This window comes from Planococcus koreensis, assembly GCF_004761975.1.
Classification (GTDB): domain Bacteria; phylum Bacillota; class Bacilli; order Bacillales_A; family Planococcaceae; genus Planococcus; species Planococcus koreensis.
Genome location: NZ_RQII01000040.1, coordinates 1 through 57,370, shown reverse-complemented (window position 1 = coordinate 57,370; position 57,370 = coordinate 1). Strand labels below are relative to the sequence as shown.

Here is a 57,370-nt window from a genome sequence, read left to right as displayed (position 1 = left end):
TGCGGTCGACCACGTCGGTGCGAAAAGCTCGAATATCGACCGCATCCGGCAGCTTCGCCCGAATATCTTAAAAATCAATACCGGCATCACCCGCAATAATAATCCGGACATCTTCGAAGACATCATTTATTCGTTATCGCTGCTAGCCCGGCGCATCGGGGCAAAGCTGGCATACGAAAACATTGAGGATAAGAATCAGCTTTATTTTGCCTGGAAGCACGGCGGCCATTATTACCAAGGCTTTTATCTGGCGAAACCGTCTTTCAGTCCTCTCCCGACAGGTGCATTGCAGCTCGATGTCGGAAACAATGTATGGGAATTCGTCCAGCGTGAAAAATCACTGATCGAAGGCCGTTTCCGTTTCGCAGCCGAATGCGAGGAAAAAGTGAAAAAGCTGCTGCCAAAATGGCAAGGGCCTGAGCAATCCGATTTGTTTATCGAATCGCTGCTCGAACCGTTCACCGCAGAAAGTTTCCGTATGTATATCTGCGGCAGCGATGGCCGGCAAGTGTCTTCAAACTTCAGGAACCGCGGCGGCACTTGGGAAATCGAACCTCAAGTGCAAGGTGCAAACTGGGCTTTCCGCCCGTATTTCCTGGAGAACGTCATGCATATGAAAACGTGGCATAAGGGCATCTTATCTGATACCTATTCCGATATCGAGACCGGCCAAACGGTCCGGACGTTCAGCTACCCGCTGCCGGATGACTATTTCCTCTACATCGACATCAGCTATTCGTTCATTTATGAAAACGACTTTCTTTTTATGCAATAAAAGCGCAAAGGGCATGCCGCCCTTTGCGCTTTTTCAATTCTCACTTTTGAAGTTCACTCAGACGGTCGCGCTGCCAATTCCGTTCAGCAGCAATGGCTTGAGCGTCAAATCCACTGGCAAATGCCACAGATTTCGCTGCGTATGTAGAGGCGTGAATAGCATGGCCAAACAAGTGGGCTGTTGAAATCGCTTGCCCCGCTGCACGCGCTGCCGCGATTGCCGCTTCATTTTCACTCATGCGCGCTGCCGCATGGGTATCAAACGCTGCACTCCGGGCTTCACGCACATTGATGCTTCCTGCTACCCAATCGCGGCATGCTTGAACGGCTTTTCTGGGGCGTTTATCTTGTGGATGGAGCTCTTCGAAAATTTCCAGGACGTGCTCTGCGCAGTCTGCGGCCCAGCCGACAGCTGTTTGATGATCTATCTGCCCAAGCAATTTCTCAATTTCTTCTTTGGTTTCTGTTGTATCTGTAAATTGATGCTGTGACATGTCCATCCCACCTTAGGCTTGATTTTGTTATTTAATCAGATTGATTTTCTTTAATGTACCTTTGAGCATTTTAGCCAGGAAATCCCGGATATCGTGAACTGGCCGCACCGAGCTCCTGCTCTGCCATTGAATCCATTCCAGTGCCAGTATACTCAAAATCAGCCAAATGGCGCCAGCGATAAAACCAGCCAGCACGTCACTCGGGAAATGAGCCCCCAGGTAGACGCGGCTGATGCCGATCAAGACAACGAGCACACCCATTAAGCTGATGGCGAGCCCTTTGAACAACTCGCTCCTCTGCCCCCGTAAAACCAGGTACATAACGAAGCCGTAAAAGATGACCGACCCCATCGAATGGCCGCTTGGGAAACTGAAGCCGATTGCATCTATTTCCGGATTGATCGACGGCCGTTCGCGTTCATATAGGTTCTTCAGCAACAAGGTTAACAATCCCCCGCCGCCTACCGCAATGAGAAAAAACAGGATCCCCCATTTATCGCGTTCCTTGAACCACAACAATCCAACCACTGCAATAGAGAAAGCCGTCACGAACCATACCGATCCCATCTCCGTTGTGGCAATCATTAATACGTCGAGCACGGAACTTTCGATTGATTGGAAAAACCCGATAATTGCTGAGTCGAATAGCCAGGTTTCCTGCTCCATGGCTTCTTCCGCTATTTCGGAAAACAATACGATGAATAAAGCTGAAAATCCTAATCCCGCAGCAAGCAGCAGTACCGTAATGCCTATTTTTGTATTTTCATTGATCATGGGACCGCTCCTAATCTTTATGTGAACTGATTAGTCTATACCCCACCAGATAAGAGATATTCGTTATTTTTCCGAAAATGCTGGAGCTGTTTGGGCTGTTGGCATTTTCATCGCTAACAAACCGCTCAATGCAAATGCAAACGAAGCGATATAAAATATGCTCGCAATCGTCAGAAAGTCCACCAAATAGCCAGTTCCGATTACTGCGATAGCCGCCGCAATCGATGTCCATGTATGGTAATTGCCGATTTGCCTTCCAGCTGTCGGCTTATCGACATAGCGTGCCAACACGGTTTTTTCCGAATTTTTCTGGACAGCTCCTAAAAGCCCCATCACCACTTGCAGTCCGTAGACATGCCATATTTCCGTGGCGAGCGGAAAAAACAGCAGCGTTAGCGCCATTCCCCACGAATAGACACTAAGCAATATTTTGTCGCCGACCCGGTCGCCGGCTTTGCCGATTAGCGGATAACTGACAGCAGCTGTGAGGGCAAAGAGTCCGTATGCCCAACCGAATTGGGCGTAGCTGGTGCCAGCATTTTTCAGCAGCAAGATATAGAACGGAAAAATCATGGTCGATGCCATGCCAACCATGCCTTGGTATTGAATAAATTTTTTATAGTTCATTGCCGGTACTCCTCGTAAAACATATTCAGGAAGCGCTGCTCCGGATCATAGCGGTCTTTCAAATCGAAAAACTCTTTTGTCCGGGGATAGGAACGGACCATCTGTTCTTGGGTCGGGTAGCCGTAATACGGCAAATAATAAGTTCCGCCATGGTCCAGCGTCACGTCGATCATGCTGCGGACGACACGCCCCGTCTCGGCTATGCCCTCCGCGTCCGCTTCCTGGTTGACCAGCAGCACCAGCGAGAACATGTCTTCCCTGGCATAAGACAGCACCGCCTTGTCATTCTGGCTGGTGTAGCGGATGGTGACATTCAGCAAATTGAAGTTGTCCTCCTGCTCGAGCAGTTTTTTCAAGTCTTCGATATAATCCGCGAACTCATCGACCGGCACGAAATATTCCTGCAGGATTTCGGTTTTGGCGGCGTTGCTGTATTCCATGAATTCGGAATCAGAGCGCATGGCGTTATTGCGGGAAATGAGTTTGCCGTCAATGGAGTGGATATAGGTTTTCTGGGAATTCCAGAACAAATCCTTGCCTTCATCATTCAAGCGTGAAATTCCGAGCAGCAGTTTTGGCGCTGCAATCAGCTTTTCCTCTTTCAATGCGCTGTGCTCCGGGAGCTGCTCCTGCCCGTCAACCAAGCTGCAATTGATGGCATACATCTCTTCCATAAAACCTTCCGGCGAAATCGAAATCCGCGCCAAGTGCATTTTTGTTTTCGGATTCCCCAGTACTTGCTGCTGGAAATAACTCGTGTAGTCTTTGTAATCGAAAAGTTCCGTACTGACTTCGTATAATTCGTCGTCCACAAGCTCAAACGTCACATCCAGGATGACGCCGAACAGCCCATAGCCGCCGATGACGGCTTGGAACAATTCCGGTTTTTCCGATGCGCTCAATTCAATGATATCGCCGTTCGCATTCAGCAGCCGCAGCGATTTGACCGAGTCGATCATGCCGCCATTGCGGATATCAAGCCCGTGCGCCTGAACGCTGAGCGAGCCACCGACAGTGAAAATATTCTGCGATTGGCTGACCTTTAAGGACAGGCCGTACGGGTTGATATGCTGCTGGATATCATTCCAGGTGGCGCCGCTCTGGACGGTGATGGTCTTCGCTTTTTCGTCAAAATCGAGGATCCGGTTATACGGTTTCATGTCCAGCAGGATCCCATTCGGATACAGCGTCTGTCCACCTTGGCTATGCTGCATCCCCGCAATCGAAATCTTGTCGCCTTCCCTATTGGCGTCCAACACAATCTTGCGGATGCCTTCTTCACTGGCGCCCGCTTTTACGGCTTTGATTTCAACAGGCAAAAGGCGATTATGGCCGCTCTCCTCCGGCTCTTGCAGCCCACTGAAATAGAGGGAAGCCGACAAGCCAAGAACACATAGGTAGATGCCGGCGATTAAATAGGTTTTCATACTTGCTTCGACCGACTCCTTCCTGCCAAATCCTTACTTCCTATTTTACACAATTTTTTCTGTCATAGCTTAAGGACAAATAAAAAAACGGCGTCTCGCAAGATGCCGTTTCAGTCCACAATCCATTTGTCCAGTTCTTGCAGCAGGCTTTCCGCCAGTTCCGCTGCAACAGCTTTATTAATCGCTTCAAAATCCGCTTCCAGCTTTGCTGTTATTTCCTTCGGCAATCTTGTGCCAAGTTTTTTCGGCAGCGTATACGCCTCGTAACTGAGAAAAGCCAGTATAACTGGCAGCAGCACATATGCCGCTGGAATACTCACCGTCACTGCCCCAACACCGATGATTACTGATAATGCCTTCGCCACAGTTGCCTTCGCAATGGCTGCGATTCCTACTTTTGCCAGCACTGCCAGTACAATCGGTTTGATAAAAGATACGATGCCGGATGAAAACACAGCTTTGCCGATATTTGCAATCACTGCTTTATAAGAGGCTTTTTTCAAAAGCGACAGCACTTGTTTCATCGCTAGGGCAAATGATTCCGCCGTGAACTGGTCCATAGCAGATTTCACAGCGCCGCCTGCCTGTCCTGAACCGCCGCGCTTCTCCATGACTTTTTGCATATCCAAATTATTGTATAGGCCTTCTTGTAAGTTAAGGTCATCCTGGATTTCGCTAAGCCGCTTCTCCATGCTGAAGAGCACCTCTCCCACCCTGCCGGCGTCAGCGTAAAAAGCGATGAATTCGTCTTCCACTGCCTTCGTAATCAGCGGAGTCAAAAGGCTGTCAAACGACAAAGCGTCCATTTCTTTATTCGTTATGAATGCCAGCAGCGCTTTGGCGTACTTCGCGTTCGCTTTCGGCTGAAGTGCCTCCTGCACTTCGCCATTCCTCACACGATTGAGCGTAAGCAAATCTTTGTGGCTTAGCCCCACGAGCTGTGCCTCCAGCGATTGCCTGATCCCTTCGAACAGCAAATGCCGATCTTTCGAATAAAGGCGGCCGATTTCATCCGAATCCACCAATGTGGCAAGAATCACATTTCGCATATCCTCACTCCTCTCCTCTGCCAGTCCAAGAAGCTGCATGAAAAATTTGGCAGGCAATAGGTTTCCATTTATCACATTATCTATTAAAATCATATCAATCATAGATGAAGAAAGGGGACGTTGACATGAATTTCGATTTTGAAGAAGCCATTGAAATACTTGAGCGCACGCCGCGCACATTGGAAGTTTTTTTGTCCGGGTTGTCCGAAGGCTGGCTTGAATGCAATGAAGGCGATGATACGTGGAATGCTTATGAAGTCATCGGCCATTTAGTCGAAGCAGAGATTTCAGACTGGATGCCGAGGCTGGAGATGATTTTGTCAAAGGGTGAAAGCGAGCCGTTTCCGCCGTTCGACCGCTTCGCGCATCTGCAAAAAACGCAAGTGCAGTCGATTGACGCCTTGCTCATGGAATTCCAAAAGCTTCGAAAAGACAATATCCAAAAACTTTGGGACCTTGTCGATCCGTCGCAGCATCTTGAACTAACAGGCATGCATCCTGAATTTGGGCCAGTGCGTTTGAAAGAACTGCTCGCAACATGGACCGTCCATGACCTCACTCATATTTCCCAGATTGTCCGTGTTATGGCAGAACGCTACAAGGAGGACGTTGGCCCCTGGTCCGCTTATCTGGGAATCTATCGAAAAAGAACAGATTGACGCCAGCGAAAAAACGCAGCTTCCCTTGAATGGGAGAGCTGCGTTTTCTATCTATTGGCTGTCTAGCAGCATTTTTTCATTTTTTGCTGAACGGCCATTTTTGACTTGCAGCATTCTATCAACGCAATAGCCAGTTTCCGCCCATTCTCAAATTCAACAGGGCGTGCCCATAATTCGTGGAATACAAAGTGGACCAGCTCTTCACATGAAGCTTGGTCGGCCTGGTTCCGTCGAGCGAAATTCCAGACCAGCAGATGGTAGCGATCATAGATTTCCGATAAGGCTTGTTTGTCGCGGTCCGCAAGCCTGCGGATTAATTGTTCATCTATGCTCATATCTGCCACCCCCTGTATTTCTAATTGCCTATGCACAAGCCGCATAAACCTTAATATCTCGAAATAAGGGTATTATTTGAAAAAAATATATTAATAAGTGAAAATGCTTGTATATATAGAAGAAAGTGATTCTTTTATCCTATTTTAAATATCCAAAATACCCCATATACCGCATTTCCATTAATTATGATTTGGAGTCTGCTGCTTTAGCTGCTACCCCGTTTTCCATACAATTCTTCAAAATAAGTTTTCAGTAAACGATCCATCTGTGGGTCTAAAGCTGTGTATTTCTTGTCCGCTTTTTCGATGAGCACATAAAACGCCTCTTCTTCTAAGCCGCCTTCTTCCAACGCTTTATAGCCCTGCCATAACGGCAAGCCATATTTCTTCTCGATTTCTGCATACGCGGCGCCGCCGATACGGATTAAACTTTGAATCAGACCGTGAAAAAAAGTAGACGGGCCGACCTTTTCAATGTCTTCTTCGAACAGATTCAGGAAACTTTCATGCCCTCCGCCCTCCATCGCCGAATGGAATTGGAACAGCAAAAAAGCTTCATCCTTGACAGCATCACCTGTCGGATAATCCATGCCGCTTATCAGATCAACCATTGCATTCCATATATCGTCTGCAGTCATCTTGTTCTCTCCTTTAGGTTAAATGCGCTACTTGTTTGACTTAGCTCCTAAACCGGGTAAATAAAAATCATTACTCAAAAGGTGGGATTTCTATGCGCATGTCTTGCATGGGCAGCATCATCATATCCATCATTTTGTCGATTTTGCTGACCATTATCTTGAACCTGATGTTCTGGTGACCTATGAGAGTCTCTTCTACTTATTTGGAAGAGGCTCTTTTTTGATGTCTCACAAATATTGCAGCCCCTCCGCTTTACTGGCGCAATACAACATTCTTCTACGTGCGAATTCGCATTTTGCAGGGATTGCCACTGCTGACGATCGGTGCTTTGATCTCCAATTCTTATGTGTACCTTTAACATGTTCCACATTAGACGCCTATAGACCTTTTCAAATTTGTGAAATCCCATGAAAATATGCAATTATAGAATTATATTGAGTTAGACAGGAGTGTCCGCACGTGGAATCAATCATACGAAAATTATCACCCGAAGATTTCCCGGCTTTCGACGCCATGGAGTCAGGAATAGAAGACGATTATGTCAAACGCATTTTCAAAGACATCGCTTCAACAGAACGCCACCAGTTGTACGGTTTATTCGTTGAAGGGCAATTAACGAGCCTTTGCGGACTTTCTGTTTTTGCCGGCAGCTACGCCATGATTGGACGCATCCGCAGCGACGTCCGGTTCCGCGGGCAATCGTTTGCCACCCGCTTGACTGCTTATGTCATCGAAGAAGCAAAAAAAAGGCCAAATGTCCGGTGGATCGGTGCAAACACCCAAGAGGAAAACTTACCGGCGCGGCGAGTGTTGGAGAAGCTTGGCCTGAAGCCGCACAAGCCGATGATCGGCGCCATCGGTACAGATGTTTCCTTGATGGAAAAAGGCGTTGCCCCTTGGACTGAAGTGCATAGCCTTGAGCGCAAGAAGCAGTGGATCGAGCAATTGTACATAAAAACTGGCGACTTGTTTCCCTATGAATGCTATTACCTTTTTCCGTCTTCGGAAGCCTTATTTTCCGATGACAAACTCTCCGAATGGTCTTTTTTCGAAAACCGGGAGGGCGACCGTGTGCTGATTTTGCAGCATGACTTTAAAGCCCATTACCACCTTCACACCATCTACCCATGGGACGACCTTATGGTGCAGGATGGCTTATGGGAAACGGTTTCCGCTGAATACCAGAAACTGAAAATGAAACACGGCAAGGAAACCGACATCTGGATGGAACTGACAAAAGAACAGGCCGCTCTTCTTCCTGAAGGGCATGGATTCGACTTCCCTTCAGCATGGGTGCTGTACGGTATAGAAAACACAACAATATAAGTACATGTACAAACAAAAAACAGCCAGTCCCTGAAAAGGGAACTGGCTGTTTTTCATGCACTTATTTTTTTGGCTTCGCAGACATCCTTCAGGTTTTTAAAAGTTTGTTCCATCGCGTTGTCCAAAAGCTTGCGGATGATCAATTTATCTGCCACTTTCCGCAAAAGGCTGTTCGGCATTTCATAGGCTTCAGTGTATGAAACTTTTGTGCCTCGCCCTTCCTTCATGTAAGCCCAGTGCTGATGGGATGTAATCGATCCGCTGACTTCGCCTTTCCATGAATAGCCCATACCGCTTTGCTTGTTCTCGATCACTTCGACAGTGATCGGCATATGCATGCCCATCATGGTGTAGGTAAAATCCGCTTTTGTGCCTGCCTCACCTTCACCGCTCATATTTTTCGGTTCGGAAAGGCCAGCATACCATTGATACCAAAGCGCCGGGTTGCTTCCGTATTCATAAACCTCTTCAACTGGACGGTCGATAATAATGCTCTTTTCAAGCGTCCACATGATATTCTCCTCCTCGTTTTAGATGCAGAACCCCAGGCACGGAATTTTCCTTCCCTCCTTTTTTTCTGACTCCACCGGCTGCGACGGGAATAAGGCTGCTTAGTAAGCTGCTATGTATATTAGTTGTATATTCTTCTTCATATTAATACGAATTCCATTAGAAGTAAAAGGAACGGAACTGTATATTTTGAATAAAAAACATAAAATCCGACTATTTATTCATCTCCCATGCCATAAGATGGAGTCGGGTAAATCTTGAGACTGCCACTCCTTGCTGAAGACATTTCCGCCAATTAGGCATATAATAATAGCTGTCTGTTTTTAACAAGTGGGAGGAGATTTTTTGAACGCAAAAGCTTTTTCATTGGCCTTATTTTCGATTTTAATCTGGGGCTCTTCGTTCGCGGCAATCCGTGTCGGCCTACAAGGCGGCTACGATGCCGGACAGAATGTTCTCATGCGTTTCCTTATTGCATCGCTGTTGTTCCTGATTTATGCACTTTGGCCAGGAACAGCTTTCCGTTTGCCTTATAAGAGCGACATCATTCGCATTCTGGTGCTGGGCTGGATCGGCATCAGCGTTTATCATATTTTCGTGACTTTCGGTATGGAAAACATTTCGGCGGGCACTGCCGGCATGCTCGTCGGTTCCGGCCCCATATTTACCGCATTAATCGCTTACTTCGTCTTAAAGGAACGTCTCACCGGACTAGGCTGGCTTGGTTTAGCAGTAGGCTTTACGGGAATTTCCATTATTGCGCTCGGCTCGGCCGGCGCATCATTGGCGATGACAGGCGGTGCGCTTCTTGTCATTATCGCTGCTCTGGCTTCAGCTGTGTTTTTTGTTTTCCAAAAACCATTGCTGGCCCGCTATTCTGCGATTGAACTCACAGCCTATTTCACTTGGGCTGGCACCTTGCCATTCTTGTTGTTCTCACCCGGTTTGTTGGACGCGGTGCAAAACGCTTCGATGGAAGCTCATTTCGCAACGCTCTATGTCGGAATTTTTCCAGCAGCAATTGCCTATGTCACATGGTCAGCCGCATTGTCGATGGAGAATGCCAGCTCCGTTTCCAGCCTCATCTATTTAGAGCCGGCTGTCGCAATAGCTGTTGCTTGGATGTGGCTTCATGAATTGCCGACTGGCATGTCACTTGCAGGAGGCGCAATTGCCATCAGCGGTGTTTTGATTGTCAGCCTTCTTGGCAGATCCCGCCGCAGTGCTTCCCGGAAAACAACGGAATCAATCGCTTAGGAATATTACACATCATAGCAAAAAGGAGGTGCCCCAAAATCACTTTTAGGGCACCTCCTTTGCTATGTCAGTACTTGAATAGCTTATTCAATATCCGGTTGGCTGCTCTGCCAGCCATTCGCCGGGCAAGCCGGCGGCCAATTGAACCATTCCGGACCGCCCTGGCGTCTCCTAACAGACGATCGGTTTTGTAAAGGATGCGCTGAACTTTTCTGATGACCATATCCGTCCTCCACTCTTGGGTGTTTTTCAACTCTATACCCGTTTCAACTATTTACGGAACAGCGCATAAAAAGTTTCAGCAGGCGCTGTCGATGCGAAAAAAATAAAAAGAAAGCTGGAGGGCTGCATGCAGCCCTCCAACTTCCGCATTCAGTTTTGAAAATTAGTTCCATCATCGAAGCTAAACTGCCAGTCAATGCCGAATTTATCTTCGACTGCACCATACGCTGGACTCCAGAACGTTTTTTGCATTTCCATCTGCACTTTGCCATCCTGGCCAAGCCGATTGAATTCTTCGGTCATCTGCTCAAGATTGTCGGATACCACCGTAACATTGATGTTTTTACCGAAAACTACCGGCGCATTCGGCATGGTATCGGAAAACATGACTTCGCTGCCATGGATATTCAAACTCGTGTGCATGACCTTATCCTTCACCTCTTCCGGCATCTCCCAGCTTGGATCTGGCGGCATATCGCCAAAAAGCATAATCTCAGGCTTTCCGGTTTTGAAAACTTCTGCATAATACTCTGCGGCTTCCCTGCAATTGCCATTGAAAATCATATACACATTAACTGACACGTTGCTCACCCTTTCCTCTTATCGTATTCCGTATGTAAAGTCCCCCTTCGAATGTCCATAGCCGTTTTGAAAGATCTAAAAAGAGAACGCTTGTTCTAATTAATTATACCTTTTCCCATAGAAAAAAGGAAGTTATTTATCTAAATTTTCCGTCTTTTAAATTCGAAATCAATAACAATTTCTAAAAAAAGCGCAATCCGCTCGCTATGCGATTTGCGCTTAAGGTAGTCGACAAATAAATATTTAAGTTACTTAAAGAATAAAAGTCATTGCATTTTAGGTATACCGGAATCTGCGCTACATGCGGACGCTTTCCGCGGACGAAGCGCTGAGCCTCCTCGTCGCAAGCTCCTGCGGGGTCTCATCACTCCGTTCTTCCGCAGGAGTCGCCGCATTGCGCTCCGAATCCTTGAGAGATTGTTTATGAAAAGTGGATGAGTTGGTTACTCTCTTCAATTAGAGCTACATGCGAACAACCGGTCTGGCCACGAAGACTCCTGTGGGACAGCGAAGGCTGAAGACCCCGCAGGAAACGAGGTTTGATGAACCTCGTTTGCGACGAAGCTAGCGCAGCGATGCAGGAGCAACTCTTTTTCCAGTGACGAGGAGGCTGAAGCTGAGCCCACGGAAAGCGAAGTGGCCAGACCGGTTGTGGTATACACAGTTATTCTTTTTGATTAGATTTTGTATACCTTCTGAAGCACAATCCACAATGCGGTTTGCGCTTACTCCTTTAATGCAAAAAGCTGAATGTCAGGACATATCCTACATAAGCGCCGATTTCACGCGCAAAAAAAGGCAATTGGCTGCTTAGTGATTGATAAACTGAACTCGTCGTCGGTGATGAATATGCATCTATCCCTGCAACATGCGCCATCAACAAGGCGCGCTTCATGTGTAAGGGGTCGCTGACAACTAAAAAACTGTCCAGTTCCTGTTCAGCGGCAATCTCACTGGCGTATAAAAAATTCTCCTCCGTGATCATCGATTGCGTTTCGATCAAAATATCTTCTGCAGGCACATTCTTGCTCAATGCATAATCACGGGACACTTCCGATTCGGCGAAATCCGCCCCATCCGTCTTGCCTCCAGTGAAAATGATTTTCCCCACATAGCCGTTCTCGTATAGCCAAATTGAATGATTGATGCGTTCCTTCAGCACAGGCGTGGGCTGATCACCAATGACTTTCGTGCCTAAAACGATGGCGGCATCGGTCTTTATAAGTTCCGATTCTCCTGCAAATGTCCAAATTCCGTATGCAGTAAAAATTGTAAAAATGAGCAGCGCCGCTAAAATCAGACGCGTAATTTTCCGAGTGATCGTTGTCGTCAATAGCCGTCTTCCTTTTTATGTACTTTTTTCTTTACAGTCCTTATTATGTCTTTCCATCTCATTATCAACCCACTTCTTCTGAATGAAAAGAGGAATTTTGAAAAAAACATCAAATAATCACATTTCCAGCGTTCCATTGAACCGCTGCCATCTGGCTAATAAGCTAGTGATGGGCTGCAGCGGTTCGCGCAATCACATCTTTTTTATCTATCTACTTTTCTTCTACTTAAATTTCATAAATATTATACATTGTTAAATTATCGCCACATTCTATTCAGTGTCCGACGTTTTTCTGCCTTGTTTTAAAGGTAAAGGAATAGAAAAATGCTTGCTCGTTTCGCATTTGGTTTGGAGGTTTTCATGAAAGATATAGATTACTGGGTTTACCTGGTTTTGTCTCTGTCTAAAATCTATTTGTTCAGCGTGTTTACCGCGAGCGCATTTAACTTCAATTTCTTTGTGATTAATCTTGCGGGCATCCTGGTGCTGACGAGCTGGTCATTGGTTCTGAAACCGCAGGTCCGCCGCTGGATTTTGCTGGCGTCACTATTTCTTCATAGCACGCTGCTCATTTCGGACACGTGGTATTACCGCTATTTCGAAGACTTATTGTCCATTTCGCTGCTGTCGGATATCGGCCAGATGGGCGATGTCGGCGGCGGCTTCATGACCTTGATCGAAGCAAAGGATTTCTTGTTCTTCGGTGACCTGCTCCTCTTCGCCTTCTTGATATTCTTTACACGCACTAAAGCGGACAACACACCTCTCCGCAATCGGCGCATGTGGGCCGGCTCTGTTACAGCACTGGGCCTTGTGCTTTTCATCGCCCCGTTAGCCTCTAGCTACGCCAATGAAGAAGATTGGCTGGTGGAAGGTTCGATTTCCAATATGCGTGAGTATTACCAGCTTGGTTTCTGGGGTTACCACGGTGCCGATGTAGCGAAAGGTATCGCCGCTGCCACTGGGTTCGGCGAAGAAATCACTCAAGCGGAAAAGCTGGAAATCGAAACGCTGAAACCGGAAGAACCGGTGGCGGCAACGGCCAAGCAGCCGAATGTCATCATGGTGCAGCTCGAATCTTTTCAAACTTCCGTCATTGACCAGCAGATTAACAAGCAGGAAGTGACGCCGAACTTGAACGCGTTGAAACAGGAGATGCTGTACTTCCCGTCTTTTTATCATCAGACCCATGAAGGGCGGACGTCGGACGCCGAATTTATCACCAATAGCTCGCTGCATCCTGTAAAATCCGGATCGGTTTATACCCAATACGCGGACAATGAATTTGAAGCGCTGCCCGGGCTGTTGAAAAAAGCCGGCTACGAAACGGCAGCCATGCATGCGTTTGAAAAAGATTTCTGGAACCGTGATGATTTTTACAAGAACATCGGTTTCAATCAGTTCTTCAGCAAGAAAGACTTCCCCGATGATGGCGTCATCGGCATGGCGTTAAATGATAAAGAGTTTTTCAGCACTTCCGTGTCTTTAATGGAAGACTTGCCCGAACCGTATTATACATTTATGGTTGCGCTGACGAGCCATACGCCTTATGACATTCCTGATGAAGAGAAACGGTTGGAGCTCACTGGCTATGAAGATCAGCTTTTGCAGAATTATTACCACACCGTACATTATGTCGATGCAGCTATCGGATTAATGGTTGAAGACTTAAAGAAAAAAGACATGTGGGATGATGCATTAGTGGTATTTTACGGGGACCATGACAGTGGATTGAACGCACCAGAAGGTGAACTCGCACAAAAAGCGGATGCTGAAATAGCCCCCGATGCCTTCCGCCTCGACCGGCAAGTTCCATTGTTCATCAAACCGCCGAACTTGAAACAAGGAGAAGTAGTCGAAGCGGGCGGTGGACAGATCGATATTGCACCAACTATTCTCGACTTGCTTAATATGAAACCCGCCTATATGCTTGGCCAGTCGCTGCTGGACGAAGAACCTAACATCACAGTTTTCCGAAACGGTGCATTCCAGTATGAAGACGTTTACTACGAACCCGATTTGACGCAAACCGCTGGTGAAGGCATTTGCTATTCTCTGGAAACCAGGAGCCCGACAAATTTCGCGGACTGTGAAAAAGGCATAGAACAAGCCACCAAACAGCTTCGCCTATCGGATACGATCATTGAACGCAACGCGTTGGAAACAGTTGAGTAAAAACAAAATAAGCTTCACTTCAATAATAAAGGCAGCTCCGAAAATCAATCACATGATTTTCGGAGCTGCCTTTTTTGGCATCAATCACTTTCACTGATATCTTTCAGGTTCTGCAATGTCTGCTCTACTGAATTGTTCATCAGCTTTTTAACATAAAACTTATTGGCCGCTTTCCCAAGGATGCTGCCGTGCAATTCATAATCCATTTCAAACTGGACGACAGTGCCTTCTTCTGCCGGCAAATAACTCCAAGTCTGGGTCGCATCGATTGCACCGGAGATCAGGCATCGCCAAATATATCCATCGTTCACCGGCGCATTTTCCTCAACCAGCACATGCAATGCCAGATACCGTCCAAGAAAAGAATACTTCAAATCCAAGCTCGTGCCTTTGCCACCCGTTCCAAGCAAGTTTTCGGCTTCCGACAAGCCCGCGTACCATTGATACCAAAGCTTCGGATTCGTTGCGAATTGATGGACTTCTTCCACCCTGCGGTCGATATAAATAACTTTTTTCAAGTTCCACATTACGGCATCCTCCTCTTGCCTGAAAATCTCTGCATCACTTCGAACGGTTCCGAAAAACGAAAAAGACAATAAGGCCGATCACTAGAACTGCTGCAGCCATCATAACGGGTGAAAATGCGAAGACACCTTCCATAAAATCACTTCCTTTAATCAATAGTACAGCAATCAGCACCTTAAATAAACTGATTTTTCTGATATCCATAAACTTTTATGGTAAAATCAGTAGCATAGAAAAGGTGTCGGAGGACGCGGCTCATTTGCTACTCTAATTCACTTTTCCCCTTGCCTCTATCACGCAATTTCAAGATAACGAACGCGCTGATTGAGCCGCCGATCAGTCCCATGATCATATCGATCATCGTATCGTCCGGATCTCGGCCCTGTGCAGTAAAACTGAATAATTTATCGCCTGCAAACTCCATCAATTCCCAAACAGCCGCAGACGCAAGCGAAAAACAAATCATGTAAAGCGCGATAAAGGAGTTCGGAAGATTGGCAGCACCGCCGTTGCGGATTAGCCGGCGGAATATGAGCCAGCTGGCATAGCCGATCCAAATGCCAGAGAATATGTGGAGGAAATCGTCGAAATGATTGATTTTATACCCTCCGCCGAACGTTCCGACAACGACCGAAAAAAAGACGAAGCCATAGACAATACTTGCGAAAATGGATGGCAGCGGATACTGGAAGCGCCTTTGCACAAGTGCGATGGCTACCATGACACCAATGGTCAGAAAGCCCATAAATACCTTCGTTCCATTGTTTTGGCTGTACATATAATAGATGCCTATCAGCAAAGAGGCTTGCACTGACCACCAGACAATCCGTTCTACGGCAATCGCCCGTCTGTTCTGCACAGATTCCATGATTATCCTTCCTTCCGCATTGCCTTTTTTCTCTTGTTCTTATTGTAAGTATTCAACAAACTTTGGAAATCCCCTGTCGCCTTGTACAATAGCGCACATGTTTTGTTGAAGAAAGGAGAATCCAGCCATGAAAACATTGATCAAGGTTTTGCTTATTGCAACTGCTCTCTTTTTAATCGTTTCCATTGCAATCCTATATGCCATCTACAATTCAGATTCGGCAGAACAGGAAGTGCTGGAGGAGAAGACCTTCGATGCAGAAATCGAGGATATGGAAATCATAGTGGAAAATTCCCGGGTGGACTTTCTGCCGAGCACTGACGGTACTTCCCGCATCGTGCTGACAGGAAATAGCGAGGATTTCATATTGAAAACAGATATTTCTGGCGGCCGCTTGCTTATAGAAGTCGAAGATCGTTCCCGCTTTTTCGTTTTCGGCTTCCACCGCTCCTATTCGCTGCAAGTCTATGTGCCTGAGGAAGGTTTGGAATCGCTCATCGTAGACAGCAATAACGGAACGATTCAAGCGCAAGATATTCGGGTTGCTGACCTATCCCTTGAAGCGGATAATGGGCGCATCGATTTGCAAGCGGTCGAAAGTGATGCCGTCAATATCGAAACAGCTAACGGCGCAATCGATTTGGCAAAAATGGACGCTGACATGACTGTCCGCTCATCGAATGGACGCATCATTTTCACGGATGTGTCAGGCGAGCTGCAGGCCAAAGCAAATAACGGGCGCATCGAATTGACCACTGACACGCTCGATTTCCCTGTCGACTTTGAAACGAATAATGGCCGTATTGAAATCCATACCAAAAACGAACCTGCCAACGCCCGCATCCAGGCGCGTGTTGAAAATGGACGCCTGGAAGTATTCGGACGCAATTCTGGACAAGTCAGCTTCGGCAGCGGAGATGTGCTTATCAAACTTTCAACAAAAAATGGCCGCATCGTGGTGGATTGAAGGGAGTGGAATCTATTGGTATTAGAACTCAAAGAAATAACCTTGCCGAATAACAGAAAAATTTCTTATATAGAAGCCGGCGATCCGCTTGGCATTCCGATGATTTTGCTGCATGGGCTCGGCGATTCCTGCCGCTCGTTTGAAGGGCTGTTCGAGCATTTCCCAAGCCGGATTCGGGCTATCGCTTTTACACAACGCGGACATGACGGCATTGATCTGCCTGGCATGACGTACAAGACGCAGGATTTTGAAGCGGACTTGCGGCAGTTCATGAATGCAATGGGCATCCGGAAAGCTTTTATTCTAGGGGCATCCAGCGGTGGGTTTGCTGCAAGGAAATTCGCTGCCCGCCATCCTAAGCGGGTTCTTGGACTTATCCTGGTGGGCGTCCCTTCCGCTCTTGGCGACAAGCCGGATATTGTCAGAACACAGGAATCCACGTTGTCCCGTTTAAGCGACCCCGTCAGTTTGGCGTTTATCAGAAGTTTCACAGAGGGACTTTTCATCAAACCCGTACCTGTTGATTTTCTGGAGATGATGTTCAGCGAATCGCAAAAAGTGCCTGCACGCGTATGGAGAGAAGCTAGCGAAGCTTTGCTGAAAGAGAAATTTCCAGATCAGCTTCATCTAGTAAAAGCATCTGCGCTTATCGTCTGCGGCGGCAAAGACACCATCGCTTCACGAAAAGACCAGGAAAAACTGGCGAGCGCCATCACAGATGCCCGTCTTACCGTTTTCCCACAGCTCGGCCATATGCTGTATTGGGAAGATCCTAAAAATGTCGCCAAAGAAATCACCACTTTCATCGATGACGTCTGGCTGGGTCCGGATTCAGCGAAATTCGAATACGAATAATCTCCGCCAGCCACTCGATTCCAGTGATTATTGAAATCGATCGGCTGGCTTTTTAATGATCTAAATGAATGTCTGCTGCGTTTAATAGGTACGTATTATGTTTCTTTGAGGATAATTTCACGATTCCGCCTTAAAATAGCCTCTTCTTTTGTTTATTGGAGGGTCTTCAATGTATTTTCTGACAATTCGGCTATATGATGAAAGTAAACTACGAAGCTGCAGCTATCGGGCTTCTTTTGCAGAGGATGATTGCGATGAATATACAGATAAGAATATTGCTGCTTGCGGCTTTCGTTCTGGCATTAGCGGGCTGTTCATCGGCACCCAGTGCAAATAATGGAGATGCGGCCCCTGATTTCGAACTTGTCGATATAAATGGGCAAAGCCATAAACTCTCCGAATACGAAGGCCAAAAAGTCTATATCAAGTTCTGGGCTTCCTGGTGCTCGATCTGCCTTGCCGGCATGAGCGAATTGAATGAACTGGCTGGTGAAGAAAACGACTTTGCTGTATTGTCCATCGTTTCGCCAAGTTCGAATGCTGAAAAGAACAGCGAATCATTCAAGAAATGGTTCGAAGGCGTTGAAAACACTGAGAACGTGCAAGTCCTTTTGGATGAAGGAGGCCCTGTCTTTGAAGATTATGGCGTACTGGCCTATCCAACATCTGTCTATATTGGCTCGGACGGTGTACTTGTCAAAAGCTCGCCTGGCCATTTCAGCAACGAACAAATAAGAGAAACATTCGATACCATTCAATAACGAAAGGCGGACATCCCAATGAATATCAAACGTTTTTCATCCCTTCTTTTCTTCCTGTTTCTGCTCCTCGTATTGTCCGGATGTTCGAATCCACTGACTGAGACCGCAGGCAGCACGGGCAACAGCGGCGATAATGCAGCATCCGCCTCCCCTTTCCCGGACAACCCAAATAAGGATCTGGACTTCGATACCGCGAACTTGGAAGAAATCTGGCTTGCGGGAGGCTGCTTCTGGGGAGTCGAAGCTTATATGGCAAGGGTTTACGGCGTTTATGATGTCACCTCCGGCTATGCCAACGGCGATACGGAAAACCCCTCCTATGAAGATGTGACGCGCCGGAATTCCGGACACGCGGAAACAGTCCATGTACGCTATGACCCGGAACGTGTCGATTTGGAGAAGCTGCTGTCGCATTATTTCATGATCATCGACCCAACGCTCTTGAACCAGCAAGGCAATGACCGCGGCGAACAATACCGCACCGGTGTTTACTATAAAGATGAAGCAGACCGCGCTGTCATTGAAAAAGTCATGGCTGGTGAAGTGGATAAATACGACGATCCGATTGTTACAGAAGTCGAGCCGCTTGTTCATTATTACCTTGCGGAAGAATACCACCAGGATTACCTCGAGAAAAATCCGGACGGCTATTGCCACGTTGAGTTCGACTCGCTTGAAGACCAGGAAGTTCCGGCTTTAATCGATCCGGCGATCTACCCAAAACCAAGCGACGATGAACTGAAGGCACAGCTAACTGAAATTCAATACAATGTTACACAGAAAGATGACACTGAAAAGGCTTATTCCAATGAATACTGGGATAATTACGAACCTGGGATTTATGTGGACATCACAACCGGTGAACCACTGTTCTCTTCAAAAGACAAATACGATTCAAAAACCGGCTGGCCAAGCTTCACAAAACCGATTGAGCCTGCTGTCGTGACTGAACACGAAGAGAATGGTTTTTTGGGAACACGGATTGAAGTGCGCAGCCGCTCAGGCGACAGCCATCTTGGGCATGTTTTTGATGACGGCCCGGCAGACAAAGGCGGTTTGCGCTATTGCCTCAACAGCGCCTCTCTTCTTTTCATCCCGCAAGATGAGATGAAACAGAAAGGATACGGCTATTTGGAAGGCATGCTGCAATAACAAAATAAAAATAACTGCCCCTTATTTACAGGGCAGTTATTTTTATTTTGGCGCATTTTCTCCTGGCAGTTCTTTTTAAATAGGGTGTTCGTTAATTTTTTGCGGCGTTAAATATGAAGATTTTACAATCAATTTAACTCTCAGGCCATTTAAATCCGTCATAATAATACTTTTTCTTAAGTTGACTAAGGTCATATTCCCATTCCGTGATAGCGTACTGGTATTTCTGCTCACCATTTTTCTGTCTTTTTCTTAACCTCACATTTGCGCTGATGATATTGACCACTTTCTTTAATCCTAATGCCGGAATCGCCCTTCTAAGAACTTCCCATCTTTCTTCTCTTGTGATGCCGCTAATCCGATACCCCATTTTGTTCAATTCGCTTTGCTCACTGAACAGCGAATCTTCGATTGGATCCTTTAAAAAAGATGGCTTCGCATCAATTGACCCCCACTGAATTCCTGCTGTATCGGCACTTTGTTTTTCTCGGACAGGGTGCTTTATAGCCGTAAGTTGCCTATGCTTCAGAACCAATGGCGAATACCTTGCTTGCAGCTTATCAAATTCATCCTTCACCATATATATTTCTTTTAGCAATAAATCGATAAAGATGGTTTCCACTTCTGTATACAAGTAAATCTCACGTGAGTTTTTCGTTTCATATAGAGGCAATATGGCGTCTCGCTCAACTAAGTTATATTTTCGTATGAATGTTTCAAGGGATGTTCCATCAATGACATTCACTTTATAGCGGTAAATCGCGGGCTTTACAGAACCACTTATTGCAGAAAGATCAGTTGCTGCAAATGAACCAGTGGAACTTGAATTTTCATAATACGTCTTTTCCCGCTGTTTCTTTTCATTTGCCGCTTCCAAATCCCTCCTTACCTGCAGGAGCGTATCTTCCCATTCATCTTCGGTATCACGCTTGTCCACCGTTTCCTGTGAAATTTTAGTTGGCGGGTTTTCTTTTGCTGTGAGCGTTACAAGCTCGGAAGAGGTTTTTTTCTTTTCTTTAGCGGCTTCTAAATCCAAGCGTACTTGCAGCAGTAAGTTTTCCCCTTCACTAACTCTCAACTGTTTTCTTAGCTCTTGAACTTCTTTTTGCAGCCGCTCTATTTCTTCTGCCTGGCTTGCATATTGCCGAAGTTCTTCTATCTCTTCTTTTTGGCGTTTAATGGTCAATTCATGGCCATCCACTACACGCTTGATTTCTTTTTCAGCTGACGTCACTGCTTCGATGATTCTTGATTTAAAATCCATAACTAAATTCCTTCCTGCAATAAAATGGATATATTATACAACTAGCTTCATAATAGCATAAGTTCAAGGCACCCTGATCTCCATAAAATGAAATCCACATCGATATTAACCTTATTTCTCTATATAAATTTCAAGGATAAATCTGCATCTTATGGGCCGTTTTGTTTTTCTATAATATTGAAAAAACTTTTTTATTTAAATATTCAAAAACTATAGTAATTTTTGATATTTATTATAGAATGACCTCATGAAGATCATATTATTACCTTAATTCATCACACCGATGAGTTATTATTTAAACAATGTTTAAAGGAGGTCTTATTCCCTCAAAGTGCATAATGATGAAAGTTTAAGACTCTGTGCCACTTAAGCCTAGAGGATAAAACCAAATCTAATTATGGAATGGAGAGAGAGAATATGAAGAAATATTTTACAATCTTAATGGCTCTTTTCTTGATCTTTGGTGCTTCTTCAACAGTTTTAGCAGGCGGAGACCATGACGACGGCCATAAAGACGGTTACCATGACAAAGATAAATACAGAGACCGCGATGATAATAGAAAACACCATGATGACGATGATGACGATGACGATAAAGACAGAAAACGCCATCACGATGATGACGGTAAAGACAAAAAACGCTATCACGACAAAGACAAATACAAACACCATCACAAAGGCTACTTCAAACATGGCAAATACTATCACAAAGACGGCAAATTCTATTACAAACACCGTGACCATTTCCATAAACTAGGGAAATACACTTACAAACACGGCAAATTCCATTATTTCTTCGACAAAAAGCGGCACTATGACCGCCATTAATGCAAGTTAACAAGAAAAGAAAAAACTGAGCTCTCTCTAAAGAGTTCAGTTTTTTCTTGGCCATTAAATCGCTGCACACTCTAAAAGATTTCTTATTAGTTTTATTTAAAATACTTATTTGACATCAACATCACTTCTTCTGGATTTCCGCATTCAGCTAAAATAAGCCCGCTTCCCGGACCTGTGTCCTTGAAAGCGGGCTTATTTATTTTTTCATCGCTTTGTAAATACCGGCTGCTGCAACGGCTCCGAATGCAATGGCGTATACCCCTTTCCATTGGAGAGGGTATTCTTTCAAGCCGTAAGGCAACGGAGCTTTGTCCGTATAACTGTATCGGGACAGTATATCCAGCGCAGGCGTCTCCAAGCCGGCCGGTTCGATCAATTCGTAAAATTCGTCAGTCAGCTGCTTTACTTCGTCCGGCACGGATTTCAAGTGTCCCAAACTGTTTTCGAAGGTTTCGCTCCGTGCCAGTTTTGCGAGCATCAGCACAAGCAGCGGTTCTGGAATCATCTCAAATGCACGCAAGCCCGGCGGCGTAATCTCCACTCCTGCTTTACGCAATGCCCCGAACGATTCCCTCAGCGCTCGGATGCACAATACGCGGGCATCACGCGTCGCTGCAAAGCGCTCCAAATCGGTGTCGCATGCGTAGACGGCTTGCGCCAGCGTCGGCACAAGAAGCGCGACATGCGTTTTCAGCCAGTCGTCAATATCATCCCGGATCTCCACTTTAAAGCCGCGCATCGATTCCAGAACTGCCTTGACTTCAAGTGTTCTTGGAATGGTACGCCCATCGACTTCGCCGATTGGCAAGGTCCACTTGTGATGTTCGTCGACCGGCAGCATACGGATGGTATGCCCTTGCCGATAGCCTCCTGGAAATGGAAAACCGGAAACTACGCGCTCTTGCCCCAATGCACGAACCAGCCGATCTTGCCCTTCTGCATTATTCATCATGAACAGGAAAGTAGGCACTTTTTTATTCGCCGCGAGGGTTGGCAGAATTTCAATCACTTTGTTTTTCCGCATCGGTACGATGACAAGGTCGTAATACGCTTCCGGATCGAAGCTGTCGACAACCGGCACTTGTGTAACCGTAGTTTCCCCTGTTGCCGTATTTTCGATTACGATGCCGAAGCGTTTCAAGTCTTCTTGCCGTTCGCCGTGGTCAAGCACGGCGATATCGTGCCCGGCTTCCTTCAACCTTTCCGCAAACAAGCTGCCGAAAGGGCCAACGCCAAAAATCAGTATTTTCTTTGCCACGGAAATCACTCCTGTTAACAACGGATTCCATTTTACCGGCTGCAGTTCAACCTGACTAAAAATAGCCGCTCCTATTTACCCTTCATCCTTCAAATGCTTTCTGCAATTCCGCCAAGTCCAGCTTCTTCATCTCCAGCATCACCTTTGTGACCCGCTTTACCCGCTCAGGGTCCGAGTCTGCAAGCATGTCATCCAATTGGACTGGCGATACCTGCCAGGAAACGCCGAATTTGTCTTTCAGCCAGCCGCAATTCTGCGCTTCTTCGTCTCCCCCTACAGTCAACCTGTTCCAGTAATAGTCGATTTCCTCCTGTGATTCACAATTGATGATGAACGACACCGCTTCAGTGAATTTGAATGCAGAATCGCCATTGAGCGCAAGGAATTTCTGGCCTTCCAAGGTGAATTCAACGGTCAAGACGGTGCCTTCTGCCATGTGATGGATTTCAAATCCTTCTTGTGAATAATAAAGGATACGTCCGATGCTCGCGTTTTTGAAAATAGATACATAATAGCGGGCCGCTTCCTCCGCCACTTTCTCAAACCATAGATTGGCTACGATTTTCTGGATTCTTTGCTCCATTCCAATACCTTCTTTCGATTGGATTTAAGAGCGGCTATGTATTTTCACTTCCATTATACTATGCCTGTGAGTCAAATTGTTTATATTTATTTAAATATTCAAAAAACTGTAGTATTTTTTTGATTTAGGATGTATACTCACAACAGTTGATATCATATTTATATCATTTTACATTTTTTAAAATTTAATCTAATTTTTGGTTATGCTGTCTCGGACTATTGTTTTCTTTCAGCGCTTTTAGCGAGAATCACGAGAGAAATTCCAATATAAACGTTGCAGCTGCTTTATACAATGACACTGAAAGGGGTCCTTTCTCAAAAGTACATGCAGATGAAAAATCCAGTCTCTATGGAGCAGACAACCTAGACAATGGACAATAATCCAAATGGAATGGAGAGATCAACTTATGAAGAAATATCTTATGATTTTGATGGCCGTGCTCTTGGCATTCGGCTTCTCATCAACCGCTTTAGCCAGCGGTGGAGACCATGACCACGACAGAGACGGATACCATCATGACTACGATAAAGATAAAGACGACAAAAAGTACAATAGAGATGACGACGATAAAAAGAAATACAAAAAGCATAAAAAATTCAAAAACCATAAAAAACACGGATATTACCACAAACATTACACGAAACACGGAAAATCTTATTATCATTTCCACAAATACGGAAAACGCTATCACGACTGGGACGACCGTGATGACCGCGATCATCACGATCACCATTAACCAACAAAAAAGGAATGGACCTTTTCAGAGGCCTGTTCCTTTTTCCATCTCACGCAACCAATTATTTTTATTGAAATTAAAATGATTTAACATTCTAAATTATAGTATTTTTTTGATATTTGTACTATACTATTTACATGGAGTTACATACACAAGGAGGCGCATATGAAGAAAAATGAGTGGATTTTTGAGTAGCGGTCGACGTCTAGATACTCTGGCCCGTTTTAAAGTTCTTTGCTCAGCTAATAAAAATCTGCTTTTAAAGGAGAAATAGAAAATGAAGAAGTTTGCTATGATATTGATTACCCTTTTACTAGCATTCGGATTCACTTCTGTATCATTTGCACATGACGATCATCGGGGAGATGATTCTGAAAAAGTCACCTATCGCGATGGCGTCACGACAATTGTAAAAACGCATAAAGAAGTGACGCATGACAAAGTGGTCAAACGCGAAAAATCTTCTGAATATGTAACCGAGAAAAAATCCGAAAAATCCACTTATAACGAAGTCGATGTCAAAGTGACTAAAGAACACCATCCTCAACAAGACTGGTATCGCGAAGTGAAAACCAGCACAACGTACAAAGTGATTAAACGCGTCACTTGGGATGAAGTCACACGTTATGACACCATCAAAATTTTCACAACACCAGTGACAATTACGAAAACGACTGTCACTACGATCAAACATTACGGCAAACCAGGCAGCGGCGGCAAAGTTTTCTATAAAGACACTGAAGTTTACCGCGACAAAGAGTTTGGAAAAACTCAACGCAGAGTCGTGAAAGAAACACACGTTGAGAATAAAAATTATAAAACAACTTACAACAGAAAAGTGATTGACGTCGAAGTAAGCAAAGGCAAATGGATTAAAGGTGACCGCCACTGAATAACGGGGCTTTCCCAAAGTCATGGACAATGGCTTTTCGGGATAGCCCTTTTTCTATGTTTCCACATTCGCCTAACGCAGTTCCTAATAGCTTTGAAAAGCCCACTTCTTTTCTTCATTGTTCCGGCTTGGCTGACGTGATACGTTAGAACGAGCAGTACGCTGAATTTAGAGAACCGGGAGCTGATTTTTTTGAGACAGAAAAGTTTGAATGGAAAAACCGCCATCATCACCGGCGCAAATAGCGGAATCGGCTTTGAAGCTGCCAAAGAGTTGGCCGGAAGCGGCGCACACGTCATATTAGCGGTGCGCAACATGGAAAAAGGCTTGAAGGCCAGAAGGGCGATCATTGCCGAAACGACCCATGCGGAAATCGAAGTGATGCCTCTGGATGTCGCAGACTTGGAAAACATCCGCTTTTTCAGCGAACAAATCAAGAGCCGGCTCCTTTCGCTCGACTTGCTGATCAATAACGCGGGCGTCATGATGCCGCCTTATTCCAAAACAAAAGACGGCTTCGAGCTGCAGTTCGGCGGAAACCACCTTGGCCATTTCGCTCTGGCCGGCCATTTGCTGCCGCTCCTTGAGAAAACACCTGGCTCGCGCATCGTCACCATCGGCAGCCTCGCCCACAACCGTGGCTCAATCGACTTCGACAACCTTGATGGCTCAAAAGGCTATAAAGCGAAAAAGTTCTATAACCAAAGCAAGCTTGCCAATATGCTTTTTGCGATGGAACTGGATAGGCGCCTCAAGCGCAACGGCTTCCAAACCATCAGCGTCGCTTGCCATCCGGGTATTTCGGCAACGAACATCTTCAAGGTTGGCAAATGGGATGCGCCGAAAGCGCTGCGCAATTACGCCAACCGCTTCTTGCAGCCGCCGCACATGGGAGCGCTCGCGACTGTCCATGCAGCCACGGACGAAGGATTGACCGGCGGCGAATACATCGGACCTGATGGCAAAGGCGCAAAAAAAGGTTTCCCTGCCTTGGAACTTCCCCACCCTTCCGCGTTGGATGAAGCAGTTGCCCGCAAGCTATGGGACGTGTCTGAACAATTGACTGGCGTAAAGTTTGATTTTACGAAATAAAATGGATCCATCTCGAAAAAGAGCTGCCTTAAATTTTACGGCAGCTTTTTTGCGCCCTAGCAGAATCGCGAAGTTTAAACAAAAGCCGTTCTGTTTGTTCCTGCCTGAAACTAATGATACGTTTAAGGAAATCAATCTACCCTTTCAGGAGTTGAAATCATGGAACAACATTCATTGTACGGAAAGACGTCCATCATCACCGGTGCCAATAGCGGTATCGGCCTCGAAACGGCAACCACCTTTGCCGAACAGGGTGCCCGAGTCGTCATGGCGGTACGCAATATAGAAAAAGGTTATGCGGCACGCGATTTGATCAAAAAGGACCATCCCCATGCGGAGGTTGAAGTCATGGAACTCGACCTGGCAGACCTCGACAGCATCCGCTTTTTCGCGGAACGCTTTCAGGACAAATTCCCTTCGCTCGACCTGTTGATCAATAACGCAGGCGTCATGACGCCGCCTTATGCCAAAACGAAAGACGGCTTCGAGCTCCAATTCGGCAGCAACCACTTGGGGCATTTCGCATTGACCGGACATTTGCTGCCGCTCCTTTCGGCTACTCCCGATTCACGTGTGGTCACCGTCAGCAGCCTCGCGCATAAAGGAGCAGATATCTTCTTCGACAACCTCGACGGCACAAGCGGCTATAAGGCAATGAAATTTTACGGACAAAGCAAGCTTGCCAATCTGATGTTTGCGCAAGAACTCGATGAACGCTTGAAGCAGCATGGCCAATCGACAATGAGCATCGCTTGCCATCCAGGAATTTCCGCTACCAATCTGTTCAAGTTCGGCGGCAAAGATGCGCCGAACTTCATGAAAGGGATTTTGTATAAATTCCTTCAGCCTGCCGACATGGGCGCATTGCCGACAATTTTTGCTGCCACGTCCCCTTCCCTGAAAGGCGGCGAATACATCGGCCCCGACGGCAAAGGCCAGCGCAAAGGATATCCGGCAATCGACACGCCTCATCCGGCCACGTCCAACAAAGCCGTTTCACTTAAACTCTGGAACGTCTCTGAACAATTGACAGGCGTGACGTTCAATTTTTAACTAACCGCTTATCCGCCCTTTCAATGAAAAAGTAATAGCTTTCAGAATTATTTTGAATAATCCATTATTAATTGTTAAACTATTCAATGAAAGGCTTTCTGTTAGTTTAAATTTTCACGATAAAATTTATCTAAGGAGCTGGGATGATGAATCAAGAACAATTCGAACGTGTGAAAAATGGCAAAGGCTTTGTGGCTGCACTCGACCAAAGCGGCGGGAGTACACCAAAAGCGCTGAAGCTTTACGGAGTTTCAGAAGACCAATATTCAAATGAAGATGAAATGTACGACTTGATCCATGAAATGCGGACGCGTGTCATGACCGCCCCTTCCTTCAATTCCGACTCGATTCTGGGTGCGATCCTGTTCGAACAGACCATGGACCGAGAAGTCGAAGGCAAATATACGGCGGATTATTTATGGGAAGAAAAAGGCGTTGTGCCGTTCCTGAAAGTCGACAAAGGCCTCGCAGACGAAATGGACGGCGTTCAATTGATGAAAGAGATGCCGAATCTTGATGACTTGCTGAAGCGGGCAAACGAACGCCATATTTTCGGCACGAAGATGCGCTCGGTCATCAAAGAGCCGAATCCAGCGGGCATCCGCAAAGTCGTCGAGCAGCAATTCGAAGTGGCCAAGCAAATTATGGCTGCCGGACTGGTGCCGATCATCGAGCCGGAAGTCGATATCCACAGCCAAGACAAAGAAAAATCCGAAGAGTTGTTGAAGCAGGAACTGCTGAATCTGCTCGATTCCCTGGGCGAGGATGAAAACGTCATGTTGAAACTGACGATCCCAACCGTCAATAACTTCTATAAGGAATTGATTGACCATCCGCGCGTCATCCGTGTGGTTGCGCTGTCCGGCGGCTATCCGCGCAAAGAAGCCAACGAAAAATTGGCCGCTAATAATGGCCTGATTGCCAGTTTCTCCCGCGGCTTATCCGAAGGCGTCAGCGCCAGCCAATCCGAAGAAGAATTCAACGCATCCATCGCGGATTCCATCCAGACAATTTACGAAGCGTCGATTACTTAAGCTGCGCATTCATTAAAAAAAGGCGATTCCGCTTTGTGCGGAATCGTCTTTTCTGTCTTACTATTACTTGGTGAACAAATAAATGATGTACAGCGGCACGAGGACAATCGCCATGTACTTCAGCAAATACAGCGAACTGGTGGATAAGCATTTCATCTTCGATATCAATGCATCTTTAAAATCTCTTGCAATTGTGGGCATAGTGTCTGCCTCCTTCAATAGGTAAGATTAGTATAATGCAGCAGCCGCTTCAATGGTAATTTGCTGTTTCTTCATGGCATTGTAACTTTTATCCACATTCAACGGTCTAACTTGTAAATCGCTTTATAAGGAGAGAAAACCATGCGGACATGGACAATTTTATTGCTCGCCGTGCTGGCACTTTTGCTTGGCGCTTGCGGCACACCAGAAGAAGGCACAAATGGAGAAAAATCAGAAGGAGGCAATGAAGGCGAAATGGCCGCAACACTCGTAAAATCAGATCTTGGCTACCGCTATACCCTCAAAAACGGCACAAATGAAGCAGTGACGTTCAACTTTACAAGCAGCCAGCGCTTCGATTTCGCGCTTTATAACGAAGCGGATGAACAGGTATTCCTGCATTCTTCAGTCAGCGCATATGCCCAGGTGCTCGGTGAGGAAACAGCCCCAGCCGGCGGTGAACTGGTCTATGAGCTGGAGGTCCCGCCGCTTGAGCTTGAGCCCGGCACCTATAAAATCGAAGCCTGGTTCACACCGCAGCAAGGACCCGCTTATCCAGCAGAGAATGAGTACGTAGTAGAATAAGCAATCACACCATTTGATCAAATAAAGCGATTGCCCTAGTTTCATCTATGCGCCGACAGGGAAATTCCCTTAGAGAGAGTTATTTACTTAATTGGAGGAATTTCAGTGAACTTGACGACGCATGCTTTATTGACAAAAGAGGATTTCCAAACCCGTACCGATTTGCCGGAATGGCTGTTGAACGAATACCAGACTTTCCACAACACGGTCACCGACAAGACCTTCCCCTGCTATTTCGGGATGAGCGGCGAATTGAAAGGCGAACTGCGCTACGCGTATGTGACGCAGGATGATTGGAGCAATTTGCCGGCAGCGGTGTCCAGTTTCCTGGAATTGTTCGATGATCCGAAACACAAACGCCACGGCCTGTTCGTCTTTGTTGAGCCGTTTGAAACCGAAGGCTCGATCGAAGATTACCGCAAGCAGTTCTGGGAGCTGCTGCAGTATATGCACGATGTCGACAAAACCGAATGGCCGCTCGAGGCGCCGCGCGACCCGGACCATTATTTATGGGACTTCACGTTCGACGGCGAACCGATTTTCGTCTTCGGCAACACTCCTGCCTATAAGCAGCGCAAGACCCGCCACCTTGGCAATGCCATGGTGCTGGGCTTCCAGCCGCGCCGCATCTTCGAAGGCCTGAAAGGGACGGAAAAAGGCGGCGTCATGTCACGCGAGAAAGTCCGTGCACGCGTTGAAGCGTGGGACCATCTGCCGACGCATCCGGACATCAGCCATTTCGGCGACCCGACGCATAACGAATGGAAGCAATTCTTCATCGGCGACGACAGCGAGCCGATCCAAGGCAAATGCCCGTTCACCCATAAGGAAATGAAAAAATGAAAAAAGAGAGCGATCCCTCGAGGATGGCTCTCTTTTGTGCATTCAGGTTTTATTCGCCTTGTGGCTCGTCCTGCGGCAAGTTTGCGCCGACCACTTCCGCCAATTTGCGCACCCCTTCGACAATCGCTTCCGCGTCGGCGTAGCTGAATGACAGCCGCAAGTATTCGCAGTGCTCCTGGTCCAAATGGAAATGCTTGCCCGGAACGTATGATACGCCGGCAGCCAATGCCTGCGGCAGCATGTCCGCTGTATCAATGCCCGGCAGCTGCAGCCACATGAAGTAGCCGCCTTCGGGTGCGTACCATGTCACTGACGGCGGCATGAATTGCTCAAGCGCCTGGAGCATAGCCATGCTTTTCGCTCGATAGGCGTTTGTCAACGACGCCAAATGCGCGTCGAAATCCGTGGCTTCCAAGAATGACGCCATGACCGACTGCGCGAATGGATGGTTCAGGTCTTTCTTGAACCATCCTAAGGTACTGACCAACTCCGCGCCGCCCGCCACCCAGCCAATGCGCATGCCCGGCGCGACAACTTTTGACAGCGATCCGATGTGGATGACACGGTTATTGCCGCCGTCCATCGCTTTCAGCAGCTTGGGTGCTTCGGCAAAAGCCAGTTCGCCGTATGCATCGTCCTCTAAGATAAGAAAATCGAATTCTTCGGCAAGCACAAGCAGATGCTCCCGGCGTTCAGGCGTCAATGTCGTGCCTGTCGGATTCTGCGAGGTCGGAATCGTGTAGAAGATGCGCGGCAGCGTAAGCCCCTCGCGTTTGCGGTTCGCCAGCATTTCAGCAAATCTGTCGGTATCCATGCCCTTCGCGTCAACGGGGATGTTCATGAAATGCTCCGTGTAATTCCGGAACACCTCCAGCGCTTCCATATAGGTCGGCGACTCGAGTGCAACGACTGCCTTATCGTCCAGCAAGACGCGCGAAATGAGGTCGATCGCCTGGCACGCCCCTGAAGTCACAAGCAGCTCCTCGTCCATCAGCTCCACGCCGCGCTTTGCCATCCGCTGGCGGATGGCTTCTTTCAATTGTGGAATCCGCGGACTGCCGATGTATTGCAGCGGCAGGTCCTGTTCTTCATCGAGCAGCCGGATCGTCGCCGATTTGATGGCTTCGGCTGGGACTAGTACCGGCTCCGGATAGCCCGAGCTCAATCGGATGCAGCCTTCAGGCAATGCCAGCAGCCACTGGCCCGGCGGATCGTTTTTGAAGGCCAGGCTGATATCTTTTGAAAACGGGAATTTTCGCGTCATAAGGTCGTGCCCCTTTCGTTGTCCAGTTTGCTTTGTTTCCATTCTACAGATTGTTGGACGCTTTGAATATCGCGAGCTGACATTCGACCAGCGAATTGGTTAAACAGCAATCGGCATTCCGCCTTGTCGGAATGCCTTCTTTTACGATTGCGGGAGCTTTCGCTGCAGCGAAAGGCTTTTCATATTGTGCTTTTGAACTTTGGACGATGCTTATTTTGCTAGTGCCGGTTAATTTTCTGGCAGTTCATGTTAACGTTGGATGAGTTCATGTTAAAGTGAAAACAATTCATGTTGACACGAGATTCGTTCATGTTAACGCCGAAACAGTACTTGTTAAAATTTATATAGAGTGCGCGAGATTTTATTCGCCCCTATCGTTGTATACAGTAACAAAGGAAAGGAGGGGTTCCGGTGGAGGATTTCATCGCTCGATTGAAGCGGCAAGACGAAGCGGCGCTCAACTACATGATCGATACATACATGCCGTTTTTGAAAGGGATTTGCCAGCACATCCTTTTGAAGAGCTGTGGCCGCCAAGCTGCGGAAGAATGCCTGAACGATGTGTTCATGACCATTTGGCAGCGGGCGAAGCAATTTGACGGCGATGCCGGCGATTTCCGGAAATGGGCCGGCATGGTGGCGAAATACAAAGCAATCGACAGCTACAGACGGCACATGAAGAGGCTGGAACGCGAGTCGGTCACTGATGATGTGCGGACTGCAGGCATTTCCAATAACACAGAAGAAATGGTGCTTGATAAAGAAGCGCGGGATGAAGTGCTGGCTGGGCTCCATAGTTTACCGGAAGCGGACCGCGATTTGTTCTTGATGAAATACTTCCTCGGTTTGCCGAACGCAGAAATTGCCGAATCCCTCGGCATCACCGTATCCGCGGTCGATAACCGGCTGTACCGCGGGAAACGGAAATTAGCGGCCTTATTTGGCGGAAAGGAGCGGTTTACATGAGCGATTTAAACAAGTGGCTGACAACGAATATTGAAGACATCCCGGAGGCGGATGTGTCGGAATTTGAAAAGAAACAACTGAAAAAGCGCATTCTTGGACAGCGCCGCAAATCGCCTTGGCTGAAAAACGTGGCGCTTGCCGCAGGTATTGCCGTCGCTGTTTCTACCACTGCCTTCGCCGCGTTCCCTTCCCTGGCATCTCAAATTCCGATTCTGCAAGACATCGTTTCCTATTTCGACGGCGACGAACTCATTTTCAACCATTTCAGCGAAGTGGCGCAGCCGATTGGCTTGGAAGAAACGAGCAATGGTGCCACAATAACCATTGAAGAAGCGGTTTACGACGGCACCTCGGTGACAGTCGCTTTCGCTTTGCAGACAACAACCGATCTTGGCGAGTTCCCGAATGCAGATGGATTGCTGGAAGCACCTTGGACACGCGGTTCCGGCTCTGTCACTTCGATGAACAAAGTGAACGATACGACGTATGCTGGCATGCTGACCATGGCCCCGAATTTCCTGTGGAAAGCGCCGCAAACCATCAAGCTTAAGTGGGCGCCCGAATCGTTCACCGATATGGAAACCGGCGCAAAAGTCGAAGGCGACTGGGAATTCACTTTCAACTTGAATGCCCTCAACAGCGTAAAAGTTCCAGTCAATCAAACCGTCGATTTTGAAGGCGGCTCGTATAAGCTGGACGAACTGCGCCTGACCAAGTTATCAACGGTGCTGGCGATGCACAAAAAAGACATTGATGAAGACCGGTACATCACCGATTGGCAGCTTGTGGACGATCTGGGCAATATCTATCCGATGCATTTCGGCACGGGCAATGAATCTCAATTACAGTTCACGTTCGAAACTCTGGATCCGCAAGCTTCTTCCATCCGAATCGAGCCGTTGATCAAGCGCATCGAACATGCCGAAGATGACGGCGTACCGATTGAAGCAACCATTATCCACGTCGACTTGCGTTGACGCAAAATCCCCTCCCGCTTCAGCAGCCGGAGGGGATTTTTTGATAGTCCACAATATTATTACGCCCGGGAATCACTTGGCTCAATGGTGAAGCCATTGGCAAATGCCTGCAAGATGCCGATCAGCAATTGCGTGATTTCCGCCGGCGACTGCTGGTAGCCATTGCGTGCCCAGTCGAGGATGATGCCCGTGGTGCCGTGGGCCATGTACATCTTAAACTGGGACGAATTGATGTCGTGGCTGCCGATTGCGCTGAACGTGAAATTCTCGTCGAGCATTTCGAAAATCGCCTTCGGCAAATCCTGGTACAGCCCTGGAATCGTGTCTTCCTTCAAATACAGATTGAAAAAAGAACGATTGTCGTAGATGAAACTCACGAGCTCGAACGATTCCGCATCCATCTGCCGGACATCGACCCGTTTCCCCGGCTGGTAGCGTTCCATGCCGGTCCGCTTCACCTGCTCGAACATTTCTCGCTTGAGGTCTTCCGTGATATCCGGTTTGTCCAAATAATGCAGGTAAAACGTCGCCCGGTTGTATTGCGCCCGTTCCACAATATCCGTGACAGACACATGGCTCAAGCCTTTTTCATTGATCAAATGGACAAAAGCCTGTTTCAATTGATGTTTTGTCCGTTCATTTTGCGGGGTGTTTTTTCGTTTATTTTCCATCATTGCCTCTGCCTCCAATGAAAAAATCGACACTTTATGCAGAATTGTCGATTTTTTCGACAACTGCTGTTTTTCTACTGATTGAGCCTGCTTTTGCAACCGGTTACACTTAATAAGTACATTACTTACAGTTTAGCATACCAACAAATAGAGGAGAGATTCAGAATGATCGATTTCACAGACAAAGTTGTATTGATTACAGGCGGCGGTTCAGGACTTGGGCGCGCAGCAGCGCTATCCATCGCCAAACAAGGCGCAAAACTGGTGCTTGTTGATATGAACAAAGCATCGCTGGAAGAAACGAAAAACGAAGTGCTTCAAGCATCTCCTGAAGCGGCGATCGAATTGTTCGAGGCAAACGTCACGAATGAAGAAGAAGTGAAAAATTACGTCCAATTCACAGTCGATACATTCGGTAAAATCGACGGTTTCTTCAACAACGCCGGCATCGAAGGCAAACAGAACCTCACGGAAAACTACGGCTCTGATGAATTCGAAAAAGTCATCAGCGTCAACTTGAATGGCGTCTTCTACGGCATGAAACATGTCTTGAAAGTCATGAAAGAACAAGGCTCCGGCTCGATCGTCAACACCGCTTCAGTCGGCGGCATCCGCGGCGTCGGCAACCAATCCGGCTACGCGGCAAGCAAGCACGGCGTGGTCGGCTTGACCCGCAACTCGGGTGTTGAATACGGCGAGTTCGGCATCAGCATCAACGCCATCGCACCAGGCGCCATCATGACGCCAATGGTCGAAGGTTCGCTTAAGCAAATCGGCGGCGACGATTGGGAAGCGGTCGGCAAAGAGTTCGTCAGCGTCAACCCGATGAAACGCTTCGGCAAACCGGAAGAAGTCGGCAACCTGGTCGCATTCCTGCTGTCAGACAGCTCACGCTTCATCAACGCTTCGGTCATCAACATCGACGGTGGCCAATCATACAAATACTGATTTTTTCATTAAACGATTCCCCCAGTTACATGGGGAATCGTTTTTTCTTTGGCTTCTCCGAATGTGTATGGATGAATAAAAAAGGGAAACTTCGTTATACTGTTCTTAGAGTAAGGAGTGACCATTATGCACCTAGAACCCATACCCGACCATCTTGAGGTGGGATTGAAAATCCTGTTTGTCGGCTTTAACCCGAGCATCCGCTCATCTGAAACCGGCTATCATTACGCGAACCCGACAAACCGTTTTTGGAAAATCCTCCACGAAGCCGGTTTGACGCCTAGAAAATTCGCGCCGCACGAAAACCAGGAATTGCTTGAACTCGGTTTCGGCCTGACAAATATCGTCGAGCGCCCAACCCGCGAAGCTGCGGATATTTCAAAAGAGGAATACGCAGAAGGCGCCGTCTTGCTGCGCGAGAAAATCGAAGCGTACCAGCCGAATGCCGTGTGCTTTGTCGGCAAAGGCGTCTACAAGGAATATAGTCGAAAGCGCAAAATCGGTTGGGGTGTCCAAGAAGATCCCGTCGTTACTGGAACGATTGAATTTGTCGCTCCTTCATCAAGCGGTTTGGTGCGGATCCCACTCGATGATATTGTGGATGTGTATCGAGCGTTGAACAAGTACCTTTAGATCTTTTACATCTGGTTCATGCGTTTATTTTGTTCATGCAAAGACCCTCAACAAGCTTTCAAAGCGTGTTGGGGGTCTTTGGTTTTTTTATGATAACTTCTGTTACGTTCTAATGTGTAATTAAATTATTATGACTGTTTTAAATAAAGACCATAATCCCCATTTTGTTGTGAATTAATTACGAAACCCTCAACAATAGAGCTTAAAATAAGTTTGTATAAATAAGATATAAAAGCCCGATTACCGGAACAGCAAATACAATCGTTAAAATAGCACTCTTCGTATCCAAATATTTCTTTTCGAAGTAAACTTTTACGATCACCAAAAATATCCACATAGAGAATAAAATAATCTTTAGGTAGTAGAATATACTGAAAATGGAAGGTATATTATCCACCATTACGAAAAAGGCCATAAAAGTAATGAAAGGATGCAACAACGGCACCGCACAGATGAGCAGAACACTTCGCACTATCTTAACAGCTCGACCAATCATTGATGCGGGAGTCCCACTAATCGTTCCTAACTGCATCTTTCTCCTTATTCCGAATTCAATTATAGTTAGCAGAAGTATAAATAAGTAAATGTAAATGTAAATAAAATTATCCATTTCATAATCCAACATATCGAAATCTAACATCCATTTTATTCCTCCTAGATTTTTCTTATAAGAAAATCTTTCTCTACAAATATTCTTCGCCCATATTGTAGCATGGGTGTTAATCGATAGTTATTCCTTTAAAAAAAACGTTGTCCTTTATCGCTATTCAAATGGCGTTTTACCTGTTAAAGAAAATGCAGGTGAATTCAACTAAAAGAAAATTTTTTCGAGACTAGTTATAGCCCCCCCTTTTAAAAGAAAACTTCGAAAAATAAAACCTTTGCCATAACAGAGCAAAGGTTTTATTTCGTATATATATAAGGACGCAATTGTATCTATCTTACAAGCAAAAAAGTCACATAGCTCACTCTTCCATATCCCGCATCAGTCCATAGATTTTCCGCACCGAGTTCACATTGCGGATCGTTACGAGCTTGTAGAGTTTGGTGCCGACAATCTTGGCCATGCCACTTTTCGTCACCTTGTCGCGGTCGACTGACCAGAGAATCGCCCCTGGCACATATTGCGCGCGGTCCACTTCCGGTTTTAAGGGCAATTGCTCGAGCACGGCTTCGTCATCGGCTTCTTCCCATAAAAACAATACATCGCTTTTCAGCTGATCGTCATTCGTCCATTCTGCTGGAACCGCTTCAGCAATGCGCGAATACTCATCAATCGTGTACACCAGCACTTTGATGCGCAAACCGAAATGGGCGAAGATCGCCTCTTCCAAAACAGCCATGACTTGCTGTTTCGTCCGGGCCGCGTCTTTAAAAACGATGTTGCCCGAATTGATATACGTTTTGACATCAGTCATGCCCGCCTCTTCAAAAACCTGCTTGAGTTCTTTCATATTGACCTTGTTATTGCCTCCGACGTTAATCCCTCTGAGCAACGCAGCGTATATCACGGACATCATCTCCTATTCAAAGAATGGTCATTCAATTTTCACGGAATCCGGTATCCCGCATGATTTCCCCGTAAGCACGTCTTGGCAGCTCCACCTTCAAATCTGCCATCAAGCGCTCCAGTTCATTCGTAAAAACGATGTATTCCTCTTTTGCCAGCAACAGCCGCAGCAAGCTTGCCATTGAAGACACTGTGCCTTTCCCGAGGCTGCCGCTTTCCAAGCGCAGCATCGCTTCGACGCCGGCCAGTTTTTCCGGATGCGTGAGGCGGAATCGGTACAGCACTTCCTCGTGCGCAGACTTATTGCGGTACGGGAACACCAAGCGCAAAATCGCATCAAGCTCTTCCGCCTGCAGCTGGGCCGGTTCGTAATCCTCACTGAATTCTTCTGCGATGTCGCGTGCAATCCGCTCCCGCAGCTCATCGTCAATGACGGAATAAAAATTTGAAATCTGCCCGAGCGACAGGAAATTGACCAGCACCCAAAGCGGCACATTCTTGTGTTTGTCATAGAATTCACGAATAGCGGGATACCTCACCCGGTCCCGCTTCTTATGGCTCTTGATCAGATTCGCCAGCGTCGAAATGATGCGGTCGCGCTCATGGTGCCGCTCAGCTTCCGGACTGTAATTCGTCGATTCCAGAAAACTGTCCGTCGCTTGAAATTTTTCCGAAAACCGGTACGCCACTTTCGATTTAATATTCTTTTCGAATTTCAGCAGTTCATTGAGCATCAGCATCCTAAGCTCCCGGTCGAAGCGGTACAGCGCGTAGACATGCCCGAACTCTGTACTCGCCGCGTAGCGTTCTAGGCCATACGGGTTCAGCCGTTCATCCCGCTCCAAGAACGGCTCTTTATAGCCGTCGATCAGTGCGTAATAATTTTCGCGCGCCAAAATCCGTTTCGCCGCCGCCTCGTCCGCTACGATCATCCCGCGCTGGCGCAGGATTTGAATCTGTTCATCGTGCGATGCAAAAACCTTCATTCTTCTCATCCTTATCTGTCGTTCTTATCCTCTACTGTAAGCTACCAAAGGCTTTTTAGAAACCTTTTACACGAATAAAACCGACACATTTCAGACACTTACATGAAGAGTAATGGATTTGCTATAGTTACTTGCAGCCTTGAAAGTACCGTGTTCCCTGCCAGTTCCCACTGCAATTTCCCGCGTATAGATAGGCCAGTCCAAGCACGTTGAAAGGAAGATTTCCATGCATTCAGAAAAACGATTGCCGCAAAACGCCAAAGAAGGCCTTCTTTACGGCGCACTCATCTCCACCATGACCGTCTTGTTCATGACATCTTACAGCGTCATTCTTTTCGCAGGCGGCTTTAACCAGGATATCGCATTGAGCATCCTGAAGACATTGCCGATTATGTGGATCATCGTTATGATCATCGAGCCCGCCATTTTCGGCCGCCTCGCTGAAGCATTGACTGCAAAATTCACCAAGCCGACCGACAGCTTCAACGCCAAAATCCTGTACCGCATCCTCTTTACGGTGCTCGGCATGTCCGCAGCGATGACATTCATCGGCGACCTTGTCGCAAATGGCTTCCACAGCGTAATATTTTCAAATTGGCTGACAAACTGGCCACGCAACTTCCTCATCGTCCTGATCGCCGAAAGCCTGGTCATCCAACCCATTGCCCGCTTCGCCATGGTGAAATTGCACGAGTCGCAAAACAAAAAAGCACTAGCTTCAAAAATCACCTTACACTGAGGTCCATTACCCAAACAACTTGAAAATCCGCTTCCAGGAAGATTTTATTCTTCAGAAGCGGATTTTCTTGCGTTATAAAAAGAGATTAACTTTCAGTATGGAGGGAAAACAAGGACAAAGACTGAAAGGATGATCGGACATGAAAAACAAAACAGTTGCAGGCCTCCTCGGCATTTTCCTCGGGGATTTCGGCATCCATAAATTCTATTTAGGCAAGCCCGGAATGGGCCTCCTGTATCTGCTTTTCTCTTGGACAGCGATTCCTGCAGTAATCGGCTTTATTGAAGGCGTCATGTATCTCTTGTCTTCAGAAAAAGATTTCCAAGCAAAGCACGGCAAACGTTATTAAGATTTTCTTAAGCATGCACCCGCTCACAAGCGGCGTGCATGCTTTTTCCGTTTCCAGCCAATAAAAAAATGCCGCAATCGCTCGCAACATTCCGACAGATAAAACTTAGTTAAATGAAATAGCTTTGGTAATGGATGAACGTTGCCACAGATGCGACTAAAAAGTAGGTGCCAGCAGCAAACAGCGGAATTTTTCCGAACTTCGCGTGGCGTTCCCCTTCCACTTCGATAAACGGATTGGCATTGAAAGCATCGCTTAGCGGGTTATTCGGAGCCGTGATTAAGATTCCCAACAATCCGAATGCGAACGCGATATCAATGATTTGAATTTGGAATACATATGAAACACCAATATTGAGCAACAATAGAATGGTAATAGTTGTTAAAAAGGTAATTAATTTGACCATGAGTATTTCCTCCTATTTCAATCTAAAAAGAGCATAGCAAGCTTAAACATTTTATGCAATAAGTTTTTCAAAGTCCGAGGCACCCTTGGCTAGCCGCATCTAAAAAATTTTCAGCCTATTGAAACTTTTAGATCAGAAATAGCGTAATATTAAGACAGGAAATAACTTACAGGAGGATTCTCATGAAACTCAAAATCATACATACGAACGATGTTCACAGCAATTACGACAATTTCGCACGTGCCGCCACATTGATCAGACTACTGAAAGATGAAAACACGCTCGTGCTCGACGGCGGTGATTTCGCCGACTTCAAAAGCATCGAGTTGCAGGGCACTCGGGGCATCGCCGCACTCGAACTGCTCCAGTCAGTCGGCTATGACGCCATGACCATCGGCAATAACGAGATGTTCAACGGCATGGATACGCTTGAACACATGGCAGCGGCAAGCCCGTTCCCGTTCATCAGCAATAATTTGCTGAAAAAAGACCGTACGGAAATCAAAGGCGTCGTGAAAAGTACCATCTTGCATAAAAACGGTCTGCGAATCCTCGTCACCGGCTCTTCGCCCGACCTTGATGTCTTCAATGATGGGCTTGGCATCAGCGTATTGGATTACACCGAAATGACGCAACAGGAAATCAAGCGCTATGCCGGCGAGTATGATTTGTGCATTTTGCTCAGCCACGTCAGCACGGTTGCGGATGAAGAGCTGGCACAAGCCATCCCTGAAATTGATGTCATCATTTCCGCCCATGACCACAAGCTGTATCCGCAGGCAAAAATAGCCTATGGCACGATTATGAACAGCGCAGGAAACTTCGCCGAGCATATCGGCATCATTGAACTTGAGGTGAACGGCGGCAAAGTGGAATTGCTCAAATCGGCTACCCATCCGACAGGAGAGGCGGCAAAAGATGCGGCCATTCTCGAAATCCTGAAAACCAATAAAGCGAAAGCAATCGCCGCTTTAGGCAAGCCCCTCTACACCTTGCAGCAGCCGCTTTGGCACGACGTCATTGAAGAAAATCCGCTAACCAACCTGATCGCAGACGGCTTGCGCGACATGATGGAATGCGACATCAGCCTGATCAATAGCGGCATCGCCAATGCCGGTTTGTTCCAATACGTCTCCCGCCAAAAGCTGATTGAAGTCTGCCCTTCTCCACTGAATCCAACTTCTTTTGAAATTTTAGGCAAGCATTTGAAAGAAGCACTCACCCAATCGCTGGACGCGCAAGTATGCCTCGCTGATGGCCGAGGACCGGGATTCCGTGGGAAATTCGTCGGCCGCCTTCATGTATCGGGCGCTACAGTTATCCACGATGGCAACCGTGTCCAGGAAGTTTTGGTCAACGGCGAACTGCTCGACGACAGCCGCTGGTACAAAGTCGCCAGTTCCGATTACTTGCAGCGCGGTTCCGGCTACTTGCCACTGGCCCACAACCGGAATGCCCGCTACATGGCCGAAGAAATCAAAGACGTCATCCAGCTTTACGCGAACAAACCGGAATTTGTGGAGCAAGCTTTCATCATGCGCACCACAACAGAAGCAAAAGCTTTGATCCAAAAAACATAAAAAGAGCTGCATGCCCCTCGTAAGCATCGGGGAATGCGGCTCTTTTGACTATTTGTTGATCAATTCATACACACGTGCTTCATACGGCAGCAATTGTTTCGGATCGAGCCCTTGGTAATTCGCCAGCAAAATGGTGCCGTCTTTCGGCTCATCCCAATAGCACGGGAATCCGGTTAAGTTCACGGCCACCAATACCGTCCGGCCATCAAAATGGCGCTTATATGCGTAGATCGAATCATGGCCGGCGTTTGCCAATTCATAGCAGCCGTAAATTAGTACATCATTGTGCTTGCGCAGCCAAATCATTTGCTTATAGAAGGCCAGCACCGAATGCGGGTCCTGCAGCTGCGCTTCCACGTTCAAGTATGTGTAATTCGGATTGACGCGCATCCACGGTTCCGCATCCGAGAAACCGGCATGCGCGTTTCCGTCCCATTGCATCGGTGTCCGTGAATGGTCACGGCTTTGCGGGCGGATGAGCGTCATTACTGCGTCGTGTCCCATGCCAGCCGAGCGGTTTAAGTGGTACATATTTTTCGTTTTAACATCGTTATAATGTTCAAGCTCTTCGAATGGCGCATTCGTCATGCCGATTTCCTGCCCTTGGTAGATGAACGGTGTGCCTTGCATGAAGAAATACATGCAGGCAATCGCCGTCGCACTCTCACGCCAGTATTCGCGGTCATTGCCCCATGAAGACACGATGCGCGGCTTGTCATGGTTTTCGATGAACAATGCGTTCCAGCCGTGGCCTTCGACGCCATTCTGCCATTTCGTCAATACTTCTTTCAAGCGAGGCACATCAATGCCATGGATTTTTCTGTCCCATAAGCTCATGCTTTCGAATTGGAACACCATATTGAATTTGCCGTCTTCTTCGCCGATCCATTCTTCAACGTCCTCGACTTTTACGCCATTCGCTTCGCCGACCGTCATGATGTCGCGGCCTGCGAATGTCTTGTCGCGCAGTTCCGTTAGCATCGGCTGGATGCCGTCGACATTCATCATTTTATGCCAAGCTTCGACATAGAGATTTTGTTCCGGATCGTGGACATCGGTCAAATCCTTTTTGATGTGGCTGATGGCGTCAACACGGAATCCATCAATTCCCTTGTCGAGCCACCAATTCACCATATCATACAGCGCTTGGCGGACTTCTTCGTTCTCCCAGTTCAAATCCGGCTGTTTTTTGGAGAATAAATGCAAATAATATTGTTTCGTTTCCTGATCGTATTCCCAAGCGGAACCGCCGAAAATACTTTCCCAGTTCGTCGGCTCGTCACTCCAGATGTACCAATCGCGCTTGGCATTATCCAGCGAGGCACGCGATTCCATAAACCATGGGTGTTCGTCGCTTGTGTGGTTGATGACAAGGTCGATAATCAGTTTCATGCCGCGCGCATGGACTTCTGCCAACAAGCGGTCAAAATCCTCCATCGTGCCGAACTCTTCCATGATGCCTTGGTAATCGCTGATGTCGTAGCCGTTATCGTCATTTGGCGATTTGTACATCGGGCAAATCCAGATAACATCGATGCCAAGATCTTTCAAATAATCCAATTTGCTCGTGACGCCATTGATATCGCCAATGCCGTCCCCATTCGAATCCATGAAACTGCGAGGATACACTTGATATGCGACTGCTTCTTTCCACCATTTTCTCTTCATAACTGATCCCTCACAAAGACTGGGGCTTCATCCTGTTCTAACCAATCGGCTACAGCCGTCGATTCTATGCGAATAGGCCCATCTGTCTGTTCTATATAATAGCTTATTTCCATCGTCCAGCAGCAATTCTAATAAAAAAATAAATTCCAGTTGCCAGTGTAGCAGAATTCGCCAGGAACACCAAGACATTTTACTAGTATTTCTTTGTGAGAAAATCGAATGGGGAAGAAACACCTCTTTTCGGTTTTGATTTCCTATTATATAACCGATTTCAAGCTTTGAAAACCTTAATTTTAAACTATTTTCAGATAAATCTAAAATAACATTTTGTAGCCGTTTTCATTACCATTTTTCTGGGTTATACAGGAATTCTGTTGCAAAAATTCAAGGCAAAATGTGAATTCCACAAGCGTTACCTAGGGCCTATATGGAAAAAATCCCAATCCATGGCAATGTGAATTGCCGTGGATTGGGATTTGGTTTTATTCCGTGCAATTGATATTGAAAAAACGGCTTATTAATACAGTTTCTGCCCGCAATTCGAACAGAATTTTGCCCCTTCGGTTTTCTGTCCACAGTTCGGGCAGAAGTTTGGAGCCTGGCCAGTGGATTCAGAAGCTGCCTCTTCATTTTTTGGCGGAGTTTGGGCTTGCCCGCCGTCTTTCATGCCTTCCATCATTTCCTTCGCCATGCCCATGCCCATCATCATACCGGCCATATCCGCTGCATTTCCTGCACCGGAAGATTTCCCTGAAGCCATGGCATCGGTCATCGATACCTGCTGGTATTTTTTCATGTCGCCGACCATGCCGTAGGAAGCGTTTTTGTTGATCATGTCTTGGATTTCCTTCGGATAGTTAAAACTCATGATCTGGAAGCCCATGATTTTCATGCCGTCGTCCATCAATTCCATATTGAGGTCGTCCTGGATGCCGGCTCCGATTTCATGCGCGTTCGCCTGCAGGTTGAACATGTCCTTGCCTTCCCTTGGAATCCATTTCATCAACAGCTGATCCAAAATAGCCGTGATGCGGATTTTCACATCTTCCACTAAGTAGCTGTTGCGCACACCTGCTATTTTGTCGATTAACGCGAGATAATCGTTCACTTTGAATTGGAACGTGCCGTTCGCGCGAATCGGCATGCCTCCAGGAAGCCCCGGCGCCTGAATGTTGATCGGATTTTGGGTTCCCCACCGGACGGTGAATTCTTTCGTATTAACAAAGAGCACTTCCACCCGCATGCCGCTGTTGAAACCAAAACGGAAACCTTTCAATGTCGACAGGAAGGGCACGATTTGCGACTCGATGTCGTATTCGCCTTCGTCTTCAAAAATCCCCTCCACTTTTCCGTGGTCGAGGAAAATAGCGTCCTGGCCAGGGCGGATGACGAGTTTACTGCCTTTTTTAATTTCCTTATTGTTCCATTTCCAGAAAATCATATCCTCCCTGAATTCTTCCCATTCCACTACATCTGCAAATTGATTGCCGAAAAATGCCATGCTGTTCATTCCTTCCGTGTATTGCTTAGAATTTGCGGCCGCCTCCGCTGAAGGAACGGCCTCCGCCGGTCATGCCGCCTCCACCGAAGCCGCCCCCGCTACCTTTGTTCTGCTGGACTTTGGTGCGGCTCACTGTTTTGTTTCGGAAACGGTCTTCGCGGTTCGTCACTTGCGTATTTTTGCCGTCAAAATACGTGCGCGGCGTCGTGGTGACACGACCGCCGGAGTTATAAAGCATCGAACCGACAATCCCGCCGCCGAGGATTAGCGCAACCAAGGCATGGAACCACGTTTTCAGGAAAATGCTTTCCGGATTGACGCCGGGGCGGTAATCCATGTATTCGCTTGAAGCCGCCATTGTCTCTTCAAAGGCACCGCCATAATCGCCTGCCTGCAAATCCGGTACGATGCGGTCAAGCACAAGGTCAATGCGCTCGTCATCGAGCGATGTTTCCGCTGTGCCGAAACCGGACAGGAACACTTCGCGGCTCGCAATGTCGATTGTCAGCAGCACGGCGTTTTCCTGGCTATTGTCGACCGCCCATTGATCAAAGAAATCGCCCATGAATGTCACGATATCTTTTCCTTCCATGCCATTCACCGTCAAAAATAGAAAATCGACATCTTCCTCGCGGCTGTATTTTGCCGCTTCCGCTTCTAACTCCTGCGCTTCAATGCTATTCAGCAAATCGGCATTATCGTAAATGTGCTGATCTGCCACGGCAAAAGCTGCTGATGCGCCGGCAAGCCAGAAAATACAGATGAATGCCAGCAACAAGAAAGGGGTTTTCCATGCCATTCGCTTCACCATAGAACACCACCCACCAAGTATGCTGCGGCTTTCATCAGTGCAAATGCGCCGCCGGCAATGCCAATGAACCAGCCTGCGACCTTCGCTCCGCTGATTGGCGGCTTGCCAACCACTTTGCCGGTCTGGCCGTTCATCGCAAAGGTATGTTCCTTGTTTTCAAAATCGTAATACACCATCCATACCGGAAATAACGTGTAATAAGCTTGTTTTTTATGGGCATGAATCTGTTTATTGGTGTAGCTGACCGTAGAATAACCGGATATTGTCGTCGCGATGTACGCATCAATGTAAGGGACGATTTTCGACTCAACGCGCGAAAACAGGGACTCATCATCATAATCGTATTTCTCCGACAGATAGCCCGCGAGATAAGGCATCCTGAAATCCTTCAATTCCTGATAATCATACGGCTCGAGTTTGTCCATCAATAAGTCGTCCATCTTCTCGGAAGCATCCGCCGGCACTTTCAAATAGCTGAGGTCAATATCCCGGTAAACATCGTAAAACTCAGTTTCCGTGTAGATTGTATCCCCAGTTGTGTAGCTCCGCGTCCGTGTAGCGACTGCTGCCACTTCAGCGCTGCCATCGATGTCGTACAGCCAGAACGGCACGTACATCCCGGTCATTTTCTTGATGCGGTCGCCGCTCATAAAACCTCTTGGCGACAAGCGGCCTTTGCCTGTCCATTTGCGGAATGCGGCCTCTGCCTCTTCCCGGCTGACGGAAAAAGGTATGACTTTGGCCGGAGCGAAATCGCCCGTCAAGCGGTCCGACAGCACGACCGGCGCGCCGCAGAAACTGCAATGCGTCGCAGTCGTTTCCGCTTCCGTCAATAGGACGGCACCGCAATTCTCGCAATGGTATTCTTTTGCTTCATCCGTTTCTACGGTAAGTTCTATGTTCTCTGGAGGGAAGGTTTCTATATCTTCCTGCCTGCCGCAGCTCGGGCAGGACAACTTGCCCGACTCGCTGTCGAACGCCATATCCGAACCGCAATTCGGACATTTATAATGCGTGACCATCGCTTTCCACTCTCCTTGGCCTGCAGAATCCCATTGCACGGGCCTTTATCAAGCTTTATTGACCTGATTTTTCAGCGCTTCCAGCTCCGCTTCCACGTCGGCGCCTGCTTTCAATGCATCCAATTGCTGGTCAACAGATGAATCCGCATCATATTTCTTCGCGAGATCCTTGATGTCGACGTCCTTATTCTTATTCAGCTCAGACATCGCCATTGCTTCGTCAAGCTCCCGATTGATCTTTTCTTCCATCTTGTCAAAAGCTGAAATTGTCTTGCCCGTTCCGCTGAATGAATCATTGAATTCGTTCATGCGCTCTTGCGTCCGTGCAACAGCCGCCTTGCCTTTCAGCTTGTCGCGGCGGGATTCCAGCTCCTCGATATCCGACTCCAATTTTTCATGCATTTCGCGCATCTGTGCAGTATTGGCTGACGCCAATTCAGCCGCTGTCTTCAAGTCTTTTTCTTTATCGGCAAGCTCGGCTTTGCGCTGCAGGAATTTTCGGGCATCGTCTTCATTCCCGGCTTCGAGCGCTTTCACCGCATAGCGCTGCATATCATCCAGTTCTTTTTGCAGCTCTTCCAGCTCCCGGCGCTCCCGCTTTTCTGCGGCCATGATGGCGGCCGTTTCCGATTTCACTTTGCCAAGGTCGCTGTTCAAATCGCGCAAATACTGGTCGATCATCTTTTCTGGATCCTCCGCATTGTCCAGCATTGCGTTGATATTGCTCGCCATTATGTCTCTGAAACGTTTTAAGATTTCCATCATCATTCTCCTTTTTCGTTTTTTATTTTTTGGACTGCCAGACAGCCCTCTTAAAATTTGAATTACCCTTTAACCCTTTGCTTTAAGCATGGCCGTCAATGCTTTTGGAAGCTATTCGGCACATAAACATATAAATGAAACGCCTGGAAGAATTTTCGTTTTGCCGTCGAATCCTATAGGTGAATTAGAGGACTTGGAAACCGATCGAGCTTTGAAAATGAAGATAAAAATCAAGCGTTAATCGGCTCCTTCAGTAAAAGCAACCAGCTGCTGACGAAAGGAATTGTTCTTCCTCAAACACCCCCACGTGATTGAACGGCTGCAACCTCGATCCCCCAAAGTTAAAAGTGAATAGCTTCCAATGGCGTTGAACTTGTAAGACACGAGGAAATCATTAACCCATCGAAGCAAATTATATAAGCAGTTTCCCAAGTGACTAAGTATAGTCAAAAAGAATTAAAACCGATAATAATAGTAATAAATTATAATTAACGGTAGGATTCACACCTATAAACCGAACTATTAATAGTTAATTCGTTTCAAATGTTCGCTTTTAGCTTGACTGCCACTTAGGCGGTTGTTATATTAGCGAAGTACTAAAAAGAAACTTAACAGCTCTCGTATATGCCCAGTAATATGGTCTGGGTGTTTCTACCAAGTTCCCAAAAATGAACTGGACTACGGGTTAGGGTATTGATGTTGGTGATTCTTGGCATTTTGTAGTTTGCCGGACAATTGATGCTTTGACTTTGCGGGTCCGAGAGGTAGAGCACATGCTACCTGTTTCGGCCTTTTTTGTTTGGCTATACGGAGAGCGTATTTGACAACAAGGAGGAATACATCATGAAAAAAGTTAAAGCGCATCAGATTTTATTCCTGTTGCTGGCCCTGCTGTTAGTCCTCACGGGATGCAGTTCAACTACGGCAACAGAAGCAAAAGAAAAACCCCAGCGCCCCATCCTGATTCAAGGGCCCATGCCGATTGAAGCGGAAAAATTTGCGGAACGGCTGGAAAATGTGAAAGCAGAAGAGTCAGGATCAACTTTTGAATTCTATAGCGGCACTGTGGAAGGGTATCCGGTCATCGTTGTCAAAACTGGAAAAGGCATGGCAAACACAGGTGCGGCTACAGCATTGGCGATTGAAAAATACAATCCCGCAGCAATCATCAACCAAGGAACTTCAGGTGGACATGATCCAGCGTTGAACGTCTTTGATATTGTGCTCGGCAAACGTTCAGTAAATATAGGCGCATTAAAAACCGGCGATTTGGTGGAAGGCGAAGGAATCGAACCAACCGAATGGAAGCCGATGGACCTGATGGCTTCAGAAGGAAGTGCCGGGGAAGATCCGGATGCTGAAAATATCCGCTATAACGATGGTGATGAAGGATTGCTGGCTGCGGCCAATGCCGTCAAAGATACATATACCAAAGGAAAAGTAGTAGAAGGCACAATCGGTTCTGCTGATTTTTGGAACAATGAAGTGGACCGGATCAACTGGCTCCATGAAAAATACGGAACATCTGTAGAAGAAATGGAAACCGCATCCGCTGCCCAGATTTCTGCAGCTTACGACATTCCATTTCTTGGCATCCGCATCTTATCGAACAACAAAACAAACGAAGGTGCGTACAATCCTGACACCGCATCGGCTAACCAGGACTATGTCTACGAAGTCGTGAAAGAATACATCTCAACTCTTTCAAACAACTAATTCTGTATTTTGTGTAAGACTTCTCTTAAACTTGCATGCCCTTGCCTCGAAACATTCAGGCAAGGGCATTTTTTGATTCATACAAGACCATTCCATGTCCGGAAACTCTTCCAGATACTCCGCCAATTTAAAAAGCCGCATGGCACGATGCGGCTCTTCTGGCGGCACTCATTTAGCCCAGTGGTGCAAATAGAAATACGCCATGATGAGAACAACCGCAATCGCAGCCAAAACAAGCATCGGCACGAACCCAAAAGTCGCTTCCATCTGACACCCACCTCCTTTTCTTTCATCATAAACCTATCCAGCAGAAATGAAAACCATTTTATCAGATAATTCCGACAAAATAGAAATGCGCGTTCGGCGAAGTGTGGAATGGCCGTAAAAGCAAAACAGCCCTGCCGATAGATGCCGGCGAGGCTGTTTTCGATTGGTCCATTTTTAACTTGTTTGTTCCGAAGTTTCCGGTACCGAACGGTAAACCGTTTCGGGATTCTTTTTGTAATTGTCGTCTCGGCGGAAATTGCCCATGACTTCCATCGTCTCGGTGATGCTGACGAAAGCATGCGGATCGATTTCCTTGATGAGCGGGCGCACATGCGCAAGCTCATAGCGTGTGATGACGGTGTAGAGCACTTTGACTTTATTGCCCGAATAGGCGCCCTCGCCGTCGGTTACTGTAATGCCGCGGTAAAGGTTCGCCAGCATTTTCTGTTTGACGGCATCGCCTTGGGTGGTGACCACCATGAGGCTGAGCTTGATGTGGCGCGTATGAATGCGGTCAACGACGAGGCCGGTGATGTAAATCGAAGCCATCGTATACATCGCGAGTTCCCATGAGAAGATGAAACCCGATACGAAAACGACGAGGCTGTTGAGCCCGAACACCATAAAGCCCAGCGGAATATCGCGTTTCATCGTCAGCAGCAAGCCGACAACGTCAAAGCCGCCAGTCGAACCGTAGAAGCGGATGATGAAACCGACGCCGATGCCGACGAGCACGCCGCCGAATACCGATGACAGCAAGGCATCTTCCGTCACCTTCATGACCGGGATGTAAAGCATCGTGACCGAAGTCACTGCGACGGAATAGACGCTGTTGAGGATGAACATCTTGCCGAGCTTCATCCAGCCCAGCACCAAAATCGGGATGTTCAGCAAAAGCAGCCAGACACCGGCATTGATCGGTGTCATCAAGCTGAAGATCATCGCTACCCCCGTGATGCCGCCTGATAAGATTTCGTGTGGCAATAAAAACATATTAAATGCGAATCCAAGCAGGACTGATCCTGCGAAAATGATTCCTGCGCTGTAAAGTTTGTCCATTGAAATTCTCCGTTCCTTTTTAACTTGGCACCTGAAAAAATCCCGCAAAAAAAGGCCGGGCATCTTCCGCTCCGCCTTTGTGGCTGTGGCACAATGTATCAAATTATAGGGGATGGCGCTGCTCGAACGCAAGCTTTATTTACCAACAAACCGTAAGTCTTTCAGGCGTCCTGGGGAATTATCCACTGCTGAAGTCCAGTTCTCACTTGGACAATTTTCTGTGGGCGTCATAACTACTAATTCTTTTCGATAATCATACACCATACACCAGAAAAAACGCATCGGTACCGACGCACCCGCTTTTCCGTTATGCGGTTTATATGAATGAGGAAAGAATTGCGGGATGGCACTTTACGCGTTCAATATATCGACAAGACCCCATAATCCTGCCATGAAAAAAACGGCAGCTCCAGCGCTGCCGCTTCGGTCATTCGTTGAGCATTTCCATGAACTCGGCTTCTGTACTCGCCGGCATCGCGTCCAAAGCGCTTGTCCCTGACGGACTCATCACCAGCGGGTCCGCCCCGTTTGCAACGAGCATGCGGGCCGTTTCATAATCTTCGTACAGCACGGCAGTCTCAAGTGCCGTCGAGTAAGCATCGCTCGTATTGACTTCTGCACCTGCTTCGACCAACCGTTCAGCGATTTCCGTTTCCCCGCCATTCACTGCGTACATCAAGGCATCCGCTCCGTCTACATCCTTGGCATTGATATCCACTCCATCTGCAAGCGCCGCTTCGACAGCGGACAGATCGCCATTATACGATGCGTTCATCAATGGGGTCTCGCCTTCAACTGCAAATAGGGATTCCTCAGAAAAAACATCCGGCAGCTGCGAATAAACCATTCCGCCTCCCGCAAACAACAGGGGCACAGCGATATAAACGCCGGTGAAGACCGCAGACAGCGCCAACGCGCCCAAGACAATCTTGCCTTGGTTCGGTTTGTATAAATAACTGTCGGTGCCCGAAAATTGTTCGATTGACTGGATGCGTTTCGGCAAATGAGGATGCGTCGACAACACTTCACTTAACCAGACAATGCCATTCGACTCTGTTTCGATCTGTTCACGATAAGCGTCTTCGTTGACTTCCAAGTACATTTTCTTGCCGATGCCAAGCAGCGTCAGCGCATGCTTAGCTGCACTTGCGTCCTGGATCGTATACGCCGCATGGCGGTCGCAGGTGTATTCGCACGAACGGCTATAGGCCTGTGCCAAAAATGGAATGAACCCGGCTGGCAGGATGAAGAGGTTTTTCCAGACATGGCGGCGTTTGATATGCGCGAGTTCATGCGCAATGATGAAATCCAGCTCCGCTTCCCCTTTTTCACGCGCCAATTCAAATACTTCCGAATACAAGACGACCATATCACGGCCTAAAAAGCGGGTCGCAAAGGCATTCAATGCACCTTCTGACTGGATGACGAAAACGTCCGGAACTTTTTTCAGTTCCATTTGCTTTGCAAGTACCTGTACACGGTCGTAGACGTCGCCAAATTGGCGTTCATGGATGCGCACACCATTGCCGCGGATCGATCCGAGCATTATGGCGTTGGCATACAGGATAAATACGGCAATCGCAAGGACAATCGCAATGCCGAAAATCGATACGGCTGCGAGCACATAGACCAAGATGCTGGTCAATACGCTGAATACAAAATAGATTGTTTCTCTTTCTGATTGAATCTTATGCGAGTTCATGTGATCTTCCCTTCGATTGTACTGATTCCATTATATCAGCACTAAAGGTCTAGATAATATACTTTATTTTGAATTAAAAAATGGAATCATAAAATTAAATAACCGTTCCATATTTTCACTATTCTTTTTTTGGACATTTCGGATTTCTATCTGTATAATCATAAATTGTAATCATTACGATTTAAAAAAAGGAGTGTTCACATGAATTATTCATTAATCAAAGGGCTTGGCATACTCGGCCTTGCAGCCTTGCTCGCTGCAGGTTGCCAAACGGCTGATTCTCCAGAGCCAGCAACGGAGGCACAATCCGCTTCTGCTGAAGCCAAGAAAACACAAGTTGCAGCGGAAAACGAAAGCCTGTCGCGCGATGAAAAAGCGCAGATCTACGCTGGTTATTTTGACGACAGCCTAGTAGCTGACCGTCCGCTTTCCGATTGGGCCGGTGACTGGCAATCGGTCTTTCCCCTTCTTGAAAATGGTGATCTCGATGGCGTATTCGCCGACAAAGCCGCGCATTCAGATGATATGACCGCTGAGGAATACAAAGACTATTACACAGAAGGCTATAAAACCGACATCGAACGGTTGATCATCACAGAAGACAGCGTCAGCTTTTTCAAGAACGGCGAAGAAAAGACTGGCCGCTATACATATGATGGTTTTGAAATCCTGGACTACGAAGCCGGCAACCGCGGCGTGCGCTTTGTCTTTAAACTAGAGGAGGAAACAGATGGCTTGCCGCGCTTTATCCAATTCAGCGACCACGCCATCTTCCCGACTGACGCCGACCATTACCACATTTACTTTGGCGACGACCGTGAAGCTTTGCTTGAAGAAGTCTTAAATTGGCCGACGTTTTACCCGTCAGACATGGACGGTGCTGGCATTGCAGAAGAAATGATGGCGCATTAACAGCCAAAAAAGCCGCCGGAACAGGATTCCGGCGGCTGTCTTTTTTAGCTATGTGGCTGCTTGCGCTTTTAATTTTCTGCTTACTTTTCGCTTTGGGTATTTCGCGGCTGCTCGTCCGATACATGTTTTGAATGCTCTTTCGCATCTTCCATTTCTTCTTTTCCTTTGACCTCTTCATAATCCGTTGCTTTACTATCTCCATCCAACGCTTCCTTGGTTTTGTTGATCGCTTTGTCAATTCCGGATTCGCGGGCCCCTACTTGTTTTTCAGGCGTCCGCCCTGCTGTACCTTTTCTAGCCATTGCCGATCCCTCCTGTTTAAATGATTAGTTATGGTTTACCCCTTCACGGCATTAATAATCCCCATTAAAAAGAGATACCCTAAAATCTGCAAACTGTCATATACTTAAATCATACTTATTCCAACTACCAAGGAGGAAACAGAGATGACAAAAAGCACGAGCGCTGTATTGACCACTGAACAACACGATGAATTGCTCAGCGTGCTCAAAGAACGGTTTGAGAAGCATATGGAGCGCCATGAAACGCTCCAGTGGGACAATGTCCGAGCAAAGCTTGAAAGCGCTGCTGGCAAGCTCTGGTCGCTGCATGAGATGGAACGGACAGGCGGCGAGCCGGATGTCGTCGCTTATGATGAAGTGGCTGACATCTATACCTTTATGGATTGTGCACCGGAAAGCCCTTCTGGCCGCCGGAGCTTGTGCTATGACCAAAAGGCGCTCGACGCACGAAAGAAAAACAAGCCGGAAAACAGCTCGCTCAATATGGCAGAAGCCATGGGCATCGAAATGCTGACGGAAGAGCAATACCGTGCGCTGCAGGAGCTTGGCAACTTCGATATGAAGACGTCGAGCTGGGTGCAGACGCCAGCCGATGTCCGGGACCGCGGCGGTGCCCTGTTCTGTGATTTCCGCTACGGCCGCGTCTTCTTATACCATAACGGTGCCGATTCCTATTACGCCGCACGCGGTTTCCGCGGGATGTTGAACATTTAAGAACCGGTTTTTCTTTCTAAACAATAAAAAAGGAGCTTCCTGGGCAGGACATCTGCCTCGGAAGCTCTTTTTTGCGGACTTAATTTACCGTCATTTCAATAAAACTTATAATGCCTCGTACTGGCGAATCACTTCTTGCGTGATCTCGCTGTCTTCAGCCAGTCCGCTAATTTCTTTCAAGACGGATGCCGGGCCGCCAGCTTTGATCATCTCTTGTATTTTCACTGCGTCTTCATCTTCCGGGTTGTTGAATGCCAATGCGGCAGCAATTGCCTTGGCCAGATGCGTATATGGCAATCCGGCTTTCTGAGCTTGCGTCGCCGGGCGGATCAAGCGGTCATCCGGCCCGAGTTTGCGGAGCGGTGCACGTCCTACACGCGTTACGCCATCGTTCAAAAAGGCATTTTTGAAGCGTTCGATGTTTTTATTGATATAGGCCAGATGTTCTTGTTCATCGAGGCCATATTCTTTTACGAGGTAGGCGCCTGTTTCCTTCAGCGTTTCACGCACCTGTTCTTCGATTTCCGGATCAGCCAAGGTTTGGTCGATCGTCGATTTGCCGGCAAGCGAACCGAGATACGCAATCACGGCATGGCCGGTATTGACGGTGAACAGCTTGCGTTCGATAAACGGCGCCAGGTTGTCGACAATCGTCATGCCCGTCACCGGCGGAATGTTTTCGGTCGTTTCCACAACCCATTCGTAATACGGCTCCACGAGCACGTCCAGCGAATGGCCTTCTTGGATCGGCACGATCCGGTCGACCGCTGAGTTGAAGAAAAAGACAGTGCCTTCCAGTTCGGCTTTCGACTCGTCATCCAGGTTGTCCAAAATATGGCCTTTCAAAATATCCGTGGCGCCGATCTGGTTTTCACAAGCAATGACGTACAGCTTTTCATCGGTCTCTTTCAGACGCGCAGCGATGCCTTTCGCAATGATCGGTGCGATCCGCGGCAAGATGTTCGGGCCGATCGCAGTCGTCAAATACGTCGCATGGCGGATCGCTTCGAGAACGCCCGCTTCGTCTTTCATGTTGTTGACGCCAGAGACGTTTTCAATCGTGATGCTTTCAGCTTGTGCTTGCGCCATATTCACGTGGTACTTTTTCTCCGCGTTCAATTTATTGATGACCTCTTCGGCCACATCCACGAATGTCACGTGGTAGCCCGATTCGGAAAACAACGCCCCAATAAACCCTCTGCCAATATTTCCTGCTCCAAAATGTACGGCTTGTTTCAACGTCATCAGTCCTTTATCAAATTATTTTGTAGGTATTCGTAAAATACATCTTCGAGTTTGTTCCGGATCATGCTTTCGTTCGACGATGAAAAAATCATCATCGCCGCATCGCTTTCGATTAAGCTAGAGCTGATGAGACTCAGAATTTCCTGTTCCCGATCGCTCATGTCGAGCGGCGCCAGCATCAGCAGCAAATTGCGCATCCCGACCTGTCCGCCGTCCATCCCTTTGACCGGGCACGGCATATCCAAATGCACCACTTGGAATAAAAGCTCCTGGACGGTTTCGTCGCGGCAATGGAAAAGAGCCATATTGGTATTCGGAATGCCCAGCCCGCCTTTGGATTCCCGGTCGTCCAATTGGCGCATGGTGGCATCCGCGCTCTTTATCAGTCCGTCGCGCTCTGCTTGTGCGAGCACGTCCGCGAGTACGATCCGGTGGTCCGCCGCTTGCGGATGTTTCAGCACTTTGAAATTCGCCAGGATCGCTTCCATGCTTGTTTGGACCTCTTTGATTTCCCGCAGCAGCTTCTGGACATTCGGCCGGTTGTTCTTTTTATCTCTTTCGCCTGGATTTTCCACAACCAAATACTGCTTGTTGCTGGTGATTTTTTCGATGTTGTGCTGAAGGTAGCTTTCAATCGACCCGATGTCTTTATCGCTGAGCAGCGGGCTGACCATGATGTAATCCACATCCGTCACCGGCAGGCGGATGGTCGAAATGACCAAATCGTAATCTCGGAAATCCGCCGATTGAAAGTCATTGATCGATAAAATTTCGACAGAATTGATTTCCGCCAGCTCTTTTTGGATGCGGCTCGCCAGCATCTTCGAAGTGCCGATGCCTGTCGGGCAGACGACCACCGCATCGATGCGGACCTTTTCCTCGTTCATCAGCAAAGCTGAACCGAAATGCAGGACAATGTAGGCAACTTCATTGGCTGGAAATTCAATGTCCTTGAATTCATTCTCCAGGCTTTGCTTGACCGCCATGAACAACACCGGATACTTCCGTTTGATTTCATCGGTCAGCGGATTGAACGATTCGAGGTTTTGCTTCAAGCGGAAAATTGATGGCCCCATATGTGCGAGAAGCCCTTGGTAAAGTGAAAAATCATTGGTCAAGTCGACATGCAGCTGGGATGATACATCGCCAATCAGGTTTTTAATCATCTTGCCCAGCAAGACGCTGTCATAATAAACCATGTCCGCTGCCTGCACTTTCGAGCCTTTTAATATCATCGACAAAAAATGGACGTCTTCTCCGGTCAATCGGACTCCGAGCTGCTTATGCAATTCATCGCCGAGCGTTTCCATCAATTGAAACTCACTGCTGGATTCATTCGCCAGCACAGCCGGCTCCAGCAAGAAATGCTGTTCCGTGCGCTGCAGCGCCAAACAGATATAGACAACTAAGCCGATATAATCGCTGTCGGCCAAACGCGTCTGTTTTTGATTGATGCGCTGGTTCACCAATTGATCGACCACTGACAAATAATGCGGCGAAAAATAGCCCAGGATGTTGTCATCCGAATTCTTTCCTTGCTGAAGAAAATACAAGCTTTCCACAAGCTCCTCATAAAAAGTGACGAGGAAATAACTCGCCAACGCATGGCGTTTATGGGCTTCCTGCCCTTCCACTTCGACGCCAACACCTCTGCGCCTCGACAGCTTGATAGAAAACTTATGCAGCCACTCCGCTAAATCATCCAAATAAGACGTCAGTGTAGCCGTGCTGATGCCCAATTCATTGGCAAGCACCTGCTTTTTAAAAGAAGGGCCTTCGTGCAGCAGAATGATCAGCAAACCCAGCTTCCGCTCTTCCGGCCTTTCATCAGTCGGATTGACGCTGATCAAGCTTTGCACGAGCCGGTAAATCTGCTCATTATTGCCTTCGATAAAGAGGCCTTCACTGGCGTTGCGCTTCACAACCAAATCGAATTGTTTCAGCAGTTTCTCGACCGACTTCAAATCACGCTGAATCGTCCGGGCGCTGACGTTCAAATAGGTGGATAACGAATGCACGGTATGCTTCCCTGATGTCCTGACGATCAACTCTGTGATGGATTTTTCCCTAAACGTGATATACATCAATCTCACTCACTTCACTTTTAAGTTTTCCTTCTTCAAGAGCGAGAAATGCAAAATAGAACAAAAAGGCAGGTATCCCCGCCTTTCCGTTCTTGCTTTCTTATTTTCTGTTGATGATTGCCAGCAATTCCTTAGCGGTGCGGGCTTTCACCATCTCATCTACATTGTCCTGTTCTGCACAAATGACAGCAATCCCAGATAGGATTTCCAAATGCGAACCGTCTTTGCCGGCGATGCCGAAGATCAATTTTGCACTCTCTCCATCAAAGTCTACTCCATTTGGCACCTGAACAACAGTAAAGCCTGATTTGATGACCGCTTTCTTGGCTTCTTCCGTGCCATGTGGAATGGCGACGTTATTGCCCATATACGTGGTCGTGATTTCTTCGCGCTTCAACATTTCATCAACGTAGGAAGGTTCAACGTATCCGGCTTTCACCATCACTTCTCCGGCAAAGCGGATCGCTTCTTCTTTATTGTTGAATTTCTTGTTGATGAAGATGTTTTCTTCCCGCAGCAATTGGTCGTCTTCGCTAGGCTGAACGGTGCCTGTTGCTGCTTCGCTTTCAGTGACAAGCCCTGCTTGGTCTGCAGTCACGCCGCTTTCCAGGCTGTCGATCAACTTATCGTATTCCGGGCTGGATAGGAAATTGTCCACGGAAATGTGGTAAGCGTCCGGCACTTTATGCTGCGCACGCGGCGTCAGTTTTTCCTGTGTGATAACGATTTGGGAATCATTCGGAATTGTGCTGATGGCCGTGTTTGTTACATTGATATCCAATCCTGCTTCTTTTACTTTTTTGCGCAATAGCGACGCGCCCATGGCACTCGAGCCCATTCCGGCGTCACACGCAAAGACGATTTTATGCACGTTCGTCGGGAAGACA

59 protein-coding genes and 1 riboswitch (1 of these 60 cut by a window edge) are annotated in these 57,370 nt (G+C 47.3%); of the genes, 27 read left to right on the top strand and 32 right to left on the bottom strand.

Annotated features, from left to right (window positions below; translation table 11 throughout):
- Nucleotides 1-775: the 3' portion of an EAL domain-containing protein gene (locus EGV91_RS09630; protein WP_135503090.1), read on the top strand. It extends 443 nt beyond the left edge of the window; 775 of the gene's 1,218 nt are visible here — the last part of the coding sequence; its start codon lies off the left edge, out of view; the stop codon is at nt 773-775.
- A 40-nt stretch (nt 776-815) separates the two neighbouring features.
- On the opposite strand, the gene EGV91_RS09625 is transcribed toward EGV91_RS09630, so the two are convergent.
- From EGV91_RS09625 to EGV91_RS09605, 5 genes are all read right to left on the bottom strand, one after another.
- Nucleotides 816-1,268, bottom strand: coding sequence for a putative immunity protein (locus EGV91_RS09625; RefSeq protein WP_135503087.1), 453 nt, complete (start codon nt 1,266-1,268; stop codon nt 816-818).
- Between the two features lie 27 nt (nt 1,269-1,295).
- On the bottom strand, nt 1,296-2,042 hold the full coding sequence (locus EGV91_RS09620; protein ID WP_175580294.1) for a phosphatase PAP2 family protein: 747 nt from the start codon (nt 2,040-2,042) through the stop codon (nt 1,296-1,298).
- A 63-nt stretch (nt 2,043-2,105) separates the two neighbouring features.
- On the bottom strand, nt 2,106-2,669 hold the full coding sequence (locus EGV91_RS09615; RefSeq protein WP_135503084.1) for an MFS transporter: 564 nt from the start codon (nt 2,667-2,669) through the stop codon (nt 2,106-2,108).
- The gene (locus EGV91_RS09610) at nt 2,666-4,096 is read right to left on the bottom strand and encodes an FAD-binding oxidoreductase (RefSeq protein WP_135503081.1); all 1,431 of its coding nucleotides are present in this window, start codon (nt 4,094-4,096) and stop codon (nt 2,666-2,668) included. The genes EGV91_RS09615 and EGV91_RS09610 overlap by 4 nt, the downstream gene beginning before the upstream one ends.
- A gap of 110 nt (nt 4,097-4,206) precedes the next feature.
- Nucleotides 4,207-5,145 carry a hypothetical protein gene (locus EGV91_RS09605; RefSeq protein WP_135503078.1) on the bottom strand — a complete coding sequence of 313 codons (939 nt, stop codon included), beginning with the start codon at nt 5,143-5,145 and terminating at the stop codon, nt 4,207-4,209.
- Nucleotides 5,146-5,270: 125 nt separating this feature from the next.
- On the opposite strand from EGV91_RS09605, the gene EGV91_RS09600 reads away from it, so the two are divergent.
- Nucleotides 5,271-5,804: a DinB family protein gene (locus EGV91_RS09600; RefSeq protein ID WP_135503077.1), complete on the top strand. Its 534-nt coding sequence runs from the start codon at nt 5,271-5,273 to the stop codon at nt 5,802-5,804.
- A gap of 62 nt (nt 5,805-5,866) precedes the next feature.
- Here EGV91_RS09600 and EGV91_RS09595 read toward each other — a convergent pair whose 3' ends face one another.
- Entirely contained in the window at nt 5,867-6,139 is a 273-nt protein-coding gene (locus EGV91_RS09595) for an RNA polymerase sigma factor (RefSeq protein ID WP_135503074.1), read from the bottom strand.
- Nucleotides 6,140-6,345: 206 nt separating this feature from the next.
- Nucleotides 6,346-6,777 carry a hypothetical protein gene (locus EGV91_RS09590; RefSeq protein ID WP_135503072.1) on the bottom strand — a complete coding sequence of 144 codons (432 nt, stop codon included), beginning with the start codon at nt 6,775-6,777 and terminating at the stop codon, nt 6,346-6,348.
- 460 nt (nt 6,778-7,237) lie between these two features.
- Here EGV91_RS09590 and EGV91_RS09585 point away from each other — a divergent pair, with 460 nt between their 5' ends.
- On the top strand, nt 7,238-8,104 hold the full coding sequence (locus EGV91_RS09585; RefSeq protein ID WP_135503069.1) for a GNAT family N-acetyltransferase: 867 nt from the start codon (nt 7,238-7,240) through the stop codon (nt 8,102-8,104).
- Between the two features lie 53 nt (nt 8,105-8,157).
- Here the strand turns inward: EGV91_RS09585 and EGV91_RS09580 are convergent, their stop codons facing one another.
- Nucleotides 8,158-8,616 carry an SRPBCC family protein gene (locus tag EGV91_RS09580; protein ID WP_135503066.1) on the bottom strand — a complete coding sequence of 153 codons (459 nt, stop codon included), beginning with the start codon at nt 8,614-8,616 and terminating at the stop codon, nt 8,158-8,160.
- Between the two features lie 343 nt (nt 8,617-8,959).
- On the opposite strand from EGV91_RS09580, the gene EGV91_RS09575 reads away from it, so the two are divergent.
- A complete protein-coding gene (locus EGV91_RS09575) occupies nt 8,960-9,871 on the top strand; it encodes a DMT family transporter (protein ID WP_135503064.1) in 912 nt (303 codons plus the stop codon).
- 372 nt (nt 9,872-10,243) lie between these two features.
- Here the strand turns inward: EGV91_RS09575 and EGV91_RS09570 are convergent, their stop codons facing one another.
- Together EGV91_RS09570 and EGV91_RS09565 are read right to left on the bottom strand one after the other, a co-directional pair.
- Nucleotides 10,244-10,675, bottom strand: a complete 432-nt coding sequence (locus EGV91_RS09570; protein WP_135503061.1) for a VOC family protein — start codon at nt 10,673-10,675, stop codon at nt 10,244-10,246.
- A 733-nt stretch (nt 10,676-11,408) separates the two neighbouring features.
- Nucleotides 11,409-12,008: a YdcF family protein gene (locus EGV91_RS09565; RefSeq protein WP_206662867.1), complete on the bottom strand. Its 600-nt coding sequence runs from the start codon at nt 12,006-12,008 to the stop codon at nt 11,409-11,411.
- A 360-nt stretch (nt 12,009-12,368) separates the two neighbouring features.
- On the opposite strand from EGV91_RS09565, the gene EGV91_RS09560 reads away from it, so the two are divergent.
- Nucleotides 12,369-14,183, top strand: coding sequence for an LTA synthase family protein (locus EGV91_RS09560; RefSeq protein ID WP_135503059.1), 1,815 nt, complete (start codon nt 12,369-12,371; stop codon nt 14,181-14,183).
- 80 nt (nt 14,184-14,263) lie between these two features.
- On the opposite strand, the gene EGV91_RS09555 is transcribed toward EGV91_RS09560, so the two are convergent.
- Both EGV91_RS09555 and EGV91_RS09550 read right to left on the bottom strand, forming a co-directional pair.
- The gene (locus tag EGV91_RS09555) at nt 14,264-14,710 is read right to left on the bottom strand and encodes an SRPBCC family protein (RefSeq protein WP_135503056.1); all 447 of its coding nucleotides are present in this window, start codon (nt 14,708-14,710) and stop codon (nt 14,264-14,266) included.
- Between the two features lie 260 nt (nt 14,711-14,970).
- Complete coding sequence (locus tag EGV91_RS09550; RefSeq protein ID WP_135503053.1) at nt 14,971-15,576, bottom strand: DUF2238 domain-containing protein; 606 nt, start codon at nt 15,574-15,576, stop codon at nt 14,971-14,973.
- A gap of 127 nt (nt 15,577-15,703) precedes the next feature.
- Between EGV91_RS09550 and EGV91_RS09545 the strand changes: the two genes are divergently transcribed.
- The 4 genes from EGV91_RS09545 (at nt 15,704) to msrB (ending at nt 19,311) form a co-directional block, all read left to right on the top strand.
- Nucleotides 15,704-16,543, top strand: a complete 840-nt coding sequence (locus EGV91_RS09545) for a DUF4097 family beta strand repeat-containing protein (protein WP_135503050.1) — start codon at nt 15,704-15,706, stop codon at nt 16,541-16,543.
- Between the two features lie 15 nt (nt 16,544-16,558).
- Nucleotides 16,559-17,398 (top strand): alpha/beta fold hydrolase, encoded by an 840-nt coding sequence (locus tag EGV91_RS09540; RefSeq protein WP_135503047.1) that lies wholly within the window; start codon nt 16,559-16,561, stop codon nt 17,396-17,398.
- A 254-nt stretch (nt 17,399-17,652) separates the two neighbouring features.
- Nucleotides 17,653-18,159: a TlpA family protein disulfide reductase gene (locus EGV91_RS09535; protein WP_135503045.1), complete on the top strand. Its 507-nt coding sequence runs from the start codon at nt 17,653-17,655 to the stop codon at nt 18,157-18,159.
- An 18-nt stretch (nt 18,160-18,177) separates the two neighbouring features.
- Nucleotides 18,178-19,311 carry a peptide-methionine (R)-S-oxide reductase MsrB gene (gene msrB / locus EGV91_RS09530; RefSeq protein WP_135503042.1) on the top strand — a complete coding sequence of 378 codons (1,134 nt, stop codon included), beginning with the start codon at nt 18,178-18,180 and terminating at the stop codon, nt 19,309-19,311.
- 133 nt (nt 19,312-19,444) lie between these two features.
- On the opposite strand, the gene EGV91_RS09525 is transcribed toward msrB, so the two are convergent.
- Entirely contained in the window at nt 19,445-20,575 is a 1,131-nt protein-coding gene (locus tag EGV91_RS09525) for a hypothetical protein (protein ID WP_135503040.1), read from the bottom strand.
- Between the two features lie 417 nt (nt 20,576-20,992).
- Here EGV91_RS09525 and EGV91_RS09520 point away from each other — a divergent pair, with 417 nt between their 5' ends.
- Nucleotides 20,993-21,403, top strand: a complete 411-nt coding sequence (locus tag EGV91_RS09520; protein WP_135503037.1) for a hypothetical protein — start codon at nt 20,993-20,995, stop codon at nt 21,401-21,403.
- A 205-nt stretch (nt 21,404-21,608) separates the two neighbouring features.
- On the opposite strand, the gene EGV91_RS09515 is transcribed toward EGV91_RS09520, so the two are convergent.
- Nucleotides 21,609-22,670 (bottom strand): ketopantoate reductase family protein, encoded by a 1,062-nt coding sequence (locus tag EGV91_RS09515; RefSeq protein ID WP_158290598.1) that lies wholly within the window; start codon nt 22,668-22,670, stop codon nt 21,609-21,611.
- 82 nt (nt 22,671-22,752) lie between these two features.
- Entirely contained in the window at nt 22,753-23,253 is a 501-nt protein-coding gene (locus EGV91_RS09510) for a VOC family protein (RefSeq protein WP_135503032.1), read from the bottom strand.
- A gap of 406 nt (nt 23,254-23,659) precedes the next feature.
- Between EGV91_RS09510 and EGV91_RS09505 the strand changes: the two genes are divergently transcribed.
- From EGV91_RS09505 to EGV91_RS09485, 5 genes are all read left to right on the top strand, one after another.
- Nucleotides 23,660-23,989 carry a hypothetical protein gene (locus EGV91_RS09505; RefSeq protein WP_135503029.1) on the top strand — a complete coding sequence of 110 codons (330 nt, stop codon included), beginning with the start codon at nt 23,660-23,662 and terminating at the stop codon, nt 23,987-23,989.
- Nucleotides 23,990-24,266: 277 nt separating this feature from the next.
- A complete protein-coding gene (locus tag EGV91_RS09500; protein ID WP_135503027.1) occupies nt 24,267-24,881 on the top strand; it encodes a hypothetical protein in 615 nt (204 codons plus the stop codon).
- Nucleotides 24,882-25,073: 192 nt separating this feature from the next.
- The gene (locus tag EGV91_RS09495; RefSeq protein ID WP_175580293.1) at nt 25,074-25,973 is read left to right on the top strand and encodes an oxidoreductase; all 900 of its coding nucleotides are present in this window, start codon (nt 25,074-25,076) and stop codon (nt 25,971-25,973) included.
- 159 nt (nt 25,974-26,132) lie between these two features.
- Nucleotides 26,133-27,026, top strand: a complete 894-nt coding sequence (locus tag EGV91_RS09490) for an oxidoreductase (RefSeq protein ID WP_135503021.1) — start codon at nt 26,133-26,135, stop codon at nt 27,024-27,026.
- A 146-nt stretch (nt 27,027-27,172) separates the two neighbouring features.
- Nucleotides 27,173-28,060, top strand: a complete 888-nt coding sequence (locus tag EGV91_RS09485; protein ID WP_135503160.1) for a fructose bisphosphate aldolase — start codon at nt 27,173-27,175, stop codon at nt 28,058-28,060.
- Nucleotides 28,061-28,123: 63 nt separating this feature from the next.
- Here EGV91_RS09485 and EGV91_RS17225 read toward each other — a convergent pair whose 3' ends face one another.
- Complete coding sequence (locus tag EGV91_RS17225; RefSeq protein WP_175580292.1) at nt 28,124-28,261, bottom strand: hypothetical protein; 138 nt, start codon at nt 28,259-28,261, stop codon at nt 28,124-28,126.
- A gap of 141 nt (nt 28,262-28,402) precedes the next feature.
- Between EGV91_RS17225 and EGV91_RS09480 the strand changes: the two genes are divergently transcribed.
- Together EGV91_RS09480 and EGV91_RS09475 are read left to right on the top strand one after the other, a co-directional pair.
- Nucleotides 28,403-28,846, top strand: a complete 444-nt coding sequence (locus EGV91_RS09480; protein ID WP_135503019.1) for a BsuPI-related putative proteinase inhibitor — start codon at nt 28,403-28,405, stop codon at nt 28,844-28,846.
- 105 nt (nt 28,847-28,951) lie between these two features.
- Nucleotides 28,952-29,689: a YqcI/YcgG family protein gene (locus EGV91_RS09475; RefSeq protein ID WP_135503016.1), complete on the top strand. Its 738-nt coding sequence runs from the start codon at nt 28,952-28,954 to the stop codon at nt 29,687-29,689.
- Between the two features lie 49 nt (nt 29,690-29,738).
- Here EGV91_RS09475 and EGV91_RS09470 read toward each other — a convergent pair whose 3' ends face one another.
- Nucleotides 29,739-30,953 carry an aminotransferase-like domain-containing protein gene (locus EGV91_RS09470; protein ID WP_135503014.1) on the bottom strand — a complete coding sequence of 405 codons (1,215 nt, stop codon included), beginning with the start codon at nt 30,951-30,953 and terminating at the stop codon, nt 29,739-29,741.
- A gap of 411 nt (nt 30,954-31,364) precedes the next feature.
- Here EGV91_RS09470 and EGV91_RS09465 point away from each other — a divergent pair, with 411 nt between their 5' ends.
- Complete coding sequence (locus EGV91_RS09465) at nt 31,365-31,919, top strand: sigma-70 family RNA polymerase sigma factor (protein ID WP_135503011.1); 555 nt, start codon at nt 31,365-31,367, stop codon at nt 31,917-31,919.
- Nucleotides 31,916-32,896 (top strand): DUF4179 domain-containing protein, encoded by a 981-nt coding sequence (locus EGV91_RS09460; RefSeq protein WP_135503009.1) that lies wholly within the window; start codon nt 31,916-31,918, stop codon nt 32,894-32,896. The genes EGV91_RS09465 and EGV91_RS09460 overlap by 4 nt, the downstream gene beginning before the upstream one ends.
- Nucleotides 32,897-32,955: 59 nt before the next feature.
- Here the strand turns inward: EGV91_RS09460 and EGV91_RS09455 are convergent, their stop codons facing one another.
- Complete coding sequence (locus EGV91_RS09455) at nt 32,956-33,570, bottom strand: TetR/AcrR family transcriptional regulator (protein ID WP_135503006.1); 615 nt, start codon at nt 33,568-33,570, stop codon at nt 32,956-32,958.
- Between the two features lie 162 nt (nt 33,571-33,732).
- Here EGV91_RS09455 and EGV91_RS09450 point away from each other — a divergent pair, with 162 nt between their 5' ends.
- Together EGV91_RS09450 and mug are read left to right on the top strand one after the other, a co-directional pair.
- Complete coding sequence (locus tag EGV91_RS09450) at nt 33,733-34,515, top strand: SDR family oxidoreductase (protein WP_135503004.1); 783 nt, start codon at nt 33,733-33,735, stop codon at nt 34,513-34,515.
- Nucleotides 34,516-34,641: 126 nt separating this feature from the next.
- Nucleotides 34,642-35,148 (top strand): G/U mismatch-specific DNA glycosylase, encoded by a 507-nt coding sequence (gene mug, locus EGV91_RS09445; protein WP_135503001.1) that lies wholly within the window; start codon nt 34,642-34,644, stop codon nt 35,146-35,148.
- A gap of 965 nt (nt 35,149-36,113) precedes the next feature.
- Here mug and EGV91_RS09440 read toward each other — a convergent pair.
- Both EGV91_RS09440 and EGV91_RS09435 read right to left on the bottom strand, forming a co-directional pair.
- The gene (locus EGV91_RS09440) at nt 36,114-36,659 is read right to left on the bottom strand and encodes a DUF1697 domain-containing protein (RefSeq protein ID WP_135502998.1); all 546 of its coding nucleotides are present in this window, start codon (nt 36,657-36,659) and stop codon (nt 36,114-36,116) included.
- Between the two features lie 31 nt (nt 36,660-36,690).
- Entirely contained in the window at nt 36,691-37,644 is a 954-nt protein-coding gene (locus EGV91_RS09435; RefSeq protein ID WP_135502995.1) for an Abi family protein, read from the bottom strand.
- A gap of 226 nt (nt 37,645-37,870) precedes the next feature.
- Here EGV91_RS09435 and EGV91_RS09430 point away from each other — a divergent pair, with 226 nt between their 5' ends.
- Both EGV91_RS09430 and EGV91_RS09425 read left to right on the top strand, forming a co-directional pair.
- Nucleotides 37,871-38,383: a DUF2798 domain-containing protein gene (locus tag EGV91_RS09430; protein WP_135502992.1), complete on the top strand. Its 513-nt coding sequence runs from the start codon at nt 37,871-37,873 to the stop codon at nt 38,381-38,383.
- A 139-nt stretch (nt 38,384-38,522) separates the two neighbouring features.
- Nucleotides 38,523-38,732, top strand: coding sequence for a TM2 domain-containing protein (locus EGV91_RS09425; RefSeq protein ID WP_135502989.1), 210 nt, complete (start codon nt 38,523-38,525; stop codon nt 38,730-38,732).
- 109 nt (nt 38,733-38,841) lie between these two features.
- Here EGV91_RS09425 and EGV91_RS09420 read toward each other — a convergent pair whose 3' ends face one another.
- Nucleotides 38,842-39,138, bottom strand: a complete 297-nt coding sequence (locus EGV91_RS09420) for a hypothetical protein (RefSeq protein WP_135502986.1) — start codon at nt 39,136-39,138, stop codon at nt 38,842-38,844.
- 182 nt (nt 39,139-39,320) lie between these two features.
- On the opposite strand from EGV91_RS09420, the gene EGV91_RS09415 reads away from it, so the two are divergent.
- Nucleotides 39,321-40,718, top strand: coding sequence for a bifunctional metallophosphatase/5'-nucleotidase (locus tag EGV91_RS09415; RefSeq protein ID WP_135502984.1), 1,398 nt, complete (start codon nt 39,321-39,323; stop codon nt 40,716-40,718).
- Between the two features lie 48 nt (nt 40,719-40,766).
- Here the strand turns inward: EGV91_RS09415 and EGV91_RS09410 are convergent, their stop codons facing one another.
- The 5 genes from EGV91_RS09410 to EGV91_RS09390 form a co-directional block, all read right to left on the bottom strand.
- Nucleotides 40,767-42,386, bottom strand: a complete 1,620-nt coding sequence (locus tag EGV91_RS09410; protein WP_135502982.1) for a glycoside hydrolase family 13 protein — start codon at nt 42,384-42,386, stop codon at nt 40,767-40,769.
- A 517-nt stretch (nt 42,387-42,903) separates the two neighbouring features.
- Nucleotides 42,904-43,887, bottom strand: a complete 984-nt coding sequence (locus EGV91_RS09405; RefSeq protein ID WP_135502979.1) for an SPFH domain-containing protein — start codon at nt 43,885-43,887, stop codon at nt 42,904-42,906.
- Between the two features lie 25 nt (nt 43,888-43,912).
- A complete protein-coding gene (locus EGV91_RS09400) occupies nt 43,913-44,698 on the bottom strand; it encodes a TPM domain-containing protein (protein WP_241666161.1) in 786 nt (261 codons plus the stop codon).
- Nucleotides 44,692-45,720: a TFIIB-type zinc ribbon-containing protein gene (locus EGV91_RS09395; RefSeq protein ID WP_135502976.1), complete on the bottom strand. Its 1,029-nt coding sequence runs from the start codon at nt 45,718-45,720 to the stop codon at nt 44,692-44,694. Before EGV91_RS09395 ends, EGV91_RS09400 begins: the two co-directional genes overlap by 7 nt.
- A gap of 48 nt (nt 45,721-45,768) precedes the next feature.
- A complete protein-coding gene (locus EGV91_RS09390; protein ID WP_135502973.1) occupies nt 45,769-46,482 on the bottom strand; it encodes a PspA/IM30 family protein in 714 nt (237 codons plus the stop codon).
- A 598-nt stretch (nt 46,483-47,080) separates the two neighbouring features.
- Nucleotides 47,081-47,183, top strand: a riboswitch (purine riboswitch).
- Between the two features lie 142 nt (nt 47,184-47,325).
- Between EGV91_RS09390 and EGV91_RS09385 the strand changes: the two genes are divergently transcribed.
- On the top strand, nt 47,326-48,198 hold the full coding sequence (locus EGV91_RS09385) for a 5'-methylthioadenosine/S-adenosylhomocysteine nucleosidase (RefSeq protein WP_135502971.1): 873 nt from the start codon (nt 47,326-47,328) through the stop codon (nt 48,196-48,198).
- Nucleotides 48,199-48,639: 441 nt separating this feature from the next.
- On the opposite strand, the gene EGV91_RS09380 is transcribed toward EGV91_RS09385, so the two are convergent.
- Nucleotides 48,640-49,524, bottom strand: a complete 885-nt coding sequence (locus EGV91_RS09380) for a YitT family protein (protein WP_135502968.1) — start codon at nt 49,522-49,524, stop codon at nt 48,640-48,642.
- 427 nt (nt 49,525-49,951) lie between these two features.
- Nucleotides 49,952-51,226: a M48 family metallopeptidase gene (locus EGV91_RS09375; protein WP_135502965.1), complete on the bottom strand. Its 1,275-nt coding sequence runs from the start codon at nt 51,224-51,226 to the stop codon at nt 49,952-49,954.
- Between the two features lie 201 nt (nt 51,227-51,427).
- On the opposite strand from EGV91_RS09375, the gene EGV91_RS09370 reads away from it, so the two are divergent.
- The gene (locus EGV91_RS09370) at nt 51,428-52,138 is read left to right on the top strand and encodes a metal-binding protein ZinT (protein ID WP_135502962.1); all 711 of its coding nucleotides are present in this window, start codon (nt 51,428-51,430) and stop codon (nt 52,136-52,138) included.
- Nucleotides 52,139-52,218: 80 nt separating this feature from the next.
- On the opposite strand, the gene EGV91_RS09365 is transcribed toward EGV91_RS09370, so the two are convergent.
- Nucleotides 52,219-52,440, bottom strand: a complete 222-nt coding sequence (locus EGV91_RS09365) for a hypothetical protein (RefSeq protein WP_135502960.1) — start codon at nt 52,438-52,440, stop codon at nt 52,219-52,221.
- Nucleotides 52,441-52,584: 144 nt separating this feature from the next.
- On the opposite strand from EGV91_RS09365, the gene EGV91_RS09360 reads away from it, so the two are divergent.
- On the top strand, nt 52,585-53,154 hold the full coding sequence (locus EGV91_RS09360) for a DUF4256 domain-containing protein (protein WP_135502957.1): 570 nt from the start codon (nt 52,585-52,587) through the stop codon (nt 53,152-53,154).
- Between the two features lie 105 nt (nt 53,155-53,259).
- On the opposite strand, the gene EGV91_RS09355 is transcribed toward EGV91_RS09360, so the two are convergent.
- From EGV91_RS09355 to EGV91_RS09345, 3 genes are all read right to left on the bottom strand, one after another.
- Complete coding sequence (locus tag EGV91_RS09355) at nt 53,260-54,393, bottom strand: mannitol-1-phosphate 5-dehydrogenase (protein ID WP_135502953.1); 1,134 nt, start codon at nt 54,391-54,393, stop codon at nt 53,260-53,262.
- 5 nt (nt 54,394-54,398) lie between these two features.
- Nucleotides 54,399-56,483 carry a BglG family transcription antiterminator gene (locus EGV91_RS09350; protein ID WP_135502950.1) on the bottom strand — a complete coding sequence of 695 codons (2,085 nt, stop codon included), beginning with the start codon at nt 56,481-56,483 and terminating at the stop codon, nt 54,399-54,401.
- Between the two features lie 100 nt (nt 56,484-56,583).
- A partial coding sequence (locus EGV91_RS09345) for a PTS sugar transporter subunit IIA (protein ID WP_158290597.1) occupies nt 56,584-57,370 on the bottom strand: 787 nt, incomplete at its 5' end.

Coding starts and splice junctions, on each gene's coding strand:
- EGV91_RS09625 (WP_135503087.1), bottom strand. CDS start 1,268: ATGTCACAGCATCAATTTACAGATACAACAGAAACCAAAGAAGAAATT.
- EGV91_RS09620 (WP_175580294.1), bottom strand. CDS start 2,042: ATGATCAATGAAAATACAAAAATAGGCATTACGGTACTGCTGCTTGCT.
- EGV91_RS09615 (WP_135503084.1), bottom strand. CDS start 2,669: ATGAACTATAAAAAATTTATTCAATACCAAGGCATGGTTGGCATGGCA.
- EGV91_RS09610 (WP_135503081.1), bottom strand. CDS start 4,096: ATGAAAACCTATTTAATCGCCGGCATCTACCTATGTGTTCTTGGCTTG.
- EGV91_RS09605 (WP_135503078.1), bottom strand. CDS start 5,145: ATGCGAAATGTGATTCTTGCCACATTGGTGGATTCGGATGAAATCGGC.
- EGV91_RS09600 (WP_135503077.1), top strand. CDS start 5,271: ATGAATTTCGATTTTGAAGAAGCCATTGAAATACTTGAGCGCACGCCG.
- EGV91_RS09595 (WP_135503074.1), bottom strand. CDS start 6,139: ATGAGCATAGATGAACAATTAATCCGCAGGCTTGCGGACCGCGACAAA.
- EGV91_RS09590 (WP_135503072.1), bottom strand. CDS start 6,777: ATGACTGCAGACGATATATGGAATGCAATGGTTGATCTGATAAGCGGC.
- EGV91_RS09580 (WP_135503066.1), bottom strand. CDS start 8,616: ATGTGGACGCTTGAAAAGAGCATTATTATCGACCGTCCAGTTGAAGAG.
- EGV91_RS09560 (WP_135503059.1), top strand. CDS start 12,369: ATGAAAGATATAGATTACTGGGTTTACCTGGTTTTGTCTCTGTCTAAA.
- EGV91_RS09555 (WP_135503056.1), bottom strand. CDS start 14,710: ATGTGGAACTTGAAAAAAGTTATTTATATCGACCGCAGGGTGGAAGAA.
- EGV91_RS09550 (WP_135503053.1), bottom strand. CDS start 15,576: ATGGAATCTGTGCAGAACAGACGGGCGATTGCCGTAGAACGGATTGTC.
- EGV91_RS09545 (WP_135503050.1), top strand. CDS start 15,704: ATGAAAACATTGATCAAGGTTTTGCTTATTGCAACTGCTCTCTTTTTA.
- EGV91_RS09535 (WP_135503045.1), top strand. CDS start 17,653: ATGAATATACAGATAAGAATATTGCTGCTTGCGGCTTTCGTTCTGGCA.
- msrB (WP_135503042.1), top strand. CDS start 18,178: ATGAATATCAAACGTTTTTCATCCCTTCTTTTCTTCCTGTTTCTGCTC.
- EGV91_RS09525 (WP_135503040.1), bottom strand. CDS start 20,575: ATGGATTTTAAATCAAGAATCATCGAAGCAGTGACGTCAGCTGAAAAA.
- EGV91_RS09520 (WP_135503037.1), top strand. CDS start 20,993: ATGAAGAAATATTTTACAATCTTAATGGCTCTTTTCTTGATCTTTGGT.
- EGV91_RS09510 (WP_135503032.1), bottom strand. CDS start 23,253: ATGGAGCAAAGAATCCAGAAAATCGTAGCCAATCTATGGTTTGAGAAA.
- EGV91_RS09505 (WP_135503029.1), top strand. CDS start 23,660: ATGAAGAAATATCTTATGATTTTGATGGCCGTGCTCTTGGCATTCGGC.
- EGV91_RS09500 (WP_135503027.1), top strand. CDS start 24,267: ATGAAGAAGTTTGCTATGATATTGATTACCCTTTTACTAGCATTCGGA.
- EGV91_RS09490 (WP_135503021.1), top strand. CDS start 26,133: ATGGAACAACATTCATTGTACGGAAAGACGTCCATCATCACCGGTGCC.
- EGV91_RS09485 (WP_135503160.1), top strand. CDS start 27,173: ATGAATCAAGAACAATTCGAACGTGTGAAAAATGGCAAAGGCTTTGTG.
- EGV91_RS17225 (WP_175580292.1), bottom strand. CDS start 28,261: ATGCCCACAATTGCAAGAGATTTTAAAGATGCATTGATATCGAAGATG.
- EGV91_RS09480 (WP_135503019.1), top strand. CDS start 28,403: ATGCGGACATGGACAATTTTATTGCTCGCCGTGCTGGCACTTTTGCTT.
- EGV91_RS09470 (WP_135503014.1), bottom strand. CDS start 30,953: ATGACGCGAAAATTCCCGTTTTCAAAAGATATCAGCCTGGCCTTCAAA.
- EGV91_RS09460 (WP_135503009.1), top strand. CDS start 31,916: ATGAGCGATTTAAACAAGTGGCTGACAACGAATATTGAAGACATCCCG.
- EGV91_RS09455 (WP_135503006.1), bottom strand. CDS start 33,570: ATGATGGAAAATAAACGAAAAAACACCCCGCAAAATGAACGGACAAAA.
- EGV91_RS09450 (WP_135503004.1), top strand. CDS start 33,733: ATGATCGATTTCACAGACAAAGTTGTATTGATTACAGGCGGCGGTTCA.
- mug (WP_135503001.1), top strand. CDS start 34,642: ATGCACCTAGAACCCATACCCGACCATCTTGAGGTGGGATTGAAAATC.
- EGV91_RS09435 (WP_135502995.1), bottom strand. CDS start 37,644: ATGAAGGTTTTTGCATCGCACGATGAACAGATTCAAATCCTGCGCCAG.
- EGV91_RS09430 (WP_135502992.1), top strand. CDS start 37,871: ATGCATTCAGAAAAACGATTGCCGCAAAACGCCAAAGAAGGCCTTCTT.
- EGV91_RS09425 (WP_135502989.1), top strand. CDS start 38,523: ATGAAAAACAAAACAGTTGCAGGCCTCCTCGGCATTTTCCTCGGGGAT.
- EGV91_RS09420 (WP_135502986.1), bottom strand. CDS start 39,138: ATGGTCAAATTAATTACCTTTTTAACAACTATTACCATTCTATTGTTG.
- EGV91_RS09415 (WP_135502984.1), top strand. CDS start 39,321: ATGAAACTCAAAATCATACATACGAACGATGTTCACAGCAATTACGAC.
- EGV91_RS09410 (WP_135502982.1), bottom strand. CDS start 42,386: ATGAAGAGAAAATGGTGGAAAGAAGCAGTCGCATATCAAGTGTATCCT.
- EGV91_RS09405 (WP_135502979.1), bottom strand. CDS start 43,887: ATGGCATTTTTCGGCAATCAATTTGCAGATGTAGTGGAATGGGAAGAA.
- EGV91_RS09400 (WP_241666161.1), bottom strand. CDS start 44,698: ATGGTGAAGCGAATGGCATGGAAAACCCCTTTCTTGTTGCTGGCATTC.
- EGV91_RS09395 (WP_135502976.1), bottom strand. CDS start 45,720: ATGGTCACGCATTATAAATGTCCGAATTGCGGTTCGGATATGGCGTTC.
- EGV91_RS09390 (WP_135502973.1), bottom strand. CDS start 46,482: ATGGAAATCTTAAAACGTTTCAGAGACATAATGGCGAGCAATATCAAC.
- EGV91_RS09385 (WP_135502971.1), top strand. CDS start 47,326: ATGAAAAAAGTTAAAGCGCATCAGATTTTATTCCTGTTGCTGGCCCTG.
- EGV91_RS09380 (WP_135502968.1), bottom strand. CDS start 49,524: ATGGACAAACTTTACAGCGCAGGAATCATTTTCGCAGGATCAGTCCTG.
- EGV91_RS09375 (WP_135502965.1), bottom strand. CDS start 51,226: ATGAACTCGCATAAGATTCAATCAGAAAGAGAAACAATCTATTTTGTA.
- EGV91_RS09370 (WP_135502962.1), top strand. CDS start 51,428: ATGAATTATTCATTAATCAAAGGGCTTGGCATACTCGGCCTTGCAGCC.
- EGV91_RS09365 (WP_135502960.1), bottom strand. CDS start 52,440: ATGGCTAGAAAAGGTACAGCAGGGCGGACGCCTGAAAAACAAGTAGGG.
- EGV91_RS09360 (WP_135502957.1), top strand. CDS start 52,585: ATGACAAAAAGCACGAGCGCTGTATTGACCACTGAACAACACGATGAA.
- EGV91_RS09350 (WP_135502950.1), bottom strand. CDS start 56,483: ATGTATATCACGTTTAGGGAAAAATCCATCACAGAGTTGATCGTCAGG.